This window comes from Streptomyces sp. NPDC104367, assembly GCF_055583825.1.
This window is the reverse complement of record NZ_JBVJND010000049.1, coordinates 1-52,028: the sequence shown is the minus strand read 5'-3', so window position 1 is coordinate 52,028 and position 52,028 is coordinate 1. Positions and strand designations below refer to the sequence as shown.

Below are 52,028 nucleotides of genomic sequence, written 5' to 3'. Positions count from 1 at the left end.
TCTTGTACTTACGTAATGGGGCGCAGACGACCAGATGTATCAGTCGACTTTTGTGATGTGGGTCACACACGTTTTGAGGTAAACGAAAGCCCCCGTCCCGCGTCGGAACGGGGGCTACCAGTGCCAGTCGACTGACGCTGATCAGGCGGCGAGGTTGAAGATGTCCAGTCCGCAGGCCTCAGCTATCGTCACGTCGGCAACGGCATGGGGGCACTTCTCCCACCCGGTGAGGCAGTAGAGCGCCGATGCCGTCGCCCAGTCGCCCTCCACGTCGTACGCGGGGACGGCGCCATAGAAGCCTGCCATCTCCGCCAGGAACTCCGCCTCTTCGTCGGTGCCTTGCGGTCCTGTGAGTACGATCAACGTTCCCCCTGAACTGCCGGATCGGGACTCTCCCCCTCCCACCGGGCGAGAGCTCGATCCATGGATGCGGTGACGCCTCGAACTACCGCTATCGCGTAGGGGAGTTGCTCGACGCCGTTCTTCAGTTCTTCGTGAAGAGCGCCACGGCACTCGTCGAGCGCCACGGCTTCCGTCGGGCGGGATGGTCCGCTTGCGCGACGTCCCCCGTCCGCATCCACTCCGGCCCGTCGGCGAGCCGGCATGGTAACTGCGTCGCCGTAGGCGTAAGCGAACTGCCGGAGCTCTGAAGACGCTCGATCAAGTGCGTCCAGAAGTGCGACTAGTTGTCCGTCTGCGACGTGATCAGGACTGTAGGTCACCAAACCTCCGCGGGCAATTGCCATGCGGCCGGAACAAGTCCAGCCATTGGCCTGGATTGGGTGGCTTTGACCGTTTCCGAATACCCGGGCATCTAACCGGTTTCTTACGGTAAGACGACTTCACCTGGGGTTATGTCGACCGACACAGCACGGAAGCGGATCATCCACCGTTATGAAGCTGTTACGTTGTGAACGATGTGTGCAGGTGTCGAAGGGGTGTCAGATGTCGCTACGTGACCGACTGGTCGTCAGCTGTGAAGCTCTGACCTTGGGTTTGTGACAGCCATTCCGTGACGTCCCGATCAGACTTCATCCGGTTGCACCATGCACACGACGGAGCGAGGTTGGACCACTCGTGAAGACCACCTGTCGCAAGCGGACGAACATGGTCCACCTCCGCTACAACCTTTTGCCCGAATGCGGCGTCACAGTAGACGCATGACCACTCCTCCGCCTCCTCCCACCGTCGCAGAGCGTCACGGCGGGAGGGGTGAAGGGGCGGTTCCGGGGTCCGGAGAGAGGGCGTGGCCAGGATGGGACGAGGCACGGGCCGCACAGCAGAGGGACGGAATCCCGCCACCGTGCGGCCAACTGCCGTCAAGCGGACGGAGCTTGGTGGCGCAGGCCGTACGGGCGTCACGCGGCTAGCCCGACGCTCGCGTACCACTCGTCCTCCCGGGTGCGGAGTGCGTGGTCGTACTTACCGTCAGGGGTCTTCATGTACAGCGACCCCCATGACCGGCCACCGACCTCCGGGTCCGTGTCGAGCGGCACGCCGAAGAAGTCCATCCGCATGGCCTCCCCGACCGCCTTCGCCACGTCCTCCACCACGTCGACCGGGGCCGACCCGAGGCATTCGTCATGGATCGGGAGGAGGAGGTACTCCGTCAGGCCAAGGTCATGCATGTTGAGCAGCGCCTGACAGAGGACGTCACGAGCCGTCGACTGAACTGCGTAGTTGGTCGCTGCGTAGACCCGGTCACGGTCCAGCGGAACGCGTCGGCCCGTCGGCGTGATGACGACGAAGCCGTTCGCGCGCGCTTGTCGCTGCACCCGGTTCGCGTACCGCTTGATGCCGGGGTACACCCGGTCATACGCCGCAATGGCAACCTTCACTTCGGCTATGGGCGCACCGGTCTGGCGGGACAACGTCGTCGCTCCGCCTCCATAGACCTTGCCGAACCCGACGCCCTTACCCATCTTGCGGTGCGCCTTCGTGAAGTCGGGCCCCCAGATGAGCTCTGCGGTGAAGTCGTGGAGGTCGCGCCCCGCTGCGATGGCACGCTTCATCGTCGTTTCGTCCGCCAGGGCCGCCAGGACGCGCATCTCGACTGCGGAATAGTCCACGGAGAAGATTCGGTGTCCCGGATCAGCCAGGATTCCCCGCCGTACGCGCCAGTCAGACGACGGGAGCTGCTGCGCTGGGAAGCCCGAGATGGACATCCGCGCCGTCCGCGCCTGAAGACCGTTGATCTTCGCGTGAAGCCGCCCGTTGACGTCGAGGTCGTCGCGCATGACGAGGCCGTACGACGTCCGCCACTTCCCCGCCCGCTTACTGCGGAGGACGGCGTCCGCAAGAGGGTTCGGCGTCCGCGCCCCGCGTGGCTGCCACTGCTGGTCAAGGTCCGCCAGGTCGAGCAAGACGGACTTGTCCACCTTCAGGGCGCCACTGTCAGTGGTCTCGGTCAGCTTCTCCCCCATGCCTATGAGAGCCGCAGAGACCTGCTTCGGAGCGTTGACCGACGTGACGCCGTACTTCGCAGCCTTGCCGGCGTGGAGCTGTGCCTCGTCCCCGAGTTGGTCGACGAGGCCACGCACGTACTCCTGATCGACGAGCATCCCCCGGCGCTCCATGAGCGCGCAGATGTACAGCACACGGTGCTCGAAGTCCACCAGTGCCTGACGGACACCGACCTTGCGGAGTCGCTCCTCCCCGACTGGCAGCCACCGGGACACAAGGATCGCGTCAAGTCCGGCGTACTGGAGGTAGGTGGGGTGGTTGATGTCGATCTTCCGCCACCCCGTGGCCTTCGTCTCCCCGATGGACCGGAAGACGGCAGTGAGGTCTTCCTGCGTGTCCGGTGCCGACGGGTCAACGTCCTTCGCGCAGAGCTCCTTAAGGCGCAGCCCGTATCCGCCTTCGTGCCGGGGTCGCGAATCGAACAGATGGGCGATAATCTTCGAGTCGGTCACCTTGGGGGCCATCGCTCCCAAGGGCACGTCAAGATGCCGATCCAGGACGAGCATGTCGAAGGTGGCGTTGTGGAAGACGAGTCGAGGCAGCACGTCGAACGCCCATCGGGCAGCCTCCGCGTTGCGGTCGGACACTTCGGTCTGGATGACCCACGCGTCCCGCTTGTCGCCGAACTGGGCAGTGCGGAGGCGGTACGTCGGGGAGAAGGTGTCGAGCCCTGTGGTCTCCGTGTCCGCACCGGTCATCTCGCCGGCCGACGCCTTGCGCTCCGTCCACCGCCGGAACTCGTCGAGATCCGCGGCCGTCTCGGGGACGCGGGTCATCGTCTCTTCACCCGCGATGGTGTAGGGGAAGTACTTCACGCTGCCTCCTTTGTCTGCCCGAAGATGTCTGTGTCGGCCGGCTGGTCGGAAGAGCCGTCGTCGACCTCCGCAAGTCGACTAGCAGAGGCCCGCTCGTCGTCCGTCATGAGCCGGAGGCCGTTGAAGCCCCATGCCCCCTTGCGCTTGTCTTTCTTGAACCCGCGGCTCTCCAACTCGACGGCAAGCGCCCATCCCGACAGCTTCTCCTTGCGGTCGAGTCCTGCGTCCTCCGCCCATTCCGCGTAGGTCCGACGGATGGCCATTGGAGCAACTCGGGCGTCGTCCTCGCGGACGGTGCAGGCGTTGAGGAACTCCTGGAGCCGGTCTTCGGACTCGCGGTACGCCGTCGTAGCCGCCGACACCGACGCGGGCTCATTCAGTCCGTGTGCGAACCATTCGACGGAGCCTCGAACGGCCCACGCGAGGATGCCCTCCGACTCCGCCCTGAGCTTCGCCTGGAGCTGCGGATCCTGCTTCGGACCGTCGAACACGGCCTCCCACGGGATGAGCTTGACACGCCTCCAAATGCCGTAGTCCTGACTCAGGATGGCCGGCTTGTAGTTCGTCTCCACTTGAAGGAGGAACTGTGGGCGGTAAGAGAACAGGTTCTGGTGCAAGAAGCGAGTGGTGATGATGTTGCCATCGCCAGTCAGGCGCTTGATGAGCGGTTCCGCAAGCCGTGCATACTTCTCACTCTCCGATGCCAGCACCATGCGATAGCCACGTAGGCGGGCGAGCCCCGGGGACGGTGCTCCCTCCTCCGGCGTCTTCTCGAACGTCGTGAACTCGCTGTTCTGCACGACGCCCTTGAAGACGTGGCTCGTCGTCGACGTGTACACGGTCTTGCCGTTCTTGCCACCTCCGTGATGAATCACGAACAGCTGCTCACTCGTGTAGCCAGTGATCCCGTAGCCCGTAAGGCGTTGGACGAACGAAGGCATCTCCGGGTGGTTCGGAAACACCTCCCGGAGGAACTGTTCCCACCTGTCAGCCCTGGCCTCCGGCCGGAACGCCACCTCCAAACGCTTCGTGATCAGGTCAGCGGGATCGTGCGGACGCAGTTCTCCAGTGCGCAGGTTGATCGTCCCGTTCAACACGGACAGCAGATCGTCGTGTGCGTCGAACGACATGGCGTCTACGGGAACGCCAGGGACAGCCGGGAGCTCCTTCAGGACGGCGTCGATGCTGCGGTTGGTGAGTGCCTTCAAGGCCAGTCGGCGCTTCGAGTCGTCGCCCGACGCAATCAGCTCCGCGCCCAGAAGGTGCAGCGACTCCCGCACCTTTTCCCCGCCAGGCGCCCACACCTTCCCGTCCCAGCAGAGGAAGCCCAGCCCCTTGGCGTGTCGGACTCCCCCGCCGTCCCGAGCGATGAAGTCACGCAGCATAACGGCAATGCCAACGTCGGTGTTGTCGAACATCTGCCGCGCAGACATATCCATCGTCGCCAGGGCTGCGTCAGTCGCTGGGATGCTGTCTTCTACGTCCATCGACGCCACTGGCGTCTCCTCCAGCGCCACGACTACCGCAGATCGGACGGCTCGATGTAGTTCCGCCGGGAACGCCTCGGGGTCCCGCTCGCGCCAGTCGGTCAGGTCGTCGCCCTCGTTCGGGATCTCCAGGCGCCGCACCATCACCCCGGCCTTGACCAGAGCAACGGCAAGGGAGTCAGTGAACCCTGCCCCTGCCCGATCACGGTCGCCGGCGATGACGACGTCCAGGTCCCGGAGACCGTCGGCGAGCTCCGCCACAAGAGCAGCATTCCGGGCTAGTCCGGCTCCACGGACAGCTACAGCGTCATACCCCGCTCCGACGGCGCTGAGGGCGTCTCCAGGCCCCTCACAGACGAGCACTGTGTCAAACCCTGCGCCACTCCGTAGGACGCCCCACTTGGCCCACGTACGGCCGTCCACGTTGCTCAGGGAGACCCATCGGGCGGGGCACGCCCCGCCTATGTCCCGGCCTTGCAGGCCACGGGCCACACCGTCGAATCCGTAGAATGGGACAGTGACTCTTGGATGCCGTGTGAACCCGCGGGAGAGCCACGGCTGGGGACGGCGTCCCGGAACTGCGTAGCCAACGCCCAGGTCTTCCGCCAGTTCCGCCGTGATGCCGAACCGATTCTGGAGGTAGCTTCGTGCCGCCTCCGCGCCTTCCCCGCTCAGTGCTGCCGACGTCTCGTCGACGAGCGCCCGCAGCCCTGCCACCTCCGCGATGCCGACAGACTCCGGCGCCTTCGCGCTGACGGTGCTCGCGCCCAGGTCGTTGACGACGTCGAAGAGGTCGGCCTCCCGGATGCGCATCTTGTCGAGGACGTCGCTCTTCGCGCACCCGGTGCGGCACACCATGAGAAGCATCCCGTCGGCCTTCAACGTCAGCTTCAGCGACGGCGTCCGACGGTCGTTGTGCGAAGGGCAGAGCGCTGTATGCCCGTCGTGATCCTCCGTCACCCCGTCGAGCCGCCCGAGGATTTCCGACAGTCGCAAGGTCTCTCCCCTCTCCAGTTGTCATGCCGAAAGGGGCGCCCCGAAGGGACGCCCCTGTCAGTTGCTCGTGCTAGTTGTTTGACGCGTTACGCGTTGTCAGGCACGCGCTCCGTCTTGATTGGCCCCGTGTGGAAGAGCGTGTAGTCCGCGTGCTTGTCACCGCGCAGGAGGGCGATGTCGACGCACTCCTCCGGGTCGCGGTCCGTCTCCACGTCGAACTCCAGAATGGCCGTGAACGTGATCCGCGTCTTCACGCTGCCTCCTCGACAGGCTTCAGTGGGCCGCCCCAGCGCTCCAGGGTTTCGAATGATGGCTCTCGCCAGTACCCGCCTTCCGGGTCCGGGCTGTGGTACGTGCCGTCAGGCTGCTCGGTCCAGACCATGCCGTCGGTGCAGACGAACTGCTTCACGCTGCCTCCCGAAGCTCCGCGTCGATGTCGAACCACCGGTCAAAGGCCGCGCCCTGGAGGGCTTCCTCCATGGCCTTCAACCGGTTCATCAGCCGTACGTCCGTGCGCAAGTCCCTCACGACGTAGCCGTCAGCGGCGCCCTTCATGCGGCGCTTCACCACGGCACAGCCGAACGGCTGGCCAGCGTGGACAGCTTCCCGGTTGGCCTGCGCGATGTAATCGGAGAGTGTGATCGTCTTCTCCGCCTTCGCCTCAAGGGCGTGGAGGTAGTAGCCGTCGATGTCGCCAATGTCGCAGGCGCCCATCTGTACGTTCCGATGGACGCCCGGGTTGTGGTTCTCGCGCAGGTAGCCGACGATAGCCGACTCCCACGCGGTGCCCTTAGCCTTCGCTGGGTTGCTCGATGTCCTCACCTCTCTTGACCCAGACTTCGACGAGCTCTGAACCGTCCGAACGCTCGATGACCTCCGGTTCGGACTGCACCGTCCACACCTGGCCTCTGTACGTCAGGACGTCCTCGTCTCTCTGGTCGGTCACCGGTACCACCTCTCTCCGTCCACCGTCCGCCTTATCGTACGCGCGTTCGATATTGGGCGGGCACTGCTGACTACAAGTCAACGAGTGATCCGGGAGGCGGATGCGAATCCCCGCCATGTCTCCACGAATGTGGAGCTACTGGGGTGTAGCTGTCGAGGGTGGATCTTGCTACCAGATGTCGCGCGTGATGACGAGAGCCTCACCGTTGTCGAGGGAGTCCACGAGCTCGATGATTGCTGCCGCAGCCCCCAGCTCCTCACCGTCGGTAAAAGAGTGCTGTTCCTGACCCCGCTGTAGGGCGGGGAGATTGATCTCCAGCCGACTGGCACCGGTCGTCGTCTCGTGGATGTTGATGCGGCTCACTGGCTCTTCCTCCACGGCAGTTCGTCGGCCGGCGTCCCGGCCTCGACTCGGAACAGGAGCTCCCACCCGTCGGCAGTGCGCTCGTAGATCTCGCCTCCGCGGACCCCGGAGAATCCGGCTTCCCAGCCAACGGCAAGTTTGGCCAGGCCGATTCCGGCGTGGCACTTAACCGCTGGTCGACGGTCCGGAATGATCGTGGCGAAGGCATCCGCCCGCAGCTTCGGGTGGTACATCCTGCACTGCGCCGCCATGTTGCTCATCCTTCCTCCGTCTCCCTCATGAGCTCCTCCGTGATCCAGTAGGCGTACACGCTGCGGGGCTTGTCGAACTCCACCGGCTCCTGATCGGGGAGGGGGATGACGCGCCGGGTGTTGGGCTCCTGGAGGACGGTCACTCGACGTCCTCCCACGTCGTCGTTGCCTTCTGGATCTGCCCGCGGACGAAGCCATTGTGAGGCCACCCGTACTTGTTCGGGGTGTGCGCCGTCAGCTGTCCCCGGGCGGCTCCCAGAGTGTTGTACGGACCGTACGACGTGGTGAACTCCGGACCGTCGAAGAGGACGCGCTCGTTGTCCGGGCCGAACTGACCACGAACCCAGTCGGGGTTATCGCGGCGCTCTCGGCAGGTGATGAGGACGCGGTAGACGTCCTGGTCGTCGCCGACCATCCGGCGTGCCATCAGTCCTCCTCCTCCTCGTCCGCGTTGCCGAACGAAAGGTCGCTCTGGTAGGCGCCCGTAACGAAGTGGATCTCGTACGTCTCCACACACCGAACGGCGGGATCTGCGCGGAGATCCTCGACGAGCTTCCGAGGGTTGTCGGTGGTCTCGGACTCCGGGTCCTCGCTGCCCTTGTAGTAGACGCGAACCCGGTATGTCCCGCCGTCGAAGACGCCCATCAGCCGTCGCCCTTCGCCACGCTGTACGCCATGTCCAGCGCGTCACGAACTTCACGGCTGCTCATCTCGTCGCCGTGCGCACCCTCCCGGAGCTTCTCCTGAAGTTCGCAGATGTCCGACGCCACCTGATCGCGGACGGCCGACTCGATGTCTGAGACCACTCCCGCGTGCCGGTACGACTTGTCGCCGTACCACTGCTCGAACTCCTCCCACGCGGCGGGCGTGATGTCGAACTCCTCGCCATCTCCCTGGACGATCACTAGCTCTCCTCTCGATTCATCACGTGCACCAGCGCGCCCCGGACGAACGCCACGCCGACGGCCTCCCACACCTTCGGGAAGTCCTTCCGGCTCGTCGCGTCGGGGCGGATGTAGATCAGGTCCCCCGTGCCGGCCGCCCGGACGTCGCCAAGGGCGGGGGCCGTGGCGGAGTCGATGACGTGGAGGGCGCCGGTCACTCGGATTCGTCCAGGTCCACCAGGAGGGCCTTCGCACCGTCCATGTCCTCCACTCGGCCGAAGTTCTCGATCAGCTCCAACCCCCTGCACACGATGCCGAACTCCTGTCTGCTCAGCTCCACGACCACGGTTTCCGGGATGCGTACCTTCGCCACGTGCTCTCTCCTCTCCGTCCTCCTACGCCGAAAGCCCCCGGGACCGAAGTCACCGGGGGCTGAGGGTCAGGCGTTGACGCGGGTGAGGGGGCCGTAGTTCTCGACGGCCCATGGCAGAGTGGCGCTGGTGACGTCGGGGTCTTCGCCGTGCCAGGCAGCATGGGCCACGCCGTCAATGAGCTTGATGCGCATCACGTCGCCGTCCTTGTCGCAGTACTTCGCGGCCAGGTCGTACGTCACGCCGTCGACGGTGTACGTGTTCTCGTCCTCGACGCGCTCTACGGCGTCGACCCACCAACGCCCGTTGTCCGGGTCACCGTGGCTACCGGTTCCGGTACCGAACTTGATGAGGTACCGACGCGTGCCCGCGCCGATGCGCGTCACCTCCCCCACAAGTCCCACGAACTGCCCGGTACGGAGTTCCGCGTCATCCTTCACCACACGCACCCGGTCGCCGACCTCGATGGGGTCGGGCTCGACGACCTTGCGGAGGTCTGCCTCGATCGGCGTGAAGTGCCTGCCGTCGACTTCGGCCACCCAGAAGGCGTTGCCCTGGAGGCGAGAGACGAACGGGCCGGCGACGAGGATGCCTTCCTTGTCGCGGAGTGAGCCGTCCGACGTCACCTTGTCGCCGATGGCGAACTTCGGGGGTTCGGGGATGGCGGAGAGCCACGCGCCGCGCATCTCCTGACACTTTCCGTCGCAAACGTCGACGAGGTAGTAGCCGTTCAGGTACGTTCCGTACTTCCGGTACGGGCCGAACGTGACCTCTCCGGCCATGCCAGTACTGCCGTTCCGAACCTTCTGCCCCACCGCGAAGTCGCTCACTTGCCCTCCCCCTTCGTGTCGCCGATGACGACCACGTGTTCCGCGCCGATGACCTGCGTCACCAGCGTCTTGCGGGCCGACACGCCGGACTCGCGTCCCGTCGGCTGGACCTTCAGCTTCGGGACGACGCGACCGGAGGACTTGTCGCTCATGGTCTCGACGACCACGGCCTCCGTGTTGCGGACCCGGTTGCCCCGACGGGTCGGATACGCGATCAGCCGGCCGGGCTTGATGACGGCGCCGGTGAAGTCGGTGAGGTCTGCCTTAGCCATTACTGCTCTCCTCTGTGTGCACTTCCGTGTGTGCGCCCTGCTCCATGAGTTCCTTGAACGCGTAGTACGCCTGCCGAGGCACCACGCCGTTGCCGATCGCGTGCAGTTGCTGCCCTCTGCTCAGCCCTGGTGTGTCTGTCACCCACCCGCCGGGGAGGCCCATAAGCCACTCCGCGAACCGGGCGGCCAGGCGCCTCCCCCCGCGCGGCCCCACCTCCGTGGGAATCGGCGCCTCCCGGTCCATCCACGCCTCCTGACGTCGGATGGCCGGCTCGTACGGACCCCAGTCCTGTACCAAGCCATCGGGCTCGGGAATCAGGTACGTGACCTCGTCGTCCAGCGTGGGCCCGTGCCCGCCCGCCTTGCGCTTGTCGGGGTGCTGTGCGGCGCCGTTGGTCCCCAAGTTGGCCGTGGGCGTCTTGAGGAGCACTACTTGTGTCTCCAGACGCGTCTGGTTCTTGGGGTTGTCCAGCCGCCCAGGTCCGTTCGCCGACGAGGCTCGGGGGGTTCCGAAGAATTTGATGGGTTCGGCAAGCGTGAGAACCACTTCGTTCAGCGGGCGGGAGTTCCTGCCGTGCAGATTGGAAGCGCCAGGCTTCCAGTCACGTGCCGTCGGGGTCGGCAGGAGCACGCGAACGGCGTCCGTCAGGGTGGGGCCGTACCCGCTCCCGTAAGGCGTGCCGTCTGCCCGGAAGTTCGCCGTCCCTCTTGCGTCGGCAGCCGTCGGGGTCGGGAGGAGGTGCACGACCATGCTCGGCAACGCGTCGTACTCGCCCTTCCCGTTCCGCTGGTTGGGGCCCCCGTGCGGGCCGTCAGACGCCTTCGGAGTGGGGAACAGCGGGAGTCGCGAACCCGAACCACCGGCTCCTGTGGTGAGCTGCGCCGACGTCGGAAGCTCGTAGAGTCGTCCACCGGAGGTCATACCCGACTTCGGCCAGGTCTTGGGCGACAACGTCGAGCCCCCGGGTTCGGATGACTGCGACGTTCTCCAGGAAGACGTACTTCGGTCGAAGTGTCCCAACAGCTTCGGCAACTTGCTTCCAGATCCCCGACCGCTTCCCACTGATGCCCTCTCTCCTACCGGCGTTGCTGATGTCCTGGCAGGGGAACCCTGCGGTGATGACGTCGATGTGACCGACCAATGCGCCCCAGTCGTACTTTGTGACGTCTCCGATGTTCTCGGCCTCAGGGAACCGGTCCTCCAGGATCTTGCAGGCGTGCTTGGTTACCTCCGCAACGTGGGTGACTTGGCCATCTATCAGGGGCTCTACGGCCAGGCCGATACCCCCGTAACCCGCACACAGCTCCAGGATTGTCGGCTTAGTCGTTTCTGGATCGGACACCGTCTCTCCTCTGTGGTGTGCGTAGAATCGTGTGCAGAGGGCGGCTCCCTGCCGTAATCAGGGAGCCGCCCTCTCGTACCCGTGCTAACGCGAGTGGATCACGCTGCCTTGTCGAGCTCCGCGGCGTCCTCCGCCGGACCGAAGACCTTGATCTCCGGGACGTTGTAGGAGATCAGCTGCCCGGCCCGCGGGCCCTTCTGCGGGGTGTAGCTGACGTTCTTGATCGTCAGGGAGGCGGAGACCGGGACGCCCTCGACGCCGTTCTCCTCGTCGCCCGAGTTGCCGTACTTGTCGAGCTCCTTGAAGAGCGGGCCCAGCACCTCGACGAGCTTCCACGAGCCGGAGTTGAAGCGGAACTTGCCCAGCTGCGGGGCGTCGGCGAGACGGAACTCCACGTCGACGGACGGCTTCGGACCACGCTTCTGCTGCGCCCGGAGCTTGCGCTCCGCGATCAGGGAGGGGCAGCCGCACGCGGTGCCCTTGTCCTCCTCCGGCGACAGGTACTGGAACCCGTCGCAGTGGTGGGTCATGCCGGCGCCGGGCTCGAACTTCTTGAAGGACGCGTCGACGCCGTCCGGCTCGATGATGATCGGAACCGTCTTCGACGTGGTCAGGACTTCGAGGTTGTCCTCCTTGTCCGTCTCCCACGGCTCCGCGAGACCACCGAGGAGCTCCGCCACCTTCGCGGCGACGCTCGGGTCGCCGGTCGTCACGCGCCACTCGTTCAGCGACTCGGGCTGGTCCTGGTTGCCGATCTTGACCAGCCGGCCGGAGCGGAAGCGGCCCACGGTGTCGGAGTCGAAGGTGGTGCGCTCCTTCGGAGCGGCGTCGGGGTCGGCGTCCCAGATGGAGGAGAGGTTGTTCGCCATGCGTGAGTGCCTTTCGCAGAGGGTGTGTGAGTGCTGGTGTGCGGCCGTCGTATCGGCCCTACACCTTTGTTATGGGGCGCAGAGGGGCAGATGTATCAGTCGACTTTCACTAATTTCCGGAGCCGTCGAGACGCCAGACTTCGCCGTCCTCGTCACGGCCGGCGAACTCCAGGCGAGGAGCGTCAGTCGACTGACGCTGTTCGAGCTCCGCGCGGAGACGCTGGATCTCCTGGTTCTTCAGCTCCAGCGCCTCCGTGCCGAAGTTGGCCTCGTCCGCGGCACGTCGGCGAGCGGAGAGCCAGGCGGAGCGGTAACGGTTGATCTCCGCGTCGGCGACCTCCATGACGGCAGGGGCAATCTCCGCCACCCACTCCGGAGACAACGACCTCCAGCCGCGCCACTCCTCGTCGTACACCCCACAGTGCCGGAGGGTCTCCGCGTACTCCTCCTCACGCGATGCCATGCGCCAACCTCCACAGCTGCCGGTCCGTCGTCGACACACGCTTCTGGTTCAATAGCCGCCACAGGTCCCCGGGCGTGACGTCACCCGGGAGACGGCCGTCGTTGAACAGGTGGACGCCGGCCCGGAGGTACGCCTCGTCGACGAGCTGCGAGCAGATCAGGTGCCCCGTGCTGCCCACGAAGTCCGTCACCCACCGCGGACGGATCCGCCAGTGCGCCAGGGCGATGGAGGCGTAGTCGAGGAAGGAGTAGGGCGTGTCGACGAGGTGATTCGCGCTGCCACAGACCCACGTGCGCTGCGTCTCCGTCAGCGGGATCTTTCCCGTCGACCAGATGACGGGCTCGTTCGCCTCCTCCAGCGGAATCCTCTCCGCCCCGCCGGGCATGGCTTGGACGATCAGACCGTCACCGACGTACACGTACGCGTGCTGTACGGGCGCACCGTCGCCGATGAGGTACTGGCCGGCGTTGATGAAGGCGCCGGTGATGCCGGAGATCTTCGTCAGGGCGAAGTCTCCGGGGAGCGGTGTGGTCATACGTCCTCCGGACGATGGTCGTAGAAGTCGTTCAGAACTGCGGAGGCGAACAGCGCACCGAGCCCCTCCGCACGGGCGGAGCGGTATGCGCGTACCGCTCCGTCCCGGTCGCCGACGAAGTACTGAACGTCGATGCGTGCGTCTCCTGGCGGTCGCGGGCGGTAGACCTTCACCCGGTAAACCCACGTGGGCCCGTTCATTGACGCTGGTCCACGCCGAGTACGTAGCGTTGCGGAAAGAGCCGGTATGGCGTCCGCATGATGTGCCGGCGGAGCATCCGAGTTTTCTCCCGCTCCTGCTCCAGCCTCCAGAGGAGTTCCTCATAGCGGACGACCATCCACGCGACCCCCTCGCACCGCTTGCACGAGGCTGCACGGCCGTGCCAGGGCGTTTCCCGGAACTCCCCACGGTCCTTGCGCCGGTAGCACGTGGTGCACTTGAGGACCCCGCGGTTTCCCGGGTGCCGGCGGTCGAAGTCGTCGCGGATGGCGTCGGCGAGGGTGTAGGTCATCGCCCGCCCTTCGGGTCGTGGTCTCCGAGATACACTGCTGCGCCCTGGAGGCGTCGACGGTGCTCGATCTCTTTCTCCATCCGCCAAACCGCGTGATGGCAGGCGGCGACGATGGCCGTCAGCCCGTCCGGCTCGTCCTCTCGCACCAGTGCGTTGGAGTGCTGACGTGAGCCGAAGCGCTTCCGGCGCTCCCGAACTTCCACCTCCAAACCACCGAAACCATCAGAGCAGACGCGGTAGAACCATCCCTCTGGCAGCTCCGGGGCGCCGGCGGAGACGAGGTCGGCCATGCTCATGCGGCCTCCTCCAGCTCTGTGACTCGCTTCTCCAGGCGCGCGATGTCCGCCGTCAGCGCCGACAGGAATCGCGCAAGCTCATTGGGAATCAGGAGCTTGCCGTCCCGGTCCCGACCGATGAAGCACGCACCCTCCTGGACAACCGACAGATGCTCGATGGTGTCGGCACTCAGGCTCATTCGCCCTCCAGCCACTTTGCGACGCTCAGCACGTCGTAGACAGACGGTTTCTCGGTACCCTCCCAGGACAAGCCAGTGACTAGCGCGTGGGCCGTGTGGAAGACGTCCGCGCGGGACATGACGTCGGAGACGGTGGGGAGTTCGGGGTCGTCGTCAACCTCGTCGGCCAGTTCCACTACCGGAACCAGCGGGCCGTAAGCCTCCTCCGCCGTCTCCAGGGACGCAGAAGTCCCGACGACGGTCGGATCACCGGCCACGATGCGAATCCGGCCGTCGTCGGTGTCCTCCCAGGTATCGCCGTCCTTGTCGACGTACCTCATACGCACCCTCCGTATCCCGCGTTGTATCCGTGCGGCTGACCGTCGTAGAGTGGTTCGCCGCACCCCTGGCAGCGAGGGGCGATAACGTCGGCCCCACGGTGAAGGCCTGCTTCCCATGCCGCTGCGTGCTCCTCACGAATGAGGTTCCGCCGCGCGGTCTCCTCGCGGATCTTCGCTGCGTTCCGCCGCGACGTCTCCCGCTGCACCTCCAGCAACGCACGGTTGCACAGCTCCAGCCATTCGTCAGAGCCGTCGTGGTTGACGAGCTCCGCCCATGCGCTCATGTCGTCACCCCCGGATCAATCTCGTCGGCTGCCTCGTTGCAATCACCCATGTGGTCGTCGGTGTAGGAACGGAGCCGCTCGGAGTTGCGGATCGTCTCCGCGTTCAGGTGCGACACGGCCCGGTGGTGGTCGTCGATTGCGTCGAGCAGCGCCATGGAGTGGAACCCTTCCGGCTCCTCACACGCGGCGTCGATGATGGCCTGTCGAGCCCCCAGCACGCCGGCCAGTGCCACCACAACATCGCGCCCCAGCTCCGGGCAGTCCTCAGCAGCGTGGCCCGTGCGCATCGTCTTGCACGCAGCAGGCGGATGCTGATCGCACTTGTCGCTGACGTTGTTCGTGTCGACGAGGCCGCACGGAGCAAGGTCGCACGGGCACGTGGCTTCGATGTGTCCGGGGCCGTCGAAGGATCGTCCGATGTGCATCACGGGGCCTCCGTCAGCCAGTCAGACATCCCGTACCAGTTGCCGTCATTGCCCTGCGACGAGACATCACCGAAGAACGCACGCTGACGCTGTGCCAGGTCGACCGTGTTTTCTGCCAACGCCTCGTCGACGAGGCGCTCCGCAACCGCCCGATGCGACTCCTCGCGCCCCGGGTACGTCCGGGCGAGAAGGTTGGTCAGCGTGGTCGTGAGCTTCTCGCGCTTCGTCACCACGCCTGCACCTCCTCCGCTTCCTTGATCAGCGCGGACAGGTCGTCGCCGTTCATCCGCACCGTGGCAATGCACTCCCCCACGGCGTTCCGGGTTTCGAGGTCGTACTCCAGGCCGATGGGACGGATGCTCACCGTCGAGCCGTCGGCCGTGTGGATGGTTCGTCCGCCGTTGATCATTCGGGGGTCTCCTCTTCCGGCTCCTTGAGAGCTGCGTTCAGGTCGTCGACGGAGGCGGTGCGCTTACCGGCCAGGGCCGCGCGGAGACGTGCGTACAGGTCACGGACGCGCTTCTCCTCGCGCTCCGCGATGCCGCGCCACACAAGTTCCCCACGCTCCGCGTGCTCCTTGTTCCACTTCAGAAGCTTGATCTCGGCTACCAACTCGTCGCGGGACCATGAGGCGTAGGTGCTGGCGAAGGCCTCTTCCCGCTTCCGCTGCCGGTCCGCCTCCTCCGCACGGCGTCGCTCGTGCGCTTCCCAGACAGACTCGGCTTCGGTGACCGTGCCGTCCGGGGTGGGGTAGCCGCGCCCCGGAGCCGGGGCTCCGTCAACGAAGCCGGCCCAGCCCTCCGCGAGCCACTTCGTCAGGACATCGTGGAGTTCCTTCACCTCGTCCCGGGTGAGCAGGAACGTGCGTCCGCTTCCCGTGGTCGGGTGGAATACGTTGACCAAGACGGTGTCGCTGACGGGCTTCTTGTGCGTGGCACCCACAGTGATCGCGCTGCGTCCCGAGTGGGACAGGTGCTCATTGAGCGTGTGCATGCGGCTGAACAGATACATTCGATCTCCTCTCCTACGCCGAAAGCCCCCGGCGCCGTAGCGGCCGGGGGCTGTGGTGGTGCGTGTGTGATTCGCGTCAGTCGAGTGGGCTGCGAGGGAGTGAGAGCTCCACCCAGTCATCCGGGTCGCCGAATCGGTCGACCTTGTTGAGGTCCATACGTCCGGGCGACAGGCCTTGTCCGTTGTCGAGGAAGCACCCGTCCGCCGCAGCAGCCTGAATCGCTGCCTCGATGGCGCGGGCGTGCTCTTCGAGGGTCATCTCTCCTCCTACTCCTGCGGGCACTGGGACCGATGGCATCCGTGGCGGTGGCACCAGTCGGGCGACCGCTCCTCGTCGGTGGCGCGTAAGGCGGGTAACGCAAGTCGACTCACGCTGCTCTCCTCCTGTGTGCGTGCGAAGCGGGGCGCCCGATGTGGACGCCCCGCGTGTGTGACTGGTGCTAGCGGAACAGCTTCCGCAGGTAGCCGATGACCATGTTCAGTCCGATGACGAACAGGATGGCCGTCCCGTAGCCGATCGCCGGCACGGCCAGGAAGACGCTGTGGACGGCTCCCACGACGAGCATGAGGAGCCACGCCTCGAAGAGGAGGACGGCCAGAGCTCCCGTGCACGTGACGATGAGCTTTCCGCCGTTGGTCTGCTGTGTCATTCGCTCTCTCCCGGGAACAGGTGGGGGAAGCCCCACGGCTCTTGCGTGTCGACGAGTACCGCGCCTCCGCTGATGCGGCGGAAGTCGGGGCTGCGCTGCATGTCGTACGGCCCGATCGCCCTGTCAGGGATCCTCCACTCCTCCTCCGTGTAGTACTTGCCGGAGGGCTTGAAGAGAATGACCGTCGCCGTTGCGCTCACAGCCCGAGCACCTCCGCCCTCTTCGCAGCCACGGCGTCCGCGTGTGCCTGCGGTACCCGCTCTGCGTCGCCGTGCGTGTAGATCTCCCACTTCCCGATGGACTCACGGGCCGTGGTCTGCGACTTCCCGGTGTGCGAACCGTCGGAGTCCAGGTAGCTTCGGTCGCTCGTCTCCAGGACTTCGCCGTCGACTGAGCTGACAACCGTCGACCGGCCCATCCACTGCGTGGGCTCCCACTCCCGATCACGCACACGGAACGTCTCCACGCGGGCTGAGTCGTAGCTCGAACTCTTGCCGCCGTTGATGCGGTCCCGGAACCGCTCAGCGGCCCGCTTGTGGCTGAACACCTGATGTACGGAGTAGTCGCTGTACGCGCCGGACGTCACCAGGTACGCACGCTTCACGTCGCTCATGCCGCCTCCCCACTCAACAGTGATATCTCCCGGGCCTGCCGAATGATGGCGGCCTTCATCTGCTCGACCTCGTCCGGCGCCGTGTACTGATCCCGCACGTACTCCGCGTTGGCCTGCGCACCCTCGTAGCGAGACTTCCAGTGGTCGCGCTCACGCTCGGCGGCACGGAGCTGCGCGCGCAGGGGGGCCGTGTCGTCCTGACGCTGTGCCAAGGACTTCCAGAGCTCCGCCTCCTTGCTGTTGTTCTCCGCCTCCCGCTCCCAGTGGTCCCTGTCGTCGGAGAGACGCTGTGCTCCGTCGACGACCCGTGCCATGTGGTCCGGGTCCCAGCGGTGCCCGTCGCCTTCGTCGATGTCGACGCCCAGAGCGCGGGCAACGTCGGCGACGACGTTGCGTGCCTGGCCTCCCCGCTCGTTCTCGGCGTTCACCGCTTTGACGGCTGCGGCTTCCAGCTCCCGAGTCAAGTCGATGACGCGATACGCCGGCAACACGTAGTCCCCACGGAGTTCGAAGATCGGCTTGCGGGCGTCCTCGAACGCCTTCGAAAGTTCCGCGAACGCCCTCACGCCGCCCTCCGCTGCGTCCCCGTGACGAACTCCCCGCCGGCCGCGATCGGCTTACCGACGACCTTCTTCTTCAGCACGGTCTCCCAGTCGAAGGTGTGGCGAAGGCTGAGGAAGTGCGCATAGATCTCCTCGTCGCACTTCACCGGGACGAGCGACCAGCCCTCCGGACGCACGTGGAGCACCGCCCCGCCGGCCATCGCAGGGACGTCGACGGACTCACCGGAGTCCGCCAGGATGATGCGGTCCGCGTAGCGGTAGGCGGAGAGCTGGAGCGCCACGGAGTCGTAGACCTTGGCCGACGTCTTCCAGTCGAGGAGAACCGTCTCCCCCTCGATCTCCGCCACGGCGTCGAAGCTGCCGGCGTACTTGTGGGTGTCGCTCCAGACGGTCTCCTCCAGGTACAGAAACTTCGGCTGGAGCTCCGTGAGGAACTCACGGAACCATCGGACGTGAGGCTTGACGTCCATGTGGACGTGCCGGTCCTGGACCACCTCACCCCGCGCCAGTCGCTCGAAGTAGTCGTGCGCGGCCGACCCCAGGTCCGTCGCGGCCTTTGTCTTCCGTCGGTGCGCGCTCTTGAGGTAGTCGATGGCGCCCTTCGGGTCACGCTCGATCAGCTGGGAGACGATGTCCCAGTTGTTGACGGCCGCCTCCGCGGACTCCTTCGCCGCCCAGAACGTGAGGAAGTCCTTCGGCAGCATGCCGCCGACGCTCGTCACACCCGGGACCTTGACGTCGCCGTCTCCCGGGTCGATGTAGAACCTGCTGCCGCCTCGCTTGATCGTTGATACGCCGCCCATCCGGCCTCCCTGTGTCGTCCCTACACCTAGGTAATGGGGCGCCAGAGGTCAGATGTATCAGTCGACTTCAAGATTTTTTCCGTCGTCCTCCCCCGCCGTCAGACCGTGCACAAACCGACAGACTGACCCCTGTTTTCCTTTCTCTCTAGACGCGTCTTAGAGGGTTAGAAATAAGGGGTTAGTTTGTCGTTTTGGAGCGCCGGGAGGACGGGGAGGCTGGTCGACGTGGAGGGCGATCAGTCCTCTGACCTGGCCCTTTTCAGGTGGCGACGCAGCTTCCGGAGCTGACTCTCCAGGGCCGCAAGCTCCTCGTCGAGTTTGGCACGCTGCCCGTCCGTCATCGTCTCGTCGATCACGGCGGTATCCATCTGCCCCAGCAGGGTCACCGCGACGTGGGCGAGGCGGAGGTGATCGGCCGTCGCCCGGACCTCCAGGCCGGCACTGCGCGGCTTGACGACGTCAGGTGCGGCCTTGCTCGCCCTCCCTGCTGGCTTCTTGGCCGGCGTGGTCGGAGAGGACTCCGCGGCAGCTGCGGACACGGCTACGGCCCGCAGGATCGTCGAGGTGGTCGCTCGTCGGTCCCTCTGCTTCTCCAGCGGGGAGTCATCGTCGAGCCCCAGGGCACGGAGTTCACGTGGCGTCAGGTAGCGACGCGCCTGGTTGCCCACGTGGTAACGCACGTTGCCCTTCAGGCGCTTCAGCTGGTCACCTGTGACGCCGGATGATTCGTACATCGCGGAGACCTGATCCCGGTACTCCTGCGTGATCTGCCACTCAAAGCGCTTCCGCAGGGCGATCACGACCGTGGCGATGTTGGCTGCCAGGATTGCCGGCTTGTCCTCGATCCGGGCGTACTCACGGGCGTAGGCAGCACCACGTGCGACGAGTGTTGTCTCCGACTCGTCCTCGATGTCCTTCAGATCGAGGGTGGTCAGGTGCGACACGTCGACATGCACCACTGATGCGTCGTTCCCACGTCGGGCGACGTCCTTCGGGCTCATCTTGACCTCTCGAAGACGCACGGCTGTCAGCCGCAGAGTACCGTGAAGCACTGTCCTTTGGTAGACCTTACCTCACGGTACCGCTACTTGATCACTTAGTTGTGAAGGGTTTCACACACACACCGCAGATGATGGGTCCTGTGGCTTCGACTGTCTTGGAGATGCGGAAGGTCCGGGCGGGAACGCACTCGCACGCCATGGTGAGGCGGCTCGGAGTGCTACTTCGCTTCGACGTTCCGGGCAGCTCAAGGTGGGGGAGAGCTTCGGGGATGATGCGGTCTAAGGCGGCAATGTCGTCGACGTGGCGAGTCTTCGCGGCGTCGCTCAGGACGACGCCGATGAAGCCCCTTGTCTTCGATCTCTCCGCGGAGACCGGCCACGTCAGCCCTACCTCCTCCGCGGCCGTCAGGAAAGCTTGTGTGTGGTAGGCGCCACGGGTGGTCGTGTCCGTGATGCCTCGCTTCCAGTTCAGGATGTGCGCGGCAGAGTGGAGGACGGAGACGACGACTGCCTCTGGCCCCTCTCTGAGTTCGTCCGCTGAGACGATCAGTCCCGTGACGGTCCCGTCAGCTTCTGTCCCCCATCGGTCATGGCCGTGATTAGGCGTCCCCGACGTCGGGGACGTAATAGGTCGTACAGGTGGTAGCTCCGCCACATCGACGCGGAGATGGCCCCAGAGGGTCTCCAGCGCTGCCAGTAGAGAGCCGGGTGAGGTCGGCATGCGCCGGAGTATAGGTCGCCCGATGCCTCCTCCACGTCACGCTAATCAGCCACGTCAGTCGTTTTGCGTTGCCCCTGAAACGCAAAAAGCCCCGCCACCCATTTCGGGCGACGGGGCTTGTTGGTGCAGTGGTTGGGTTGTTGAGGTTCGTCGAACCCTACCGAAGCCGACTAACCGGTATCTTTGTGCCTAGAGTCACAGGCGGTGGGGAGGGGCTCCGCAGCGTCGCGGATGAGTTGGGGTCGACCGCACACACCCCTCCCACTAGTAACAGTAAGGCGTGACACGGTCATGCCTTACGTCGTCGACGGTGCGCTACGGCGGCCTCTATCCCCGCCTGTACGGCCTCCAGGTTGATGCCCTGTTGCTCGTGGGCCTCGCGGAGGTAGCCCCATGGCTCCTTCGTGCCCTTGCCGCCCACTCCTCGGTTACAGGGCATGCAGGCGGGGACGAGGTTGACGAGGGCGTGGGGGCCATCGTTGCTCAGGGCGTAGAAGTGCTCGATCTCGTAGCCGTCGACGAGGGAGCCGCCACAGAAGAAGCACGCGTAGAGGTCGTGATCTTCCCAGTCGTGACGGAGGTCGCGTGCTGAGAATGGGGCGACGGTAGCGTTTGCGATGGTGGCTCGTCGTCTTTGCCAGTACCCACGCACTCTGTCTGGGTTCCCGGCGCGCCACCGTCGGTTGGTCTCCTCTCGACGTCCCCGGTTAGCCTCTCTCCACGCGCGGCCCGTGGCGGATTTCCTGTCCCGGTTGGCGGCGTGCCAGGCCCGGTTGGTCTCTGCTCTACGATCCCGGTTAGCCTCGTACCACGCGCGCGTGTCGGCGACTACCTTCTCCGCGTTTCGTGATCTCCACGCACGCACGGTTTCAGTTACATGCTCCTTGTTTGCTTCGTACCACTGGTGTCGGTACGCCTGTACGCATGACTTGCATGTCGGTGTCCGCCCATCCTTTGCCTTAGACGCAGTGTGAAACGCCCCGTGCCCCTTCACCGCGAAGCACTTCCCACACACCTTCGCCTCGACGCCCCGCTCCCGAAACGCCTTGTTGACCCTCCGCCGAACCTTCGCGTCACTCAGATCCATGTCTCTCCTCCTACGCCAAAAGCCCCCTGCGTCCGAAGACACAGGGGGCTCAGGTACTACTTCGTCGGCGTCACCTTGCTGCGCGCCGACTCACCGACGGCGAGCGGGAGGACGACGGCCAGTATGCCGCCCACCTGCCCCGCCAGGTTGTGGTCTGCCAGGGACGGGATGTAGACGCCGGCAAGGAGGACCACCGACGTCAGGGCCGCGCGCAGGCGGACAGGCTCAGCCTTGGCGAAGGTGAGGAAGAGGTACTTGCCACGGGTCGCGAGGGTCTTCAGGTATGTCAGAACGTGCTCCATGAGTGCCTTTCGTCAGTGGCGGAATGCCTGGCGTGCCGACTCCAGCTGCCACACCTCGTCGTAAATGACGTCGAGACGGGCGTGGAGGTCGTTGATGGTGCCGTCGTTCTGCACCATGTAGTGCGCATCTTCCGCCCCGAGTGCCCCCTCCGACTCGTGGTCGAGGTCGGGGATACCGGGGCGGTCGATGTGGAGGAGCTTGAAGCCGGCGCGGACGAGGGAGGCCGCCTCGTTGGGATAGCGGACGTCGGTGATGACGACGGGCTTACCGATCTCGTTCAGCTCGATCGCCTGGCGCAGGACGGGACGGATCCAGACCTCGGGGTCGACGCTGCGCATCGAGGCCCCGAACTCCTGGAGGAAGCGGCGGGTGTCAGGGAACGACGCCTTGGCGCCTTCCCACCCGCCGAAGCTTTCAAGGATGAAGGAAAGATCCCAATGCGTGTCCCCATACCCGCCCGTGTAGATGGCGGGGTCCACCCTCAGCGCCGCGTCCTTCAGCGCGTCCGCGAAGGCGAGGCGCCGGTATCCGCGCTGCTCGGTGAACCAGGCGCCCGCCGTGTCCTTGCCGTGTCGGGCCCGCCCGATGATGCCGAGATTCATCCGTCCCTCTTCCCTCTGCGGTTCTGTATCTACGTAATGGGGCGCAGAGGGGCAGATGTATCAGTGTGGGTCCGACTTTTTCAGACGGAGTACCAGGCACCACCGGAGGGGACGAGGGTGACCGATGCCCCTGCCGCCACTGTCTTCGTCGCGCTGCCATCGACGGTCTCGGAGCCGGCAGCAGCGATCGTCAGCGTGTTGGCGCCGTTGTTCTTGAAGCGGTAGACGCACGCCGTGTTGCCGGCGCCGACAAGGGTGGCGGTGAAGGCAGATGCCGTGTTGCAGATCAGGACTCGATCCGTCAGGCGTACGGTCGTCGCTCCGCTCAGGATCCGGACGCCTTCCGGGTTCTGACCGTCGACGATGCGCAGGCCGGTCGGCTTCCCGCCGGTCGTCAGGTTGGCGATGGTGTAGAGGCCGGTGAGCTTGATCGTCCCCAGGGCTGCCGCAAGGCCAGTGCCTGACGTCGTGTCGGCCAGGGCGGGGGCACTCGTCTCGGTGTCGAGCTGGTCGATGTCGAGGAAGGGGCCGATGCCTCCCGATCCGACGCCTACGATCAGGATGTTGTTCGTGCACGCCTCCACGCTGAGCTGAGACGCCTTGATGGCGTGGGTGGCTCCGACGGACCCGAAGTACAGGCCGACGGCACAGAAGCCGCTCCAGCAGTACAGGATCCGGCTGTCCACCATCGTCGTGTGTTCGGTGGCGTAGAAGCCGTACGTGTAGCCGCCGTGGCAGGTGACGTTCCGAACGACGCAGTAGTCGTTGTTCCCGTTCGCCGGCATAAGAGCACCGATCGACAGGCCGTTGGCGAACTGGTTGACCGAGGCGAAGTCGTTGTTGGGCACGACGCCCGTCGCTCCGTACGCCACGTCCTCCACATGGGCGTTCGCGATCCCGCTGAAGTCGAAGGCGGTGTACGTCAGGCCGTAGAGGCTGTACGCCGTCAGGATCGACAGACCCTTCAGCGTGATCAGCATGTTGGAGAAAACGCCGGGCGAGACTCCGTAGCCTCCAGGCTGCGCCGGCCCGCCGATGACACACGAATTGCCAGCCGCGGAGATCGAAGTGTTCTGCGCACTGATACCTGCGTGGACGCCGAAGCTGACGAGGCAGGACCCCGCCGTCTGCGGAACCGTCTGCTCCCAGTGCTGGAGGGCTGAGCCGTTCGACGCGCCCTCGATCGTCAGCGAGACCTTCCGCCCCGTCGATGCGACGATCGGGATGGTGAGCTGGGCATTGCCCTTCGTCGTCCCGCCCGTGACGAGTGCTCCGCCGATGCCGTAGAAGCCGGCGGACGCGGGGATGAACACGCGCGCCTGGCCACCGTTCGCCTGCGCCCACGTGACGGCGTCCGTGATGGCGTTCTGGATCGCCGCCGTGTCGTCCGTCGCCCACATGACAACCGCGGAGGAGACCGTCGTCGAGGCAGTGACGGAGAGGGTGACGTGCCCGGTATCGGTGAAGCCGGCGATCGTCCCCGTCAAGGTCGTGACGCCAGTCGCGCCGGCACCCTTCACCATGACGATCTTACCGACGTCAGAGGAGGAGAACGGTGTCGACGTAGCGCAGGTGAGCACCGCGGATCCGGACGTCATGGCGCCGTCGGTGCGGACCTTGCCGTCACCCTTGGCGCTGTATGCCGACTTGACGTTGAACAGCCAGTCACCCGTGTCGGCCTTCGCGAGGGTCGCGTAGGTGCTCGCGGCCGTCGCTGCCGTCAGCGCGCCGATCGTGGCCGGCGTGACGTCGAGGTTGGCACGGGCCAGGGCCTTGTCCGTCAGGTCGGAGAGGTTGCCTTCCTTCGCCAGGTACGCTCCGTCCGCCCTCGTCACCTCGGAGGTGATCGCCGACGTGACAGCGGAGGTCACGCTCGACGTCGAGGCAGCGCCGGAGATGTCAGCGACGGCCAGGACGACCGTCCCCGTCTTCCCGTTGACGCTCGCCACGGCTCCGCCGGACCCCAGGGAGTGGCCTGCGGGCCAGGCGCCTCCAGCCTTCGGGCCGTAGATGGTCCAGGAGACATGGTCGAGGAAGTAGTCACCGTCAGTGCCGTCGGATCCCGCAGGCGCCGCCGTGCCGGAGATGATCGTCCGCCCTGCGGGGCCGGCGACCAACAGGTAGTCCCCGTCGGACTGTGCGGCCGGCGCGATGTCGGCCAGATTGACAGTGCCTGTCGCCTGCGGAAGGGCTATGTAGTAGGTGCGCGAGGCGACGCCGATCAGCGTCTCCGTCACGGAGTACGTGAAGTTCGTGGGCCGCGCGTCGGTGTTGTCCGTCGCGACGAGGATGACGGAGAAGGCGCCTTCGGTGTCGAGGGTGACCTCCACCGATCCGCCGGCCGTCGTGTCTGCATCGGGGAGGCGGATGGACTCCGGAGCCGCGAAGGCGACCTTGCCGGCGAAGGGGGTCCCGTCCGGCTTGATGTAGCGGCCCGTCAGGGTGACGGTTGCGATGCCCGCGGGCATGGTCATGGGGTGTCGCCTCTCGGTGGGCGCTGGTGATCGATCAGGACGTGCTCCGCGTCGTGGCCGGCCTGCCACTCGCGCACCCGCGCGACGTCCTCGCGGACGCCGTCAATGTCGTCGCGCACGTCGTCAATGCGCGTGTGGAGGGCGGTCGAGATGCCTTCCAGGGCCTCCCTGGTCGCCGCCCCCTCCGCCACCGTGTGGCGACGGAGCGAGGCGAAAGCAGGGATGGCACCGATCACGGCTGCGCCGATGACTGACACAGCCGTGACCAGGGAGACGACTACTTCAGGGCTCACGCCTTCGCCGTGAAACCGTGCTTGGCCGCGAGCTTCGCGAGGGACGCGGAGCCGGGGATACCGTCCGCACCCGTTCCGGTGTAGCCGCATCGCTTCTGCCATGCCTTGTACGCGGAGTCCGTCTTGGTCCCCCAGGACCCGTCGGCGTACTTCGAGGCGAGAAGGCCCTCAGCGACGAGCGCCTTCTCAATGATCAGGACTTCCGCCTTGTAGGTCGTGTGGCCCGTCGTGGCGGGGATGTCCTTCTTGCGGGCCGTCAGGAGGTGGGCCAGGGAGACAGACGGCTTCGTCGTCGTCCCGGTGGCCGGCGTGGTGGGCGTGGTCGCCGACGTCACCGGAGCCGCAGCGAAGAGCACCGTGGTGTCGATGGAACCGGGGTCCCAGTGCGAGTTGCCCGGAACGTTGCAGTGCCCGTAGTGGCCAGACGTGGTCAGCCACGTCGACCTGTCACGGAGGCAGTCCGCGGCGTTCTTCGCCAGGTGCTCCGGGAAGACGTCGGGGACGCCCCACGACCGGATCGCCCGCATGAGCGCCTTGAAGTTGGGACCGGGCTTCCACGTCGAGGTGAAGGGGGACGCAGCCCGACCGAGGACTTCGATCTGGATACACGCGGCACCCGTGCGGTTCGTCCTCGTCGACCCGTCGTTCTGGAGGGCGCGGGCACTCTGGTTCATCGGACCGAACTGGCCGATTCGGTCGGTCGTGGGGTCGTAGAGGAAGTGGGGCTCGTAGCCCTCCTGTATCAGGTACGCGCCAACGGCCTTGAACGCAGCGTCCCCCGCCCCGCTCTCCGTGGTGTGCCAGACGACGCGAGCCGGCTTCGATGGCGTGTCCATCGCCCCGCCGATGCTGCCGTCACCCAGTCGCTCCGCTTCCTTGAGCCAGATCTCAGACATGTGTGGTCCCCTCCAGGGCATGGAAAACGCCCCGCTGTTGCGAGGCGTGAGTGTGGTGTGCGTCAGTCGCTGCCGGGGCTGAACAGGATTCCGTCGAGGCAGACCCACGCGGGGTCAGAGCTCGTTCCCGTGCCTCCCCCGTACTCGACGGTGTAGGAGATGTCTCCGGTCGGCTGAACGACAACGCGTGCGGTGTAGCGGGTCACGCTGTCGGTCGTCTTGCGATTGCTCGCGACGAGGAAAATCCGGTTCGCTCCTGGAGCGATAGACGTCGGGATCTTCGCCATAACGGTTTCTGTGCCGTCGTCAACGAGGTTTCCCCCGTTCGTTCTCTGGAGTCGTCCACGGAGCTCTATGCCACCGCCGGCCTTTAGCCGGTATCCGGGAGAGCCGCCGAATGCGGTGTACCCCGTCGCGTACGTCAGAGCGGTCCACGGTCCATCGGACATCAGCAGCCACGTGCCGTTTGCCTGATATCCCTCCCACCGATCCTCAGCGATCAGATAGGTAATCATGCCGACAACGGGCTTTGAGGTACCTGTTAGTGCGGCGGCACGGGCGTTGGCGTTGTCGAAACGCATGACGGTCTGGGGGACGACGCCGTTTACTAGCGTTGCCAATGCAGTTTCGATATTGGGCACGTCGGCAAGGACCGGGTACTGAATGTTCTGGTTGAACTTGTCGCCCTTGGACACAGCGGGAGTCTCCTTAGATATCGAAATTCGGTAGCTCGACTACCGCTAGGAAGTGGCGAGGGCGCCGATGACAACCCAGTTGCCGTCGGAATTCGTCAGCACGACCACGCCGTCATTGACGGCCGGCGTGTAGGACTTCAGCCGACGGACCTTCGCGACAGCGCCGTGAGCTGTGCTGATATCGACGGTGCCGTCCGTATAGACGGCCGTTACCTTGGCCATCCGCCACCCTGCGGCCTCCTGAGTCACTGTGCGCCGTGCAGCGCGCTGAACTGCGTCAGCGAGGTCCCTGCGGCTCGTCATGAGGTGTCCTCCTTGCCTCCACGGAGCCCGACACTGAAGGTCCCCTCGGCTGTCAGAGGCACTGTCGCGGATTGCAGGATGAAGAGCTCCTTCCTGCCGGAGTAGGCGATTCTCAGGCAGTCTCCGCCTTCTAGCGCCGGGTTAGGGACGCTGTTTATAGACGTCGATATGTTCGGCGCGATGGCGTCGAATAGCGTGTACTGAGCGGCTGTCAGACATGCGGCTGACGTCGTCCACAGGGAGGAGGAGATGAATTTAGGTACGCGCCCGAATGGGCCGCCCCATCTCGTCGGGCTCGTCGGGTCACTGTCGTACGCCGTGGCGCTCACGGGCAGTGAATACGAGGCGGAGTTCTCGCTTGATGCGACAACGCCGTTGTAAACGGCCGTTCTCGACATCTGTCGGGAGGCCGCCATGAGCGTTCCTCCCTCTCCCTCCGCGATGTCCCACACAACACGGGACGTGAGAACCTGGGGAATATCAGCAACCACGAAGCGGTCGAGGGAATCGACGTAGATTTCCGCCTGCATCGCTAGCGCGATCTGCTGAACGGCGTCCCAACGGTCGCTATTCACGTCCCACGTCGTCACTGCGAGGGAGGGATTTCTCCCGTCCGAAGTCAGGTTTACAACGGTTGCACCGGGGAGAGTTTCCCGAATTAGGGCGATGATGGCGTCAACGCAACCCGTGTAGCCTCGCGTCGTTTTCGGAGCGGTGAACTTGTCGTCGATGATGTAGCACTCAGACGAACTGCCCGTCAGGGTAACCGGGCCGAAATGCACGTCGCCCTGAGGCTCGTCGATCCGGAACGTTCCGAGAGGAACGGTCTCGGTCAGCCCGTTCGCGTAGCGGATTCCACGGCTGACGACGATGGACTGCCCGTATACCGCGAGAGGATCTATCGCAGCCCATGGCAGGTAGGACGGATCGGAAATCGTCAGGGCGAGCGTCCGCCGGACCTTCGACCCGCGGTCGATCGTGACGGAGCCGTCAGCGATCGGCAGATCCGCCTTCATCAAGGCTCCGGCATAGTGAACGTCAGCCCTGACGACGATGGAGTGAGACGTCGTCAGGGTCTGGAGGAACCGGGAGCTGACTGCGTACATCAGCCCCCCTGAATGCCGGTGTAGACGTCGAGCCAGGAGTTCGCGTTCGTCATGACGTCGAGCCAGTCCGTTCGAGTGTTGAGGACGGATTGCCACGTGCGGTCGGTGGAGCCGGTGATGCCTCCGACGGGGCGGTCGACCTCCGTCAGTGGGATGCTCCACGTGCGGTCCCGGTGGCCGGCATAGTCGGAGATGTGCGCCTCCACGGCGTCACCCACCTGCACGTAGACGTCGCTCTCGCCCCACTCTGACGGCCACTGGAGAAGCAGGGTGTTGCCGGTCTCCAGGAGCCACCACATGGCGTCGAGTTCATCCTGTGTCTCAGTGACCAGGGTCATCGTCCCCGCGCGTGAGGTGCGCACGTCGGAGATGATGATGGGCCGGGACCGGCCTACGACCGGGTTAACACCCTGCCGGGCACTCCTCGTCCAGTCCGGCATCCCGCCCTTGTAGACGATCGCCTCCGCCCACCGAGCCGGCAGGCCAGGATCCTTGATGACGACCGACGTATCGGGGGGCTCCGGAAGGATGACCGCGTCCGACGTCGACGCCTGGTACGAGGAGCCTGTGTAGGCCTTCACGTAGTAGCGGACGTCGACACCTAGCGGCGCTTCGTAGTCCTCGACAATGGCCAGGTCGCCCGTGATCACGGTGGCCGTGATATCGCCGTCAGAGCCACGGAGGGGCGTCATGGAGCCGTCGTCGAGCATCCTCCAGATTCCCCACTTGGCTTTACCGTCCGTCGTGAGGCCCTGGATCGAGATGCGTGCGCCGTAGCTACCGTCGATCAGGTCAGCGATGGCTCCGAGACCGCCAGGAGCGACGGAGAGGGAGTCGGCGTAGAAGAGGTCACCGGACGAAGGTGACAGGAACCGCAGCCCTATGCGCGCGCTCGTCGTGCCGGACGGTGCCACCGCGGACCCGACGGGGGCGTACCAACCTGCCGTCGTCCCCATCGACCACCGGTAGAAGGTCGACTCGATCAGGATCCCGGCAGCGTTGTACCAGTAGAAGATCAGGTCGACCACGGGGGCAGTCGTTCGCCCCGCGTGGTAGATCCGCGGCGTGATGCGGTACGCCTGGCGAGCCGTGACAGCGATGGCGTTCGTCAGCTGGACAGTGGCGTCCCCCGTGCCGTCACAGGTGATCACCATGGAGGCGATCCCCTCATACGCGACAGAGAGCGTCCGGCCACGGCTGCATCCGCTGAGCGCCGTCCATGCCGTGCTAGTGATCTCGATCCCCTGCGCGGCGTAGCCGAGGAGGTTCCCCGAGACAAGCGGAGTGGCCATGATCGCCATCTGGTCGACGTACCAGACCTGGCCGACGGCCGTGGCCACGGGCTCCAGGACGAGCCGGGCCGCTACGGCTCCAACCGGCGCAGTGTCGATGACCGCGCACCTCGTCCACGTCGACGCCGTCACCGACGCCCACGTCTGAGAGCTTGTCGACAGGAGGTTTCCGCTCGCGTCGTACCACCGGATCGCCGTGTGCCACTCCGTCGCAGCTGCGGGTACGTAAGTCCAGACGTAGCCCATGTACTCGACGCCGGCCGTCACGGGGACGGAACTGACCATGGCAGTGCGGCATGCCCCGGTGGCTGTCGACGTCAGAGAGAGGCAGCGCCACCCCTCGTACGAGCGGGCCGCGGAGGAGGCGACCGTGGTTTGCCAGATGCCCTCCCAGCCGGCCGCGTCCACCTCCACGCCCTGAACGCTGTACGGGAGAAGGTTGTTCGTGATCAGCGCCGGGAGACCGAAGCTGATCACGTCGACGCAGGCCAACTCGGCTGCCGCCAGACCGAGAACAGTGACCGTGACCGAAGCGTAGGTGGCACCGGTCGGTGCAGCTGCCAGGACGATGGGAGGCGGTGTCCTCCACGTCCCAGCCGTCGGGAGCGTGTTGGTGACGCTGACGGAGGTGGAGAGCGCAGTACCGCCAGTCACCGCGCTCCACCACGTCACGGTGACGTTCGCCGTCCTGCCAGACGAGGCCGTCGGACTGGCGAAGTAGGCGTACGCCGTGTAGGTCTGCCCGGCGGTCACCGGGACCCGGGAAGCCGTCGTCGCCGTGACGGACCCGGCTGCGGTTGCCGTCAGCCCCAGGGACGCGACCCCGGAGTAGGCCAGTGCCGTGCTCCGGGATCGCGTGGTGTTCGTACCGGCTGTCCACCCGGTGGCGTCCGTCTCCATGCTGGCCGTGTTGTCGGCCAGAAGGTTCGTCGCGACGCTCACTCGCCACCCCCGTATCCGGGCTCCACGCCCCGCCGGGGCTGAGTGGACGGGTCGGGGACGGGCTCAGCGGTCGGTGCCTCGTAGACAGGAATCGCGTCTGCCTCGTCCATCAGATTGACCTTCCGTTGTTAAGGGCTGACACCGTGAGTGATTCGCGCGCAGTCACCTCCGTGCGCACGATGTCGGTGATCTCGCGGTTACCGACGAAGACCCGCACATCGGCCTGGATCGACGTCGGCCCGCTGATGCTCTTGGCGGCTCGGATGTCGTCCCACTGGCGGCCCGTGAAAACGGGCTCCGGGGATCCCGTGCCGTTGGCGACGAGGGAGAGACCCGGTGGGAGGTAGCCGCCCTGGTCGTACCAATGCGGCGACCTGGCCTGCCACTTGGCCCACGCAGCAGCCGGCGATCCGTACACGCTCTTGATGTAGCCTTCGCCCCATCGGACCTGCGTCGATGCGTTCATCCGCCAGTCGGCACCCGCGGAGGCCATCTTGCTGCCCGGGAGGCTCTGAGGGATTCCGTACGCGCCTGAGCTGGGGTTTGTGGCGTTCCAACGCCAGTTGGACTCGTGGTTCCACAGCTGCTGAAGCGGGCCGAACTGGCTCGCGCTCCAGCCGTAGTTGCCGAGGATGCTCTTCGCGTAACGCTGAGCAGAGCCTGACGCCTGCGCGTTGGAGGCCACCGTCGTCAGGTACGGCATGGGGTCGACGGCCTTGCCGTTCAGTCGCGCCTCCAGGTGGAGGTGCGGGCCCGTGACGTTGCCCGTCGCGCCAACCTTGCCGATCTCCTGACCCTGCTGCACCACCTTGCCGACCGTCGTCAGGATGCGGCTCATGTGGGCGTACAGGGAACTCAGCCCACCACCGTGATTGATCATCACGTGGTTGCCGTAGGGGCCACCGCTCGTCGCCATGGAAACCGTTCCGTCGGCAACAGCGTTGACGCGTGTGCCGACCGGGGCCGGGAAGTCGAGGCCCGTGTGATGCCCGGAGGACCACATGGAGCCCTTGACGCCGAACTTGGTTCCGTACGCGGCGTTGACGGGCTTGATCCACTGTCCGATGCCTCCCGCTCCCCCAGAGAGAAGGGAAGAGACAGCGTCGACGAGTGTGGACTTCAGACCGTCGGCCATGCGGACCGGGTACGCAGCGAGCGTCTTCCCGATGGGTGAGGTGCCTAGCGTGCTCTTCGAGTGGTTGAGCACCCCCTTGACGAGGGAGCTCCACACCTTCCCGGGGTGAACCATCAGATCCGCGGCGGTGGACGCCCAGTTGACAGCGCTGCTCGCGCTGTTCTTCGTCCAGTCCCAGATGCCCCCGAGGACACCGCCGGACTCCATGAGCTGAGTTCCGGCAGCCTGGTGAAGCGACAGGGCGCGGGCCCTGTACCGCGGATCCGTCGGGATGACGTACTCCGGGTATCGGGGGTTGCCCTCGCCGACGATCGCCGTCGGACGGTTCACCTTCATCGGACGGGCAGTCCCCCATCCGTCGCCCACCGTTCCGCCGGCCGCGAGGAGCTTAGGAGCCTTCGGGAGCGGATCCTGACCGACGTACTTTGCGACCTTGTCCCACACGGCCTTGATGCCGTGGGTGTAGACCATGTCGATCACAAAATTGACAGGCGCCTTCGTGATTTCCTTGACGTCGCCCCAGTGCTTCTTGATTGCGTCCCGAGCGTCGCCGAATGCTTCTCCGACGAGCCGTACCGCGGACTTCATGCTGTCGAACTGCGGCTTGATGCCCTTCTCGTACAGCCATTTCGCCTTATCGGCTATCCAGCCGGCGACGGGGCTGATGATGTGGCCGTACAGCCACTTGAACTTGTCGCCGATCCACTTCAGTCCGTCCCAGAAGTTGGTGAAGAACGGCTTGAGTGCCTTCTCATACAGCCACTTGGACTTGTCAGCGATCCAGCCTGCGGCGGGGGCAATCGCGTGGTCGTAGAGCCAGACGAACTTGTCGCCGACCCACTTGATCGCGTCCCACAGGCCTTGGAAGAACGGCTTGAGCGCGTCATTCCAGAGGACGTCGGCCGTCACTCCCATCGCGTGGAAGATCGGCTCGAAGATGACGTCCCACAGCCACCCGAGCGTCGCCGCCATCAGATTGAAGGCGATGATCAGCGGGGCTATCAGCACCGTCGCTATCAGGGCGATCGTCGTCCCCACCACGTCCGCGATGGCGCTCCAGACGGGGACGAAGATGTTCTTCCAGAGCCAGACCGCAGCGTCACCGACGAACTCGATGGCGTCGACGATGCTTTCAAAGACGGGCTTTAGGACGTACCTCCACGCAAGTTGCGCGGCCGTCGAGATGCCCTTCCAGACGCTGTTGACGAGATCGTGGAACCAGCCCCACTTTTTGTACGCGTAGATGATGGCTGCCACGACGGCGATAATCGCCACGACGATCAGGACGTAGATGTTCGCGGCTGCTGCGGCATCGAACGCCCACATGGCCACGGTCCACAGCTTCGTTGCCACCCACGCGGCGTAGATCAGCTGGATAACCCACGGCAGGGTGTCGGCTACCGACGATAGTCCACGGGCAAGAGCGCCAATGAACCTCAGCATCGGCGTTGATACCGGGGACAGCGCCTTTCCGAGTGACAGCAGTGCGCCGCCAATGTCGCCCAGTGCCTCCGCCACCACCGGCCCGTGTTCCGAGGCGTAGTCGAGGAATCGCTCAAACTCCGGGCTGCCCTTAAGGCCAGTACCCCAGTTGGCGAAGCGACCGGTGATGCGCTTCATCCGGTCTTCTATGCCGTCCATATGCGGGAGGAAAGCGTCGATGATTCCGGCCATCCCCTTCAGGACGTTGCCGAATGCGATGCCCATCCCGAGAATGGCCGGCCTGGCGTTCTCGTTGATGTCCTTCTTGAAGCCCTGCCAGAACGGCTTTTTCAGGTCCGCGCTCGCCCGGTCCATCAGTTCGCCCACGGCGTCCGCGGCAGCCAGGACGAGGGGCGTGAAGGACGGCAGGCTGTTCTTCGCCCCGTCGACGGCCCGCGTGAAGAGCGGGAGCACCTCCGGCTGAAGCGACGTCGCCCACGCCTTGTAGGCGGACGTCAGACCCCGCGGGCCGGCTATCGAGTCGTAGAGCTTCCGCTGTTCCGGAGTCAGCTTCTTGAGCGCCTCGCGGTAGGCGTTCGTCTGGGACGTCGCGCTGGCCGTGGTGTCGATGCTCGACAGGCGAGCCGACTCGACACCCCGTTCCGCAGATGTGACGGACTCTGCGGCAGAGATTTGTGTGTCCGCAGCGTTCTGCACGGCGTCCGCGAGGGAACGCTGAGCGTCGGCGATGGACCGGGCCGCCTCCACTTCCGTGCGAGCGGCGTCCTTGTGAGCCTGTGCCACGGCCTTCGTCTGGTCAGTGACGTTCTGCTGAGCCTTGGCGAGAGCGTCGGCCGCGGACTTAACGGCGTCGTTGCCGTCTACGCCCTCCTTGCGGGCCTTCTTGGCGTCCTTCTGAAGCTGGTCGTAACTCTTCGACTGCTCCTTCTGCGCCTGAATGGCCTGGTCGTAGGAGAGCTGCGCCCGCTCCAGCTCCGTGTCCGAGATCTGGCCCAACGCGTTCTGCCGCTTGGCCTTGGCTAGGGCCTCCTCTGCCTCCGTCACGGAAAGGGCAGCGTCACGCTGGGCTAGCTTGCCGTCTACGAGCTTGTCGTTCAGATCGTCGAGAGCCTTCGCGGCGTCCTGACGAGCCTGCGTGAGGCTCTGCTGTGCTTGCTGTTCCTGCTTCTGAGCGTCGACGAGGGACCGCTCCGCGCGGGCCACAGTCTCCGCGGCCTGACGTCGCTGGTCGGCAGCGTTCTGTGCAGCCTCCGCGAGGGAACGCTCAGCGTTGGCGATCTGCTCGTTGGCCTGCGCGATGGACCGGGCGGCGTTGCGATGGGCTGCCGTCAGTACCTGTTGCGCTGAGGCCATCTGGAGGGCATTCTGCGCGGCACGGACGTCAGCTGCGGCGGAGTTGTTCGTCGCCGTCGTGGCGGCCTTCTCCGCAGCTGACTTCGCCTGAATCGCCGACGTCACCGACTTGATGGCCGGAGCCGCAACAAGGGCCAGGGCACCCATGCCGGCAGCAGCCGTGACAGCTGCGGAGGCGAGGGCACCGATGCCTGCGGCAGCGATCGGGATGACCGGGAGCGCCATCACGCCACCGATAGCGATGGCGAGTTGGAAGAGAGCGGCCTTCGCCTGCGTGTCGTTGACGTGGACGTTGATCCGTACGTCATCGCGGTCCAGGTCGTTGACCATGCGGTGCACGGCCGCGAGTTGTGCCTCTGCGGCCCCCGCGTCAACCCGTATGGCAACGTCGGCGTCGGAGGCTGACAGCCGGGCTAGACGGGTCTGAATCTCCGTGATTCGGGCCAGGGCCGTTGCCGAGTCGAGGTCAACGCCGATCCGAGCGTCACGGAGAGCCGTCAGCTTTGCCCGAAGGCTGGCTATCTCAGCCTCTGCGTCCGTCGTGTCCGCACCGATGTTGATGTTGGGGAGGCTGGCCTCCGCCTCCCGCACCGCAGCCCGGAGCTTGGCGCCCAGGGCGCCGTCCGTCTCGATGCGTATCCGGGCGGGGTCCGCCGTCGCAGCGTCGATCTCCTCACGGAAGGCAGCGATAGCGGCTCGTGCTGCTGCCGTATCGACTCGGACTGCCACGTTGGGGTGCGCAGCCCCCAGCCGGCGAAGCTTCTCGTCGAGCTCGTCGATGTGCGCCCGCGCAGCTTCGGCGCTGACGTCGATGCCGATCCGCTTGTTGCTGAGCTGCTCCAACTTCGCCCGGATGCGGGCCAGGTCAGCGTCAACGCCCGTGTCGGACAGCCGGATGTCAAGCTTCGGCATCGACCGGAAGGCCTCTTCGAGCTTCGCCCGAAGGCTGCGCGCGAATGATCCACCCGTGTTGGCACCCTGGCGGGTGGCCGCTAGTGCAGCCGCCTTCCCGCCCCTGTTCACGGCGTCCGGGATCGAGACGACGATGTTCCGGGAGATCGCCTCTCCCATGCGTCGGCCGGCGTCCTCCCCCACCTTGTCGGCGATGGGGAGGACGATGGCCTTCAGCTTGGTATGGAACAGGGGTAGCACCGGGACGACGTCAACGCCGGCACTGCCGACAATGTCCAGGTCACCAGCCATCACGCCTCCTACGGCTCGGCTCGAAGCCGCGGATCCAATGCGCGGCGCTGCTCATCTGTGAGTCCCTTGCGCTGCGTCTGCGCGGTCTTCGGTGGGATGCCAGGGCGTGGAGTGGGCTCGAAGTCGCCAGGCTTGCCGCCGTTCGCTGCGATGGTGATCAGGCGGAGGAGGGTCACCTCGTCCTTGAGGCCGGCAAGTAGCGTCTCGACGCCGCTCCACTGCCCCAGATCGGGGCGAGCGTCCTTACCTGCGCGCTCCAGGTCGGAAGCTGGTACAGCGTTCCGAAGCGCTGTCTTCGTCGCGCTCTCCGGCGGCAGGTGCTCGATCAGCACTCGCAGCCGGCGCAGGGACATGCGGCCTCGGTGGACGTCGAGGACGTCAGCGCTGTAGTAGCGGAGTAGGTCCGCCTCTACCGCTTCCGCGTGCGAGTCGAGGACGCCGCACGCCCACGTGGCTTTCCCACCGGCTCCCCGGCAGCTTCCGCAGCAGCACCGACGAAGGTGTTGATCTCGTTGAAGGTGGCGTCGGCGTCGACGAACTTGTCCACGTCGTCAGGATGGAGCACGCCCTCAGCCCACGTGTCGAAGTCGCTCGACCGCAGCGCCCGCATGTACGACGGCCTCCAGTGGCCGATGGTCTTCACACGGAGCGTCTCGCCGGCGAGCTCCGCCGTGGCGTACTCCTCGGTCGCCTCGGTCTCCTGCGCCTCAGCTGGGGTGACAGTGGTCTCGGACATGCGCGGGTCTCCTAAGTAACGTCGGTCGACTTGCGCGGGTCAGTACAGAGGTGAAGCGGGACCCGGACCCGCGCAGATACGGGCCCCGCTAGTTGTTGGCGTCAGGGAGTCGGGAAGAAATCACTGACGTCGACGTCGCCGAAGTCGAGACTCCGCTTCACGGCCGCGGAGTTGCTCGCGCCCTTGTAGAACTTGAACGTCATCTGAACGTTCATGACGTCCGTGGTCTGCGGCTGCTCGTCGCCCCGCTCGGTCACCTTCCCGTTCGGCATGTACAGGCGCATGCGCTTGTCACCGTCCATCGAGTCGAAGATGAACGCGTACCGCAGGTCCGCCGGCTTGTCGGGGAGGCTGTACGTCGCGATGCCAGACGTCGGCTCCAGACCCTCGACGGCCACGTTGTCGTACAGGGCCCTGACCAGAGGGTTCAGACCTTCGAGGAAGGTCACCTGAACGCTCTTGGTGCTCTTGGTGAGCAGGGTCCGGATCGGCTCCAGGGAGCCGGCCGCCTCGACGTCCTTCGTCTCCTCCTCGATCTTGAAGAGACCGCCGTCAGTGGTCACCCACCCCAAGTTCGTCCACCCCGTCGCAGGGTCGGTGAAGCCGGTGGGGGCCACGGTGTTCTGTGCGGCCAGGTAGACGAGGTAGTCGGTTGCGCCGTAGGTGAGATCGGCATTGCGGGTGTCCGCCATGTGCCCTCCTGGGCATGCGAGGGACCCGCGCCGTCCTCGACGAGCGGGTCAGAATGTCAGTGGTTTACGCAGCCCGGTAGCTGACGGTGTACGTGGCTCCGCGCCGGTAGACGGCCTCGTTCGCCCACGGAAGTCGGGACGGACCGGAGTCGCACCGGACATCCCGGATCACGGCTCCGTGGACCGGGCCGCGGAGGGCCAGGAGCTCGTCCCGCAGGGTGTTTGCCAGGGTCCGCGCCTCGTCGGCCGACGCCGCGAAGACGTCGACGAACACACGGGGCCGCTCGTTGAATCGCTCGTCTGCTCCCCCGCCCCGCTCGATACGGATGACGGGAAGCTGTGCCTCCAGGTCGTCAGGCGTCTCAGCGCCCGCGAAGTGGCCGGTCAGCTCTTCGGCCCATGGGTTGAGTACGGCCTCGATGTCAGGCACGGTGGGCCGCCTTGAGATCGTCGAGGGACTTCGTCAGCACCGCGTACCGGGGAGTCCGGCCCATTCCGTACTCTACGATCCGCGCTTCCGGCGAATCGTTGATCAGCCGTGCGCCGGCTCGCATCCGAGGCTTCCCGCGGAAGGGCACGTTGACGTAGATCGGCACGACGTCGAAGGACGCCTTGTACCGTCCTGAGTGCGGGTCCGTTCGTGGATCGCCTTCCGGCGCCCTGTTCTCAGCGATCGTCTTCAGCTTGACGGCAGCGTCCCGGCAGGCCCGCTGTATACCGGGACGCTGGAGGAGCTTTCCCATGCCGGAGTACCGGCCGGTGTAGGTGGATCGGAAGCTCATCCCGTCACCCGCTTCACGGCCGCTTCGATGCGGGCGAGGGAGGTCAGTCGGAACTCCATGACCTCGCCCACGACCTCCCACACCTCGTCACCCCGAAGAATCTGGTCCCCGGGGCGGACGTCGGTGAAGAGAGGGGCACCGAATACGCGTCGGGTCTCGACGGTACTGGAGGCGTCATGGGTCTCCGACGAGCTGCCGACCACCACGCCGTACGGCGGGTAGATGCCGCAGTTCTCCACGACGATCGTGACCGGTGCGCCGGGCACCTTCGATCCTGTGGAGTCCCGCGTCGTCGTCCCCGCCCGCTTGATGGTCAGCGTCTCGGAGAGCACTGCCCGGAAGAGGCTCACAGTGGCCTCCAGGTTCGGATCGGATAGCAGTACTCCGCAGGAGCTATGTCCAGAGACGATGCACTGGCGGCAAGGCCCACGGCCCGTCGTAGCCGGCGCCGCTCGTCGTCGGACATGGCCTTGCCGATCTGCGACGCGAAGTAGCTGATCAGCATCCCGCCGGCCTGTTCGGAGCTGACACCGGAGGCATTGACGAGCACGCGGGCCGCCATCGTCAGGGCGACGGACTTGATGCCCGGCTGCGGAGGATCCGTGATCCGGTCCCCCACCTCACCACGGATGGTGTCCTCTGTCATCGTCGAGATGACGTCGTACTCATCCGGGGTGTACGTCCGGCTAGTGAGCGCTTCGAGCTGCGCCTTAGTCAGAAGGTCCATTCGTCGCCTTCCGTCGAGGCGCAGCGCGCTTCGTCGCCGGCTTGGCGGTGGGCGCGGGCTGCGCAGGTCGACTTGCGCTGGTCGGCGGTTCGGCCCACGCCTTCGGGTTCGTGATGCGCGCCTGCGCCCACTCAGGTACCTCGTCCGCGGGGCCGAACACGTGGACCGTGCCCTTGTCGTCCGTCACGTGGACGAGGTTCGCTAGGGTTGCCATGCGTCAATGCCTCGCGTTCATGATCAGAGGACGTCTGCCTGGAAGGTCAGGTCTGGGGCCGCGACGACAGGAAGGGCGATGGCAACGGCGCGGGTCCACACGGTCTGCGGGTCCTCGCTCTTGTATCCACCGACGGCGACACCCGCCTCAGAGCCGGCCAGGCCGTACCGCGGGTCATCCGCCTCCACCGGAACGCCCCACAGGGTCTGCCCCGCAGCGTCACCCTGTTCGGGGAGGAAGAGGATCTTGTCCTGAGGAGTGACTCGCGTGGCTGTGCCACCCACGGAGACCTGCGCGTCATAGATGACGACGGGCGGGATGTCGTAGTCGGCAAGAACCGTGTTCAGCGCGTCGCGCGTGAGGACGGTCGGAGGGTTCAGCGTGTTGGCGAGCTTCGTCAGGCCCGTGTTCCGTCGCAGCCAGTTGTACGCCAAGCGAGACATCAGCGTGTACGCCGGAAGCTGACCGTTCGTGTTGTTGTAGGTGTCCAGCCAGGATGACAGATCACCGTAGGCGTCAGCGGAGATCGTGCTCCACGCCGTCGAAGCCGTCACGCTGTGGCCGGCGTTGCGGCCGAAGTCGACACTCGCCTGAACGTTGTTCTCGTTCAGGTTCACGGCACCGGAGAACAGCGCCTCACCACGGGCGAGTTCTAGACGTGCCTCGATCTGACGGGCCAGGCGGACGCCGTCGTCGAGCATGGCGTCACGGATCTCCGCGCTCTGCGTCTCGACGTTCCGGCGCCGGATGCGCTCGTACTCGCCGACAGGGATCTTCCTTGAGATGGGCGGCAGTTCGCCGCTCACCCGCGCACCGCCTGGCCGGGTTGCCACGTCGGACGAAGCGTCGTACGCGCGGAACACGGCCGCCTCAGTCAGGCCGCCTCCGCCCCGCGTGAACCGGTAGGACAGATCGTTGATCGTCCGGTTGGGAAGCCACCGGTCCAGGCTGAACGCGTTCTCCGGCCGGTCCGCCAGGGCCGCACGCGCGTACCCGGTGAGCTCCGCGGGAGTCGCGAACTCGTCAATGAGCTGCATGTGTTACCTCTCAGATGAAGATGACGCGGGCGCCGAGATCGGTCTTGCCAGCAGCGTCGACGGCGACAGGGAGCTTCGACTCCTTGATGAAGCAGTGGAGGAGCATCGAGCCCACGGCACTGGAGAGCGTCGCGCCCCTTCGGGTCACGACCTCGACACTGGTGAAGAGGAAGCCCACGCAGGTCTGCCGGCCGTCGCTCTTCGTGTCGTCGTACAGGCCGTACTTACCCGAAGCAGTGATCTTGCCGAGCGGAATACCGCTCTTGATGTAGCCGTCCGGGTAGTGGGTGTTCGCAGTGAAGGTCGAGACGTCGAGGGTGACCGACTGGGCGAAATCAGTACCGTGCTCGCTACCGAGCCAGTCACGCTTGTCCTGAGAGAAGCTCTCAGTGATCATGCCGAGGTTCATGTGTCCTCCGGGTGAGGGTCGTCAGTTCTTGCCGTGGCGCTGCCGGTAGAGGTCTGCGCCACTTGACACGGTCTTTGCACCGCTGCCGACGTCGCCTCCGCGATTGCCGCCCGAGCGCTGCTGTGTGCCAGAGCCGGAACCGCTGTTGCTCTGGCCGGTGTTGCCGCCTGTCTGGCCGATCTCTGCCAGGTAGGCATCCGCGTCCGCTGCCAACTCCTCTGGAGTGGACCCGCTGAGGCGGTTCGCCTGCGCGATGGTCAGTCCCTTGTCCAGGGCGACCTTTAGGCGCGTGTTCTCGTCGGTGAGCGTGGCGACGGAGGCGTTGGCCGTGTCCCGCTGCTGCGTCGCCGCCTGCGTTGCCTGCGCGGCCCGCTGCGCGTCCGTCAGGTCCTTGTCCTCGATCTCCTTCAGCGCCGTGTCACGGTCCCGGAGCCTCTGGAGCTCTTCGGCCGTCGGAGCGGCGTTGGCACGCTGTTCGTGCTTACGCGCGTGGTGCTTCCAGTAGGCGACCTGATGCTCCGCGGTCATGTCGGCCACGGGCGTGTTGTCCGGGAAGCCATGCTCGTTGACCTGCGGGGTGCTCCCGTTGCCTCCGCCACCCTGGTTGTTCGGATCGGTCTCGTAGAGCGTCCACGGTTCCGAAGCGAGGGTGAGCAGGTGACGGCGCGAGTGATGGTTGCGGAACATGCTGAAGGAACCCCTGTCGGGTAGTCGTCGGCCCCTGGCGGGCGTCAGGACGGGTGGATGTCGTCGGCCCCGGTGAACCGTTGACCCTTGAAGCCCAGAACGGGCCCGATCTCCCCGTGGTCGTTGGTCACGAGGATTTGGCGGTAGTCGATGGCGCGGGCTCCTCGGTCCGACTGACCGAGGGCGGCCTCTACCGCCTTGTGGATCTGCTCTAGCTTCCGCTCGTCGATAACCTGGCCAGGATCGAAGTCCGCAGTGACCGTCTTGACGAGGCAGTCGCACCCGGGGTGGATCGGGGCAAGGTCGCGCTTCATGTATCGCTGGGTGCTCGCCACGATACAGAGGGCGCAGTCGAACTCGCCCTGAAGCTCTCGCACGGTGTAGGTGAAGCGGGGCATGTCGTCCACCACTTCGCGAACCGTGTGCGTGCGGGCTAGCTGGAGATCGGTCTTGACGAGCGTTTCCAGTCGATGTGTGCCTTGGCTCAATGCATCATCGAAGGAACCGCCCTCTGACAGGGCGTTCCACGTCTGCTTGAAGGGGCGCTCGTAGACGTCGGCAGGCGCAACGCCCCGGAGGGCCGTGCCCGTGACGGAGTCGAGGTCCAGCTTCACGCGGGGAGCCTTCGGCTCGACGTCCTTGTAGAGCTGTTCCAGGTAGGACGCCGTCAGGCTGGCTATCTGCCGCTCGCCGGCGAGGATGATGGGGATGGCCTGGCGCTGGAATCGTGCAACGTCGGCGTCACGCCAGGTGCCCAGTCCCGACCACGATCGACCGACGCGCCCCAGCACGCTAGTCCACACGCCGCGGACCGCTGACCCGTACTGTCGATCAAGCCGCGTTAGCGCCACCGTCACCCCGTCCGATCACGGTCCGGGAGTCGATTGGCACGACGTTGGAGTTGCCCGTCGACGAATCCTCCGCAGGAGCTGCGTTCAGGGCGTCGGCTGCCCGGTCGATCTCCATGCGGTCGATCTGCTGCGGCGTGTACTGCATGTCCTCCATGCGCTGACGCCACGGGACTCCGGCCGTCGACTTCTTAACGGCAGCGTCGGCGAGCTCCGCCAAGGATCGCGACTCGGGGTCACGCCAGATGGTCTCCGCGGTGTACGCGTTGGCACGCTCAGCGTCGTTCAGGACGCGGAAGGCAAGTCTCATGGTTTGTTCCCACGACTCACCGAAGTTCCGCTGGCGGTCCCTGACCTTGCTGACGAGGCCGGTTTCCGCGGCCTTCAGGGCGTCGCCCGATACGTTGACGACTGCGCCGATCAGGTAGTGCGGTGGGGTGCGGCTGAGTGCGGCAAGATCCTGGACGGCAGACTCGATGGCCGACACATACGGCTTCAGATCCGTCGCTGCGAACTCGCCGAACTTGACTTCCGAATCGTCCGTTGTCCACAGGGACTTGATGTCTAGGTGGAACGGAGTGATCTTCTTGCCGGTGATCGGGTCCTCGTCGACCTCCAGGCCGGCGGCCCAACGCTGTCGGAAGGCGCCGTACTTCATGGCCGCTATGAGGTTGATGACGGAGAGGGTGATCCGGTTCTGCACCGTCAGTACGTCTTCATGCTCAGCAAAGCCGGACAGCCGACGATTACGCCGGTTTGTGAAGGGGACGAGCGGGACAATCCCCAGGTCGTTGGTCCTGGTGCCCTCCGTCGAGTTCGGAAGTGCGAAGGAGTCCCATCCGCGGAGCTGCGCGGCTCGGCCGGAGAAGGCGGGAGTCTCTGACTTCGTGACGAAGTCGTAGATCTTGTCTGGGGTCCACAGCGTGGCTCGGGTGTCGCCAGTCCAGTCGTCGCGCCAGAGCTTCAGACCCGCGGCTAGCTTCCGCCGGCTCCCCTGGACATGTTCCACGGCCACCTGCCGTGGCGTCTCGTGGGTGATGACCGGGCGCCCCTCGTCCCCCTTCTCGACGAGCGTGAACCCTCGTCGCTGGGAGAGGGCACCGTAGTGGACGAGGTCGGCGTCAGCATCAAGCGCGTTTTCCTGCCATACGCGGTTGGCCTCGTCGTCACCGGCCTTCGAGGTGCTGTCGTTGCCGCCGAATCGGAAGCCGTCGACGTGCATGCGCTCTGTCGGCGACTCGATGACCAGGCTCGTCCAGTTGGTTCGGGCGTCCTTCATCCATGCCGCCACGTCCTTGGGGTCCAGCCCTGGCACGTGCGGAAGAGGCGCCTTGTTCTCCGCGTACCGGCGAAGGGTGTCAAGGCCCGGCTCGACCTCGCCGTCCGCGTCCCTGACGTCGTCCCGCTCGTCGAGGAGCTTCTTTCCGAGCCGCTGGAGCCACCATCCGGGAGACTCGACCTGTGTGGCATCGATAGGCACTCGCGAACCTCCCTAGAAGGCGTGTAGTTTCCCGGAGCGCTTTTTGCGCTTCGTGATTCCGGCTGCGACGGCATCCGCGCGGCACTCGTAGGCGAGTACGGCGGACATTGCGGCGTCGATTTTCTTCGGGCTCTTCGGATGCTCTTTTCCGATGCCCATGTGATTGCGGCCCATCGGCCTGCGCTTCGCGTTTAGCACGTGACGGGTGAGCGTTGCCCCGAGTTTGGAGAACGTTGCCTCATCGTCTGCGCGTTGCGTTCCCGCAAACGAAAGAGCCTTGTCGTCAACGGCCTCAACGAATCGGTCCAACGCGTGTTCCATGGCCGTTGGGCGGTTGGTCCACCACTCCAACGGACGTGATTGCACAGCGCTTATCTGGAGTCCGTCCGAGTATTCCGACGTCCACTTATCCACGTAGTCCTGCCAGTGCGGCGGGTCACAGTAGAATCCGCAGACCTCGTATTTATCGAATGCACGGGCAACACAGCTGTCGACGGATTCTCGGTCGACCTGCCAGCCTTCGCCCTCGTGGCCTTCCGGTTTCTCCCAGACTCCGAGGAGCTGAAGGTGGCCGTCACTGACGCGGCACGCCGTGAGGGCCGTCGAGTCGTCTCGGATGGAGCCGTCGAAGCCAAGAGTGACCAGGTCACCGGCTTGGAGCTCCTCCGGACGCCGGCAGACCTCCCACGCGTCGGGGTCCATCCACGAGTCACTCGTGGATGTCCGGGAGTTGAGGAAGTAGCGCTTGCCGTCGGCCGAGTCGTTACGCAGGTCGTAGAAATCGTCGACCAGCGTCTCCAGGTCCATCCACTCCATGGCGTCGCCGTAGGAGTCGATAAGAGCCGCGCGGAGTTCGTCCTCGTTCTTCAGGTCTTTGCAGATGCCGTAACGGTGGTCGTAGAGAAGTCGTGCGCGACCGCGCTTCTTCTTCCCCTCACGAATTGCTTCGGCCTCTTCGTAGGTACGCTCGGCAACGGAGTCCTGCCCGGGGGCAAACATCGTTGTGGTTTCGAGGTACCACGTTCCCGCGCCCTTTTTCCGCTTGCGCAGGTTACGAGTAACCGTTGCGTACATACGGCGAAGTTCGGGGGTATTGTACAGGTGCGTTTCGTCGAAACACACCCACGTTTCCTTGCCGCCGTCTTTCGACGAGGAGGAGGCAGTCGACGGTGTTATCTCTCCGCCGTCAGGGAGGTTGATCTTGGTCAATCCGGGGTCAACGCCCGGGATTTGCGAGAGGGGCGACGCCTCGTCGGTCAGGTTGAAGTAGATGGTGTCGTAGACGTTGCCGGTCTGGCCTTCCTCCGTCGCCATGATGCGGAGGTAGGGGACGCGGACGGGACGGCCCATCGGCTCGCCGGCTTCGTAGACGTACTCGAAGCCGAGCCCCCACGGGTCGCGGTATACCTCTCCGCCCTCCGCCCAGCCGGCGAAGCGGCAGGGGCCGAAGGCTTCGAAGAGGCCGATGCGGGCACCGAGCCCGGACTTGTCGCAGCCCTTGGGGCGGGAGAAGAAGGCGCTGTCGTACAGCATCTTGCCGTGATCGTCGGTGCCGTAGCAGTCGACGACGAAGCCCGTGTACTCGTCACCGTGGCGCACCGGTTCGCCCTGGACGTCGCCAGGGCCGTGCACGACGAAGTACTCCATCCATGCGACCGCCATCCACCCGAGCGAGCGGGAGCGGTCGTGACCGGGGGCGCGCACGGTTACGTGCGGCACGCGGTCTCCTAGCCTGTGAGACGCGCCCTGCGCGAGCTGATGTCAGTCACTCCGTCGGAGCGCTGTATGGGCCTCTGAGGGCCTGCTGTGGGGTCGTCGACCTTCAGCTTCAGGCGCGCCCTGTCCTCCGGTGTGGCGCCGAACTTGGCGGCCCTTAGGCGGACTTCGGAGGCGAACTCCCATCGGCCCTTCGCCCACATCGTGTGATGCATGAGGGCGGTGTCGATGAGGAAGAGCCAGTCGGTTGCGGTGAAGGTCTGAGCCTGCGCGCTCGTACGCCAGGCGTCCCACCAGAGCTGTGTCATGGGGTGCCACTCGACGTCAACGCCGTCCTCCGACCCAAGTGCCCCCGCGGGAAGTTCGGGCCCGCGCACTTCGTCGTCAGGGACGATCACCGTCTCCGGCTCCGTGGCGTTGCGGCGACGTCGCTGCGCTGGGTTCTTCGGGGCGGGTCCGCGGCCGGCCATCAGGAAGCCTCCGCGTTCGTTGCAGAGAACACGAGCCCGTGTGCTTCCAGGCGCTCCAACACGCGTGTCACGGTGCGCTGTAGGGCCGCCATCTGCTCACCCGTGATGATGCGCACGGTGCCGGTATCGGCGTCGACGTAGGTGAAACTGGGGGCGAGGATGCCGCCGTTGCTGTACGGCTCCAGCTCAAGCTCATCAGCCATGGGGTGCCTCCCGGGAATGGACAGCCAAGCCGTCCTCCCCTGTCGGGAGCTACCGGGCCGTCAGCTTGGAAACCACCGCGGAGAGATCCGCGAGGATCGAGGGGGCTGAGCCATGCCGGCGCCCCGTCATTGCGATGTAGCGGCCGGTCCCGTAGATCTCCACGGCCGTACCGTCGGGGCGCCGCAGCTTCCGTCCCTGTCGGACGTCGGCCAGGCCCCAGATGTGCAGTCCGTCGCCGGACAAGGACACCTCTACGTAGGTGGCGCCCGCGTCGCGGATGATGGCTGCGGCCCACGGGGCGAGTTGCCCAGTGAGCGGGTTCATGCAGTGGTCCAGGTCGAGACAGACAATGTCGTCTTCGTCGCTCAGGACGAAGCCCAGACCGACGCCGGCCGTCGAGGCTGTGGCGTCTATGTGCGAGCTCCACGTCCGCGGGTCCGTCGAGGACGCCGGCATGCCGCCAGTCGTCAGAGGGACCTTCGTGGACGAGCGCCGGATCCACCTGTCGCGGATCGTCAGCTCCCGAGGAGTCGCGTCGTTCTTCGCCGCGCGGTGCGCAGCTACACGGCAGCGGGTCGAGCAGAAGCGCGCCCGGTGCGAGTGCCTCGCACCTAGGTGTTCGCTGCATCGCTCGCAGGTCCGTGTGTTCATGGGTCCCATTCTAGTGCGGCCGGTAACGGTAAAACAATGCCTGACCTGGGACTTTCTGAATGACTGTGAGACCGAAGCCCTGTGTGCCCGCGTGCCGATCGGGGTCCGAATCAGTCCGGCCGACCCCTGGTCGGGCCTCCAGCGGGCGCCTGTGAGCGCCTCGTCCACATCCCCCAGACCCGTACAGACCGCGATGCCCAGCACCTTTACGGTCCGGAAGGCGGGCCGGAGGGGGACCATCCCCTACCCTCCGTAGCCAGCCGTCACGGTGTGAGAGCGGGAGCCATCTCCGGCCGCCACTCCCGGTCACTCTTGATCGCGTTGCACAGGACGTGCGCACACTGCACGTTGACCGGCTCGTGTGTGCCTCCACGTGCAAGCGGGATCACGTGGTCTATTGACGGCGCATCATCGTCCGACGCTTCCGCAAGGCGGTTCACAGGACGCTCGCACAGCATGCAGATCCAACCGTCACGCTCGAACACCTGGGTTCGGTTGACATGTGCCACGAAGGCCGCAGCCTCAAGCGCGCGGCGCTTGTCCTCTGCGTCCCTGCGCCCACAACGGGCTGAGCAGTACGCAGCATCACGCCTGTTGTCCAGCACCACAAAGGCTGTGCAACATCGCCGGCACGTGCCCATCACCCACCTCCGCACGCGAAGGTCCATGCACCGAGCCGGGTGCCGAGCGGGCACCTCACACGTCAGCCCTCGTCGTGCAGGGTGCGTGTCAGGGATGGGACTCTCCTTCACCCCAGGACGCATGAGGTCACGACATGCAGTGGAGCAGTACCTAGCGTCCTTCCGCCCCGTCCTCCACACCCGCCCACACGCAAGGCACTCACGCTCGACCCTGTATCGGTCGGCGTTCGCCCTCTGCCACTCAGCGTTGTAGTCCTTGAGCTTGCGGCGTTGCTCAGCAAGTCGGCCGTCGGCCTTGCGCCTAGCGTTGAACGCGCGGTTCCCGCACACGGGCGCGCAATACTTCCGCCTGCGCTCAGCGGTGAACTCCGCCCCACAGGGCTCGTACTGGCACGTCAGGGCGTGGCTGGTCGCCATGTCTGCTCCAAGGAATGGCGAGAGCCCCCGACGCCTTGGAACGTCAGGGGCTCTCTTCCCGCGGGGATCAGCCGCAGGTGCTTATGGGATGCGGTGCTACTCGGCTGCGAAGCCGATGGTCTTTGTCGGTGCGCGCAGGTCGTCGCCCTTGATTTCCACCGAGGAGGGCATGAGAACGAGCGTCACTGTGGTCGCGTCGTCCTCGTTCACTGCCACCGTGGGCGCCTCCGACAGGAGGCCCACGTCAACGCCATTCACGCGCACACGAGTCGGCATGAGCGCCGTACCGGGTTCGTGGCCGACCTCTACGATTTCCACCCGCGCACCGTCGGGTACTGCCATCAGGCCTCCAGTGCGGGGTGTGTGGGCTTGGGCCTGTCCGTACGCACGCGCGTGAGAGCGGCTGCTTGGCCTCCCTCGCTGCTGCTCTTCTGCCTGTGGCACCAAGGGCATAGCGCCCTCAAGTTGGCCATGCTGTGGTCATCGCCAGGCTCGATGTGGTCCACGTCAGTGGCTGGTGCTCCGCACTTCTCGCCCGTGCTGAACTCCGCCTGGCACAGGTAGCGATCACGGCGCAGGACGCGAGCCCTCAGCGTGGGCCAGTTCCTTGGGAGTCGCGCTCTGCGTGTGCTGTTCTGCCACGTCATCAGCGGCGACCGATCTTATTCCCGACGATCCACGTGCATCCCTTGGGGATGTGGAACAGGGCAGCACCGCGACCGGCCAACACCACGGATGCGATGAAGTCATCTCGCCAAGGTCGCTCTCCGACACTCGCTCCGAACGCCCATCGGGTCCCGTCAGTTGCCCGGTACGTAACCACTCGCCATCCGAACACGAGACCGCCTCCTCTGCCCTACTCTGGGGGCTCCGTGTGGCCAGGGGAGGCCATCGAGTCATGGGGGTTGCGCTATGCGCAGGTACGTTCGCCGTGCCGTTGTGCCGGCCGTCGCTATATCCGCGGTGCTGCTGACAGGGTGTTCGTCGGGGAGCGACGACAGAGCCACGCAGGATGGGCCATCAGCGACGCACGAAGCGGCTCAGGCGGACGCTGTGGCGTCTTCCGCGGCCTCCGCCTCCGCAACCCCCGTACCGGCTCTGCAAGTCGGCCAGACGGGCACGTACGACGTCGGTGAGACGGACGACGCCGGCGCCTACAAGGTGACGTCGACGATGTCCGTCACGGTCGTCAGCGCGAAGTACGCGACGCCGGCTCAGGTCGGTACGAGCAACAAGCCGAAGGGTCAGTACGTCGAACTGACGCTCACGTTCAAGAACATCGGGAAGTCCGCGGCTCGCGTGATGACGTACGGCAGCCTTACGTGGGAGGACTCGTCCACGGCCGCCCAGGACGCAACCACGCTGGAGGGCGTAGGCGACGGGCCCAACGTCGACGCGGAGTACAAGCCTGGCCAGGCCGTCACGGGGAAGCTCATCCTCGACGTCGCCCGGAAGGGCGGAACGCTGACGTACACCTACACCGAGGATCCCGACGCCACTGAGGTGTTCAAGGTCGCGCTGCCGGCTGCGTAACGTCGTGCAGCCCCGTCCCCGGGGATCTCTCCTCCCAGGGCGGGGCTGGTATCGTGACATGAACCTTGATGAGTCCGACGCTGGGCGAACAGCGTCAGGGCCTCCAAGGGGTGCACACCACGAGCCCGGCCGGCCACTATTCGGTCGGGCTCGCTGCTGTGTCGGGACGGTGCGACTCGAACGCACGATCTCCCGCTCCCAAAGCGGGTGCCTTGAGCCAACTTGGCCACGTCCCGGTAGTCGACAGCGAAGGAATCGAACCTCCGTCTCCGGACTCCAACGCCCGGTGATCTCACCGCTAGCAGTCATTCCGTCAGGCGAGTGCCATGGTCAACCCTGACGCGAGGTGCGTAGCCGTACGTTCCCGTTGCCGGGCACGCCATTGATCTAGCTGTCGAAGAGCCCCCGGCGCGAGTCGAACGCGCGACTTCCGCTTTACGAGAGCGGCGCTCTGGCCATCTGAGCTACGGAGGCTTGTGGGGCGCAGCTAGTGATAGCCTGAGAACGTCCTGACAAGGACGACTCCAAGAACCCGCGTGGTGGCCGTGGTGGAAGACAGACACTGCGCGGGTTCCGTCGTCCCTGGCCGTGGAATCGAACCACGCTAGCCATCGTCGACGCAGGCTTTACAGGCCCGCTTGCGTCCCAGCGCTCCAGGGTTGCGTACCGCACGAGGGATTCGAACCCCCAACCTCCCGGGTCTGAGCCGGGCGCCTATGCCAATTGGGCTACTGCGGCGTGGTGCTGTCCGGGTCCCGCCGTCGGACAGCGTGCGGGAGGGACGTGGCACGAAGCCATTGGGTGTCACCGCGTTCTTCGGGCGCGTGCTGCGCAGTCACGCACGGGACGCCCTTAGTTGGCATGGAGGGACTCGAACCCCCAACGCACGGCTCCGTAAGCCGTCGCTCTATCCATTGAGCTACACGCCATAGCCACCCACCGTCAAAGCCGACCTGACGTCGCGTGGGTGCGCGCCGATTCTTTCGGGTCAAGTCGTCCCGCCACCTCGTATGCGCCACGGTGGGTGTCGCTGCGATGTGCCCCGATGCGGCTCCGGGCAGGGATCGTTCAGCGACTCTGTGATCACGACCGGATTCGAACCGGCGTTACCGATGGAGGGGCCGTTTACCGACTCAGGGTCGGATGGACTCGAACCATGCTCAGATCGGTGTGCTTGGCCGCTGCACTACGTGACCTACCGGAAGTGTTGTGCGAGCACTCCCACAAGACGCAGCCACCCACGATTCAGGGTCGCCGACACCTGCCGCACGCTAGGCGTCGGGCTGCGTCTAGTCCTCCACCAGGAACGCCCGGTGGGAAGTCGTGGACGGCCGGGGCGCTGCAACCGCGCTTCAACCCGGAGGAGAGTGCGGGGAGCCACGGGAGCGCCACCGGCCGTCGAGGAGGGAGCGGGGCGCCGCGCCATTCGCCGGCGCCGCCTCGTCCTACCCTCTACTTAGGTAATGGGGCGCAAGTATCATGTTGTTGATCTTGGTCGCGGCCTCCACCCGGGGTGTGCACAAACCGACAGACTGACCCCTGTTTTCCTTTCTCTCTAGACGCGTCTTAGAGAGCTAGAAATAAGGGGTCAGTCTGTCGGTTTGGTGCTCGATCCAGCCCTCTTGACTACACTCGGTGGCGATCTAGGCCCACCCAGTCACCCCCTGGAGTTATCCACAGGCACCTGTGGATAACTCACCTTCGGGCGGGGAGGCGGAGGTGGGCGCCGACGGGCCCGGGAGCCTCCACGGGCCCCGGATAGCGTTACCAACCCGTTACCTAAAGAGTCTCCTGCATCGCCACGTCGTCGAGGGCGTCCTGTGCCATGTCGACGTCATCCGGCGTCACCACATCGAAGCTCAGTCTCGCAGTGACGTCACGGGCCCCTCGGTAGGTCTCTCCGACGGTCACCCTGACCCCGAGATCGGTGAGCATCTTCCGGCATGCGTGCATGTCCCGTCGGGACTTCGCCTCTTGCCAGGCGTCGGCGTACGTCACACCGGTACGTACCTCCTCCGTCCGCGGAGGGACAACGGGCTGCGCCTGGAGGCGCTCCAGCTTGTCAGAACGTCCCTGTATCTGCTTGCCGACAGCAGAGGCAGCCGGGCCACGGAGGTTGGCGAGTTGGCCGGCGAGAGTGTCGATGTCCGCCTGGAGCTCCGCGATCTCCGCCGTGTGGTCGACGCCCGGGATCGTGATCACTTCGACGAGTTCGAAGCGCCCGAACTGATCGAGGAAGCTCTCCTCGACGTAGGCGTCCACAGGGTCCGCCGTGACGTACGCCGGCTTGCGGCACTCCCGCCCGTGCGCGCGTGCCGCGCAGCGGTACTGCCTCTTGGCGCTGCGGCGCTCCCCCGCCGCGATCCACCCTTGGTAGAGCTTCCCCTCGCACACTCCGCAGTAGACAACCCCCAGCAGCGGATGAGAGTCACTCTTGTTCCGGCTCCCGCCGCTCTCGCGGGTGTCCATCTCCGCCTGTAGGCGCCTCCACGTGTCGTCGTCGACGAGCGGGGGGCCCATCCTTACCGGCTCACCCTCGTCGTCCCGTACGGGGGCGTTGCTGAGCATCTGCCAGCCGCGCAAGGATGGTTGACGGAGGAACGAACTCACCATGCCGGGGTTCCAACGCGCGTTGGGGTCCGTTTCCTTCGGGGGCGTGGCCATCAAACGCCTGTGGTTGGCCGGGGTGACGCCGGCATGCTTGGCGTTCAGCCACCCCGATACGACGTGGTAGGACTTTCCGTCGAGAACGAAAGCCACCATGTCGTCAATGATGCTTGCCGTGTCGTCGTGGCGCCCCAGCCACCAGCCTTCTGCCTCCTCGGGATGCGGCACTGGCATTCTCCCGAACGGCACTCGCCCGCCCGCCCAACGGCCGACGCTGCGGAGGTATTGGGCGGAGCCCTGAGTTCGCTCCTGAATCGCCTGGACTTCCATCTGTGCGGCGAAGGCGAGAATCATCAGAATGAGTTCGGACATGGGCGAGGACATATCCAGCTCCAGGCGCCCTCCGCCGGGCCCCTCCGCGAATATCAGCCGCTTCTTGTGATCCCGTGCCCAGCCGGCTAGCCACGCCATATCGCGCATACTGCGAACGGCCCGATCGAGGCGCCACCATGCGATAGCGTCGAATTCGTCAGGCCGGTCGAACCACTTCCCCAGCTCTGGTCGGTCCTTGGGCGCCACCTTCGCCGCACTGACGTCGGGATCGTCGGCCCATGCGGTCACACGGCCGCCGATGGCAGTCGTGACGGTCTCGATGGCTATCCCCTGGCGGTCGAACGACGTGGAGTTGTCCCTGACGCGGGACAGTCGTCGTGCCCCCAACACGCGTGTCTGCATGGGGAGTAGTGTACATACGCAGGTTCCCCGTGTACGGGTTGTCGTACTGG

The 52,028-nt window shown here is 65.6% G+C and carries 71 protein-coding genes and 6 tRNA genes; 1 reads left to right on the top strand and 76 read right to left on the bottom strand.

Annotation, left to right across the window (positions count from 1 at the left end; all coding sequences use genetic code 11):
- Positions 1-141: 141 nt before the first annotated feature.
- The 69 genes from ACZ619_RS42320 to ACZ619_RS41980 form a co-directional block, all read right to left on the bottom strand.
- Positions 142-306 (bottom strand): hypothetical protein, encoded by a 165-nt coding sequence (locus tag ACZ619_RS42320; RefSeq protein WP_469611104.1) that lies wholly within the window; start codon positions 304-306, stop codon positions 142-144.
- 53 nt (positions 307-359) lie between these two features.
- Positions 360-746, bottom strand: a complete 387-nt coding sequence (locus ACZ619_RS42315) for a DUF7169 domain-containing protein (RefSeq protein ID WP_469611103.1) — start codon at positions 744-746, stop codon at positions 360-362.
- Positions 747-951: 205 nt separating this feature from the next.
- Positions 952-1,269, bottom strand: coding sequence for an HNH endonuclease (locus tag ACZ619_RS42310; RefSeq protein WP_469611101.1), 318 nt, complete (start codon positions 1,267-1,269; stop codon positions 952-954).
- Positions 1,270-1,358: 89 nt separating this feature from the next.
- On the bottom strand, positions 1,359-3,278 hold the full coding sequence (locus tag ACZ619_RS42305; RefSeq protein ID WP_469611099.1) for a DNA polymerase: 1,920 nt from the start codon (positions 3,276-3,278) through the stop codon (positions 1,359-1,361).
- Positions 3,275-5,761, bottom strand: a complete 2,487-nt coding sequence (locus ACZ619_RS42300) for a phage/plasmid primase, P4 family (RefSeq protein ID WP_469611097.1) — start codon at positions 5,759-5,761, stop codon at positions 3,275-3,277. The genes ACZ619_RS42305 and ACZ619_RS42300 overlap by 4 nt, the downstream gene beginning before the upstream one ends.
- Before the next feature lie 86 nt (positions 5,762-5,847).
- A complete protein-coding gene (locus ACZ619_RS42295) occupies positions 5,848-6,015 on the bottom strand; it encodes a hypothetical protein (RefSeq protein ID WP_469611095.1) in 168 nt (55 codons plus the stop codon).
- Positions 6,012-6,170, bottom strand: a complete 159-nt coding sequence (locus ACZ619_RS42290; RefSeq protein ID WP_469611093.1) for a hypothetical protein — start codon at positions 6,168-6,170, stop codon at positions 6,012-6,014. The genes ACZ619_RS42295 and ACZ619_RS42290 overlap by 4 nt, the downstream gene beginning before the upstream one ends.
- Positions 6,167-6,583: a hypothetical protein gene (locus tag ACZ619_RS42285; protein WP_469611091.1), complete on the bottom strand. Its 417-nt coding sequence runs from the start codon at positions 6,581-6,583 to the stop codon at positions 6,167-6,169. The genes ACZ619_RS42290 and ACZ619_RS42285 overlap by 4 nt, the downstream gene beginning before the upstream one ends.
- A gap of 292 nt (positions 6,584-6,875) precedes the next feature.
- Positions 6,876-7,070 (bottom strand): hypothetical protein, encoded by a 195-nt coding sequence (locus ACZ619_RS42280; RefSeq protein WP_469611089.1) that lies wholly within the window; start codon positions 7,068-7,070, stop codon positions 6,876-6,878.
- Entirely contained in the window at positions 7,067-7,330 is a 264-nt protein-coding gene (locus tag ACZ619_RS42275) for a hypothetical protein (RefSeq protein WP_469611087.1), read from the bottom strand. Before ACZ619_RS42275 ends, ACZ619_RS42280 begins: the two co-directional genes overlap by 4 nt.
- Entirely contained in the window at positions 7,327-7,464 is a 138-nt protein-coding gene (locus ACZ619_RS42270; RefSeq protein WP_469611085.1) for a hypothetical protein, read from the bottom strand. Before ACZ619_RS42270 ends, ACZ619_RS42275 begins: the two co-directional genes overlap by 4 nt.
- Positions 7,461-7,748 (bottom strand): hypothetical protein, encoded by a 288-nt coding sequence (locus ACZ619_RS42265; protein WP_469611083.1) that lies wholly within the window; start codon positions 7,746-7,748, stop codon positions 7,461-7,463. Before ACZ619_RS42265 ends, ACZ619_RS42270 begins: the two co-directional genes overlap by 4 nt.
- Entirely contained in the window at positions 7,748-7,966 is a 219-nt protein-coding gene (locus ACZ619_RS42260; RefSeq protein WP_469611081.1) for a hypothetical protein, read from the bottom strand. The genes ACZ619_RS42265 and ACZ619_RS42260 overlap by 1 nt, the downstream gene beginning before the upstream one ends.
- Positions 7,966-8,226, bottom strand: a complete 261-nt coding sequence (locus tag ACZ619_RS42255; RefSeq protein WP_469611079.1) for a hypothetical protein — start codon at positions 8,224-8,226, stop codon at positions 7,966-7,968. Before ACZ619_RS42255 ends, ACZ619_RS42260 begins: the two co-directional genes overlap by 1 nt.
- Positions 8,226-8,423: a hypothetical protein gene (locus ACZ619_RS42250; RefSeq protein ID WP_469611077.1), complete on the bottom strand. Its 198-nt coding sequence runs from the start codon at positions 8,421-8,423 to the stop codon at positions 8,226-8,228. The genes ACZ619_RS42255 and ACZ619_RS42250 overlap by 1 nt, the downstream gene beginning before the upstream one ends.
- The gene (locus tag ACZ619_RS42245; RefSeq protein ID WP_469611075.1) at positions 8,420-8,578 is read right to left on the bottom strand and encodes a hypothetical protein; all 159 of its coding nucleotides are present in this window, start codon (positions 8,576-8,578) and stop codon (positions 8,420-8,422) included. Before ACZ619_RS42245 ends, ACZ619_RS42250 begins: the two co-directional genes overlap by 4 nt.
- Before the next feature lie 66 nt (positions 8,579-8,644).
- Complete coding sequence (locus ACZ619_RS42240; protein ID WP_469611073.1) at positions 8,645-9,406, bottom strand: phiSA1p31-related protein; 762 nt, start codon at positions 9,404-9,406, stop codon at positions 8,645-8,647.
- A complete protein-coding gene (locus ACZ619_RS42235; RefSeq protein WP_469611072.1) occupies positions 9,403-9,678 on the bottom strand; it encodes a hypothetical protein in 276 nt (91 codons plus the stop codon). Before ACZ619_RS42235 ends, ACZ619_RS42240 begins: the two co-directional genes overlap by 4 nt.
- The gene (locus tag ACZ619_RS42230; protein WP_469611070.1) at positions 9,671-10,309 is read right to left on the bottom strand and encodes a hypothetical protein; all 639 of its coding nucleotides are present in this window, start codon (positions 10,307-10,309) and stop codon (positions 9,671-9,673) included. Before ACZ619_RS42230 ends, ACZ619_RS42235 begins: the two co-directional genes overlap by 8 nt.
- Before the next feature lie 181 nt (positions 10,310-10,490).
- The gene (locus tag ACZ619_RS42225; protein WP_469611068.1) at positions 10,491-11,021 is read right to left on the bottom strand and encodes a DNA cytosine methyltransferase; all 531 of its coding nucleotides are present in this window, start codon (positions 11,019-11,021) and stop codon (positions 10,491-10,493) included.
- A 98-nt stretch (positions 11,022-11,119) separates the two neighbouring features.
- On the bottom strand, positions 11,120-11,890 hold the full coding sequence (locus tag ACZ619_RS42220; RefSeq protein WP_469611066.1) for a recombination directionality factor: 771 nt from the start codon (positions 11,888-11,890) through the stop codon (positions 11,120-11,122).
- A gap of 109 nt (positions 11,891-11,999) precedes the next feature.
- Entirely contained in the window at positions 12,000-12,353 is a 354-nt protein-coding gene (locus tag ACZ619_RS42215) for a hypothetical protein (RefSeq protein WP_469611064.1), read from the bottom strand.
- Entirely contained in the window at positions 12,340-12,888 is a 549-nt protein-coding gene (locus ACZ619_RS42210) for a C40 family peptidase (protein WP_469611062.1), read from the bottom strand. The genes ACZ619_RS42215 and ACZ619_RS42210 overlap by 14 nt, the downstream gene beginning before the upstream one ends.
- Before the next feature lie 196 nt (positions 12,889-13,084).
- The gene (locus tag ACZ619_RS42205) at positions 13,085-13,399 is read right to left on the bottom strand and encodes a hypothetical protein (protein ID WP_469611060.1); all 315 of its coding nucleotides are present in this window, start codon (positions 13,397-13,399) and stop codon (positions 13,085-13,087) included.
- A complete protein-coding gene (locus ACZ619_RS42200; RefSeq protein ID WP_469611058.1) occupies positions 13,396-13,695 on the bottom strand; it encodes a hypothetical protein in 300 nt (99 codons plus the stop codon). Before ACZ619_RS42200 ends, ACZ619_RS42205 begins: the two co-directional genes overlap by 4 nt.
- Positions 13,692-13,874, bottom strand: coding sequence for a hypothetical protein (locus tag ACZ619_RS42195; protein WP_469611056.1), 183 nt, complete (start codon positions 13,872-13,874; stop codon positions 13,692-13,694). Before ACZ619_RS42195 ends, ACZ619_RS42200 begins: the two co-directional genes overlap by 4 nt.
- Positions 13,871-14,194, bottom strand: a complete 324-nt coding sequence (locus ACZ619_RS42190) for a hypothetical protein (RefSeq protein WP_469611054.1) — start codon at positions 14,192-14,194, stop codon at positions 13,871-13,873. Before ACZ619_RS42190 ends, ACZ619_RS42195 begins: the two co-directional genes overlap by 4 nt.
- Positions 14,195-14,474: 280 nt before the next feature.
- A complete protein-coding gene (locus ACZ619_RS42185; protein WP_469611052.1) occupies positions 14,475-14,906 on the bottom strand; it encodes a hypothetical protein in 432 nt (143 codons plus the stop codon).
- Positions 14,903-15,136 (bottom strand): hypothetical protein, encoded by a 234-nt coding sequence (locus tag ACZ619_RS42180; RefSeq protein ID WP_469611050.1) that lies wholly within the window; start codon positions 15,134-15,136, stop codon positions 14,903-14,905. The genes ACZ619_RS42185 and ACZ619_RS42180 overlap by 4 nt, the downstream gene beginning before the upstream one ends.
- Positions 15,130-15,312, bottom strand: a complete 183-nt coding sequence (locus tag ACZ619_RS42175; RefSeq protein ID WP_469611048.1) for a hypothetical protein — start codon at positions 15,310-15,312, stop codon at positions 15,130-15,132. The genes ACZ619_RS42180 and ACZ619_RS42175 overlap by 7 nt, the downstream gene beginning before the upstream one ends.
- On the bottom strand, positions 15,309-15,914 hold the full coding sequence (locus tag ACZ619_RS42170; protein WP_469611046.1) for a hypothetical protein: 606 nt from the start codon (positions 15,912-15,914) through the stop codon (positions 15,309-15,311). The genes ACZ619_RS42175 and ACZ619_RS42170 overlap by 4 nt, the downstream gene beginning before the upstream one ends.
- Before the next feature lie 76 nt (positions 15,915-15,990).
- Entirely contained in the window at positions 15,991-16,173 is a 183-nt protein-coding gene (locus tag ACZ619_RS42165; protein ID WP_469611044.1) for a hypothetical protein, read from the bottom strand.
- Positions 16,174-16,354: 181 nt separating this feature from the next.
- Complete coding sequence (locus ACZ619_RS42160) at positions 16,355-16,564, bottom strand: hypothetical protein (RefSeq protein WP_469611043.1); 210 nt, start codon at positions 16,562-16,564, stop codon at positions 16,355-16,357.
- On the bottom strand, positions 16,561-16,764 hold the full coding sequence (locus ACZ619_RS42155; RefSeq protein ID WP_469611041.1) for a hypothetical protein: 204 nt from the start codon (positions 16,762-16,764) through the stop codon (positions 16,561-16,563). Before ACZ619_RS42155 ends, ACZ619_RS42160 begins: the two co-directional genes overlap by 4 nt.
- The gene (locus tag ACZ619_RS42150; RefSeq protein WP_469611039.1) at positions 16,761-17,177 is read right to left on the bottom strand and encodes a hypothetical protein; all 417 of its coding nucleotides are present in this window, start codon (positions 17,175-17,177) and stop codon (positions 16,761-16,763) included. The genes ACZ619_RS42155 and ACZ619_RS42150 overlap by 4 nt, the downstream gene beginning before the upstream one ends.
- Positions 17,174-17,743, bottom strand: coding sequence for a hypothetical protein (locus ACZ619_RS42145; RefSeq protein WP_469611037.1), 570 nt, complete (start codon positions 17,741-17,743; stop codon positions 17,174-17,176). Before ACZ619_RS42145 ends, ACZ619_RS42150 begins: the two co-directional genes overlap by 4 nt.
- Entirely contained in the window at positions 17,740-18,543 is an 804-nt protein-coding gene (locus ACZ619_RS42140; protein WP_469611035.1) for a hypothetical protein, read from the bottom strand. The genes ACZ619_RS42145 and ACZ619_RS42140 overlap by 4 nt, the downstream gene beginning before the upstream one ends.
- A 236-nt stretch (positions 18,544-18,779) precedes the next feature.
- The gene (locus ACZ619_RS42135; protein WP_469611034.1) at positions 18,780-19,544 is read right to left on the bottom strand and encodes a hypothetical protein; all 765 of its coding nucleotides are present in this window, start codon (positions 19,542-19,544) and stop codon (positions 18,780-18,782) included.
- Positions 19,545-19,635: 91 nt separating this feature from the next.
- Positions 19,636-20,265 carry a hypothetical protein gene (locus tag ACZ619_RS42130; protein WP_469611032.1) on the bottom strand — a complete coding sequence of 210 codons (630 nt, stop codon included), beginning with the start codon at positions 20,263-20,265 and terminating at the stop codon, positions 19,636-19,638.
- 289 nt (positions 20,266-20,554) lie between these two features.
- Positions 20,555-21,352, bottom strand: a complete 798-nt coding sequence (locus ACZ619_RS42125) for an HNH endonuclease signature motif containing protein (RefSeq protein WP_469611030.1) — start codon at positions 21,350-21,352, stop codon at positions 20,555-20,557.
- 56 nt (positions 21,353-21,408) lie between these two features.
- A complete protein-coding gene (locus ACZ619_RS42120; RefSeq protein WP_469611028.1) occupies positions 21,409-21,654 on the bottom strand; it encodes a hypothetical protein in 246 nt (81 codons plus the stop codon).
- Positions 21,655-21,666: 12 nt separating this feature from the next.
- Positions 21,667-22,257 (bottom strand): deoxynucleotide monophosphate kinase family protein, encoded by a 591-nt coding sequence (locus ACZ619_RS42115; protein WP_469611026.1) that lies wholly within the window; start codon positions 22,255-22,257, stop codon positions 21,667-21,669.
- An 80-nt stretch (positions 22,258-22,337) separates the two neighbouring features.
- Positions 22,338-24,587, bottom strand: coding sequence for a hypothetical protein (locus ACZ619_RS42110; RefSeq protein ID WP_469611024.1), 2,250 nt, complete (start codon positions 24,585-24,587; stop codon positions 22,338-22,340).
- A gap of 140 nt (positions 24,588-24,727) precedes the next feature.
- The gene (locus ACZ619_RS42105) at positions 24,728-24,988 is read right to left on the bottom strand and encodes a hypothetical protein (protein ID WP_469611022.1); all 261 of its coding nucleotides are present in this window, start codon (positions 24,986-24,988) and stop codon (positions 24,728-24,730) included.
- 32 nt (positions 24,989-25,020) lie between these two features.
- Positions 25,021-25,941: a peptidoglycan-binding domain-containing protein gene (locus tag ACZ619_RS42100; protein ID WP_469611020.1), complete on the bottom strand. Its 921-nt coding sequence runs from the start codon at positions 25,939-25,941 to the stop codon at positions 25,021-25,023.
- Between the two features lie 41 nt (positions 25,942-25,982).
- Entirely contained in the window at positions 25,983-26,615 is a 633-nt protein-coding gene (locus ACZ619_RS42095; protein WP_469611018.1) for a hypothetical protein, read from the bottom strand.
- Between the two features lie 45 nt (positions 26,616-26,660).
- Complete coding sequence (locus ACZ619_RS42090) at positions 26,661-26,837, bottom strand: hypothetical protein (protein WP_469611017.1); 177 nt, start codon at positions 26,835-26,837, stop codon at positions 26,661-26,663.
- 77 nt (positions 26,838-26,914) lie between these two features.
- Complete coding sequence (locus ACZ619_RS42085; RefSeq protein WP_469611015.1) at positions 26,915-28,024, bottom strand: DUF5047 domain-containing protein; 1,110 nt, start codon at positions 28,022-28,024, stop codon at positions 26,915-26,917.
- Positions 28,024-30,258 (bottom strand): hypothetical protein, encoded by a 2,235-nt coding sequence (locus ACZ619_RS42080; RefSeq protein WP_469611013.1) that lies wholly within the window; start codon positions 30,256-30,258, stop codon positions 28,024-28,026. Before ACZ619_RS42080 ends, ACZ619_RS42085 begins: the two co-directional genes overlap by 1 nt.
- 109 nt (positions 30,259-30,367) lie before the next feature.
- Positions 30,368-35,392 (bottom strand): aggregation-promoting factor C-terminal-like domain-containing protein, encoded by a 5,025-nt coding sequence (locus ACZ619_RS42075; RefSeq protein WP_469611011.1) that lies wholly within the window; start codon positions 35,390-35,392, stop codon positions 30,368-30,370.
- A gap of 8 nt (positions 35,393-35,400) precedes the next feature.
- Positions 35,401-35,745 carry a hypothetical protein gene (locus ACZ619_RS42070; RefSeq protein ID WP_469611009.1) on the bottom strand — a complete coding sequence of 115 codons (345 nt, stop codon included), beginning with the start codon at positions 35,743-35,745 and terminating at the stop codon, positions 35,401-35,403.
- Positions 35,746-35,801: 56 nt separating this feature from the next.
- The gene (locus tag ACZ619_RS42065; protein WP_469611008.1) at positions 35,802-36,128 is read right to left on the bottom strand and encodes a hypothetical protein; all 327 of its coding nucleotides are present in this window, start codon (positions 36,126-36,128) and stop codon (positions 35,802-35,804) included.
- A gap of 101 nt (positions 36,129-36,229) precedes the next feature.
- Entirely contained in the window at positions 36,230-36,820 is a 591-nt protein-coding gene (locus ACZ619_RS42060) for a phage tail tube protein (RefSeq protein WP_469611006.1), read from the bottom strand.
- Positions 36,821-36,884: 64 nt separating this feature from the next.
- Positions 36,885-37,250, bottom strand: coding sequence for a hypothetical protein (locus ACZ619_RS42055; RefSeq protein ID WP_469611004.1), 366 nt, complete (start codon positions 37,248-37,250; stop codon positions 36,885-36,887).
- The gene (locus ACZ619_RS42050; protein ID WP_469611002.1) at positions 37,243-37,563 is read right to left on the bottom strand and encodes a hypothetical protein; all 321 of its coding nucleotides are present in this window, start codon (positions 37,561-37,563) and stop codon (positions 37,243-37,245) included. The genes ACZ619_RS42055 and ACZ619_RS42050 overlap by 8 nt, the downstream gene beginning before the upstream one ends.
- Positions 37,564-37,598: 35 nt before the next feature.
- The gene (locus ACZ619_RS42045; RefSeq protein WP_469611000.1) at positions 37,599-37,952 is read right to left on the bottom strand and encodes a hypothetical protein; all 354 of its coding nucleotides are present in this window, start codon (positions 37,950-37,952) and stop codon (positions 37,599-37,601) included.
- On the bottom strand, positions 37,949-38,329 hold the full coding sequence (locus tag ACZ619_RS42040; RefSeq protein ID WP_469610998.1) for a hypothetical protein: 381 nt from the start codon (positions 38,327-38,329) through the stop codon (positions 37,949-37,951). Before ACZ619_RS42040 ends, ACZ619_RS42045 begins: the two co-directional genes overlap by 4 nt.
- Positions 38,330-38,566: 237 nt before the next feature.
- The gene (locus tag ACZ619_RS42035; RefSeq protein WP_469610996.1) at positions 38,567-39,580 is read right to left on the bottom strand and encodes a major capsid protein; all 1,014 of its coding nucleotides are present in this window, start codon (positions 39,578-39,580) and stop codon (positions 38,567-38,569) included.
- A gap of 10 nt (positions 39,581-39,590) precedes the next feature.
- Positions 39,591-39,989, bottom strand: coding sequence for a head decoration protein (locus ACZ619_RS42030; RefSeq protein ID WP_469610994.1), 399 nt, complete (start codon positions 39,987-39,989; stop codon positions 39,591-39,593).
- A 21-nt stretch (positions 39,990-40,010) separates the two neighbouring features.
- Complete coding sequence (locus ACZ619_RS42025; RefSeq protein ID WP_469610993.1) at positions 40,011-40,676, bottom strand: hypothetical protein; 666 nt, start codon at positions 40,674-40,676, stop codon at positions 40,011-40,013.
- 44 nt (positions 40,677-40,720) lie between these two features.
- Positions 40,721-41,467: a hypothetical protein gene (locus ACZ619_RS42020; RefSeq protein ID WP_469610991.1), complete on the bottom strand. Its 747-nt coding sequence runs from the start codon at positions 41,465-41,467 to the stop codon at positions 40,721-40,723.
- A gap of 40 nt (positions 41,468-41,507) precedes the next feature.
- Positions 41,508-43,004 carry a phage portal protein gene (locus tag ACZ619_RS42015; protein WP_469610989.1) on the bottom strand — a complete coding sequence of 499 codons (1,497 nt, stop codon included), beginning with the start codon at positions 43,002-43,004 and terminating at the stop codon, positions 41,508-41,510.
- Positions 43,005-43,016: 12 nt separating this feature from the next.
- Positions 43,017-44,723, bottom strand: a complete 1,707-nt coding sequence (locus tag ACZ619_RS42010; RefSeq protein ID WP_469610987.1) for a terminase — start codon at positions 44,721-44,723, stop codon at positions 43,017-43,019.
- A gap of 8 nt (positions 44,724-44,731) precedes the next feature.
- Positions 44,732-45,190: a phage terminase small subunit gene (locus tag ACZ619_RS42005; RefSeq protein WP_469610985.1), complete on the bottom strand. Its 459-nt coding sequence runs from the start codon at positions 45,188-45,190 to the stop codon at positions 44,732-44,734.
- A complete protein-coding gene (locus ACZ619_RS42000) occupies positions 45,190-45,393 on the bottom strand; it encodes a hypothetical protein (protein WP_469610984.1) in 204 nt (67 codons plus the stop codon). Before ACZ619_RS42000 ends, ACZ619_RS42005 begins: the two co-directional genes overlap by 1 nt.
- A 49-nt stretch (positions 45,394-45,442) precedes the next feature.
- Complete coding sequence (locus tag ACZ619_RS41995; RefSeq protein WP_469610982.1) at positions 45,443-46,045, bottom strand: DNA primase; 603 nt, start codon at positions 46,043-46,045, stop codon at positions 45,443-45,445.
- A 263-nt stretch (positions 46,046-46,308) separates the two neighbouring features.
- Complete coding sequence (locus ACZ619_RS41990) at positions 46,309-46,503, bottom strand: HNH endonuclease (protein WP_469611136.1); 195 nt, start codon at positions 46,501-46,503, stop codon at positions 46,309-46,311.
- 696 nt (positions 46,504-47,199) lie between these two features.
- A complete protein-coding gene (locus ACZ619_RS41985; protein WP_469610980.1) occupies positions 47,200-47,445 on the bottom strand; it encodes a hypothetical protein in 246 nt (81 codons plus the stop codon).
- The gene (locus tag ACZ619_RS41980; RefSeq protein ID WP_469610978.1) at positions 47,445-47,750 is read right to left on the bottom strand and encodes an HNH endonuclease; all 306 of its coding nucleotides are present in this window, start codon (positions 47,748-47,750) and stop codon (positions 47,445-47,447) included. The genes ACZ619_RS41985 and ACZ619_RS41980 overlap by 1 nt, the downstream gene beginning before the upstream one ends.
- Positions 47,751-48,015: 265 nt before the next feature.
- On the opposite strand from ACZ619_RS41980, the gene ACZ619_RS41975 reads away from it, so the two are divergent.
- Complete coding sequence (locus ACZ619_RS41975; RefSeq protein WP_469610976.1) at positions 48,016-48,636, top strand: DUF4352 domain-containing protein; 621 nt, start codon at positions 48,016-48,018, stop codon at positions 48,634-48,636.
- Between the two features lie 161 nt (positions 48,637-48,797).
- Here ACZ619_RS41975 and ACZ619_RS41970 read toward each other — a convergent pair.
- From ACZ619_RS41970 to ACZ619_RS41940, 7 genes are all read right to left on the bottom strand, one after another.
- Positions 48,798-48,872 (bottom strand) — tRNA-Pro (locus ACZ619_RS41970).
- Between the two features lie 4 nt (positions 48,873-48,876).
- A tRNA-Ser gene (locus ACZ619_RS41965) sits at positions 48,877-48,944 on the bottom strand.
- 92 nt (positions 48,945-49,036) lie between these two features.
- Positions 49,037-49,110, bottom strand: a tRNA-Thr gene (locus ACZ619_RS41960).
- A gap of 190 nt (positions 49,111-49,300) precedes the next feature.
- Positions 49,301-49,374, bottom strand: a tRNA-Leu gene (locus ACZ619_RS41955).
- A 118-nt stretch (positions 49,375-49,492) separates the two neighbouring features.
- Positions 49,493-49,565, bottom strand: a tRNA-Arg gene (locus tag ACZ619_RS41950).
- A gap of 151 nt (positions 49,566-49,716) precedes the next feature.
- Positions 49,717-49,832, bottom strand: a tRNA-OTHER gene (locus tag ACZ619_RS41945).
- Between the two features lie 583 nt (positions 49,833-50,415).
- A complete protein-coding gene (locus ACZ619_RS41940; protein WP_469610975.1) occupies positions 50,416-51,978 on the bottom strand; it encodes a recombinase family protein in 1,563 nt (520 codons plus the stop codon).
- Between the last annotated feature and the right edge of the window lie 50 nt (positions 51,979-52,028).

Bases quoted from the DNA above. Each gene is read 5' to 3' on its own strand.
- ACZ619_RS42320 (WP_469611104.1), bottom strand. From the start codon at position 306: ATGGCAGGCTTCTATGGCGCCGTCCCCGCGTACGACGTGGAGGGCGAC.
- ACZ619_RS42315 (WP_469611103.1), bottom strand. From the start codon at position 746: ATGGCAATTGCCCGCGGAGGTTTGGTGACCTACAGTCCTGATCACGTC.
- ACZ619_RS42275 (WP_469611087.1), bottom strand. From the start codon at position 7,330: ATGAGCAACATGGCGGCGCAGTGCAGGATGTACCACCCGAAGCTGCGG.
- ACZ619_RS42265 (WP_469611083.1), bottom strand. From the start codon at position 7,748: ATGGCACGCCGGATGGTCGGCGACGACCAGGACGTCTACCGCGTCCTC.
- ACZ619_RS42260 (WP_469611081.1), bottom strand. From the start codon at position 7,966: ATGGGCGTCTTCGACGGCGGGACATACCGGGTTCGCGTCTACTACAAG.
- ACZ619_RS42235 (WP_469611072.1), bottom strand. From the start codon at position 9,678: ATGGCTAAGGCAGACCTCACCGACTTCACCGGCGCCGTCATCAAGCCC.
- ACZ619_RS42220 (WP_469611066.1), bottom strand. From the start codon at position 11,890: ATGGCGAACAACCTCTCCTCCATCTGGGACGCCGACCCCGACGCCGCT.
- ACZ619_RS42215 (WP_469611064.1), bottom strand. From the start codon at position 12,353: ATGGCATCGCGTGAGGAGGAGTACGCGGAGACCCTCCGGCACTGTGGG.
- ACZ619_RS42210 (WP_469611062.1), bottom strand. From the start codon at position 12,888: ATGACCACACCGCTCCCCGGAGACTTCGCCCTGACGAAGATCTCCGGC.
- ACZ619_RS42205 (WP_469611060.1), bottom strand. From the start codon at position 13,399: ATGACCTACACCCTCGCCGACGCCATCCGCGACGACTTCGACCGCCGG.
- ACZ619_RS42200 (WP_469611058.1), bottom strand. From the start codon at position 13,695: ATGAGCATGGCCGACCTCGTCTCCGCCGGCGCCCCGGAGCTGCCAGAG.
- ACZ619_RS42195 (WP_469611056.1), bottom strand. From the start codon at position 13,874: ATGAGCCTGAGTGCCGACACCATCGAGCATCTGTCGGTTGTCCAGGAG.
- ACZ619_RS42190 (WP_469611054.1), bottom strand. From the start codon at position 14,194: ATGAGGTACGTCGACAAGGACGGCGATACCTGGGAGGACACCGACGAC.
- ACZ619_RS42175 (WP_469611048.1), bottom strand. From the start codon at position 15,312: ATGATCAACGGCGGACGAACCATCCACACGGCCGACGGCTCGACGGTG.
- ACZ619_RS42170 (WP_469611046.1), bottom strand. From the start codon at position 15,914: ATGTATCTGTTCAGCCGCATGCACACGCTCAATGAGCACCTGTCCCAC.
- ACZ619_RS42165 (WP_469611044.1), bottom strand. From the start codon at position 16,173: ATGACCCTCGAAGAGCACGCCCGCGCCATCGAGGCAGCGATTCAGGCT.
- ACZ619_RS42160 (WP_469611043.1), bottom strand. From the start codon at position 16,564: ATGACACAGCAGACCAACGGCGGAAAGCTCATCGTCACGTGCACGGGA.
- ACZ619_RS42150 (WP_469611039.1), bottom strand. From the start codon at position 17,177: ATGAGCGACGTGAAGCGTGCGTACCTGGTGACGTCCGGCGCGTACAGC.
- ACZ619_RS42140 (WP_469611035.1), bottom strand. From the start codon at position 18,543: ATGGGCGGCGTATCAACGATCAAGCGAGGCGGCAGCAGGTTCTACATC.
- ACZ619_RS42135 (WP_469611034.1), bottom strand. From the start codon at position 19,544: ATGAGCCCGAAGGACGTCGCCCGACGTGGGAACGACGCATCAGTGGTG.
- ACZ619_RS42130 (WP_469611032.1), bottom strand. From the start codon at position 20,265: ATGCCGACCTCACCCGGCTCTCTACTGGCAGCGCTGGAGACCCTCTGG.
- ACZ619_RS42125 (WP_469611030.1), bottom strand. From the start codon at position 21,352: ATGGATCTGAGTGACGCGAAGGTTCGGCGGAGGGTCAACAAGGCGTTT.
- ACZ619_RS42120 (WP_469611028.1), bottom strand. From the start codon at position 21,654: ATGGAGCACGTTCTGACATACCTGAAGACCCTCGCGACCCGTGGCAAG.
- ACZ619_RS42115 (WP_469611026.1), bottom strand. From the start codon at position 22,257: ATGAATCTCGGCATCATCGGGCGGGCCCGACACGGCAAGGACACGGCG.
- ACZ619_RS42100 (WP_469611020.1), bottom strand. From the start codon at position 25,941: ATGCCCTGGAGGGGACCACACATGTCTGAGATCTGGCTCAAGGAAGCG.
- ACZ619_RS42090 (WP_469611017.1), bottom strand. From the start codon at position 26,837: ATGGCCAAGGTAACGGCCGTCTATACGGACGGCACCGTCGATATCAGC.
- ACZ619_RS42085 (WP_469611015.1), bottom strand. From the start codon at position 28,024: ATGTACGCAGTCAGCTCCCGGTTCCTCCAGACCCTGACGACGTCTCAC.
- ACZ619_RS42075 (WP_469611011.1), bottom strand. From the start codon at position 35,392: ATGGCTGGTGACCTGGACATTGTCGGCAGTGCCGGCGTTGACGTCGTC.
- ACZ619_RS42070 (WP_469611009.1), bottom strand. From the start codon at position 35,745: ATGTCCCTGCGCCGGCTGCGAGTGCTGATCGAGCACCTGCCGCCGGAG.
- ACZ619_RS42065 (WP_469611008.1), bottom strand. From the start codon at position 36,128: ATGTCCGAGACCACTGTCACCCCAGCTGAGGCGCAGGAGACCGAGGCG.
- ACZ619_RS42060 (WP_469611006.1), bottom strand. From the start codon at position 36,820: ATGGCGGACACCCGCAATGCCGATCTCACCTACGGCGCAACCGACTAC.
- ACZ619_RS42050 (WP_469611002.1), bottom strand. From the start codon at position 37,563: ATGGGAAAGCTCCTCCAGCGTCCCGGTATACAGCGGGCCTGCCGGGAC.
- ACZ619_RS42040 (WP_469610998.1), bottom strand. From the start codon at position 38,329: ATGGACCTTCTGACTAAGGCGCAGCTCGAAGCGCTCACTAGCCGGACG.
- ACZ619_RS42035 (WP_469610996.1), bottom strand. From the start codon at position 39,580: ATGCAGCTCATTGACGAGTTCGCGACTCCCGCGGAGCTCACCGGGTAC.
- ACZ619_RS42030 (WP_469610994.1), bottom strand. From the start codon at position 39,989: ATGAACCTCGGCATGATCACTGAGAGCTTCTCTCAGGACAAGCGTGAC.
- ACZ619_RS42025 (WP_469610993.1), bottom strand. From the start codon at position 40,676: ATGTTCCGCAACCATCACTCGCGCCGTCACCTGCTCACCCTCGCTTCG.
- ACZ619_RS42005 (WP_469610985.1), bottom strand. From the start codon at position 45,190: ATGGCCGGCCGCGGACCCGCCCCGAAGAACCCAGCGCAGCGACGTCGC.
- ACZ619_RS42000 (WP_469610984.1), bottom strand. From the start codon at position 45,393: ATGGCTGATGAGCTTGAGCTGGAGCCGTACAGCAACGGCGGCATCCTC.
- ACZ619_RS41995 (WP_469610982.1), bottom strand. From the start codon at position 46,045: ATGAACACACGGACCTGCGAGCGATGCAGCGAACACCTAGGTGCGAGG.
- ACZ619_RS41990 (WP_469611136.1), bottom strand. From the start codon at position 46,503: ATGCTGTGCGAGCGTCCTGTGAACCGCCTTGCGGAAGCGTCGGACGAT.
- ACZ619_RS41985 (WP_469610980.1), bottom strand. From the start codon at position 47,445: ATGGCAGTACCCGACGGTGCGCGGGTGGAAATCGTAGAGGTCGGCCAC.
- ACZ619_RS41980 (WP_469610978.1), bottom strand. From the start codon at position 47,750: ATGACGTGGCAGAACAGCACACGCAGAGCGCGACTCCCAAGGAACTGG.
- ACZ619_RS41975 (WP_469610976.1), top strand. From the start codon at position 48,016: ATGCGCAGGTACGTTCGCCGTGCCGTTGTGCCGGCCGTCGCTATATCC.
- ACZ619_RS41940 (WP_469610975.1), bottom strand. From the start codon at position 51,978: ATGCAGACACGCGTGTTGGGGGCACGACGACTGTCCCGCGTCAGGGAC.